The 55,252-nt window shown below is 70.2% G+C and carries 57 protein-coding genes and 2 tRNA genes (2 of these 59 only partly in view); 36 read left to right on the top strand and 23 right to left on the bottom strand.

The features are described from left to right. The 4 genes from ggt to P1Y20_RS02620 all read left to right on the top strand — a co-directional run. Positions 1–704 carry the 3' portion of a gamma-glutamyltransferase gene (gene ggt, locus P1Y20_RS02635; RefSeq protein ID WP_304447102.1) on the top strand. The gene continues 1,150 nt to the left of window position 1, outside the view, so the window shows 704 of its 1,854 coding nt (coding positions 1,151–1,854); its start codon lies off the left edge, out of view; the stop codon is at positions 702–704. A 50-nt stretch (positions 705–754) separates the two neighbouring features. Further along, entirely contained in the window at positions 755–1,936 is a 1,182-nt protein-coding gene (gene priS / locus P1Y20_RS02630) for a DNA primase small subunit PriS (protein WP_304447101.1), read from the top strand. Then, positions 1,933–2,874, top strand: coding sequence for a hypothetical protein (locus P1Y20_RS02625; protein WP_304447100.1), 942 nt, complete (start codon positions 1,933–1,935; stop codon positions 2,872–2,874). Before priS ends, P1Y20_RS02625 begins: the two co-directional genes overlap by 4 nt. 175 nt (positions 2,875–3,049) lie before the next feature. Then, on the top strand, positions 3,050–4,051 hold the full coding sequence (locus tag P1Y20_RS02620) for a lysylphosphatidylglycerol synthase domain-containing protein (protein WP_304447099.1): 1,002 nt from the start codon (positions 3,050–3,052) through the stop codon (positions 4,049–4,051). Positions 4,052–4,257: 206 nt separating this feature from the next. On the opposite strand, the gene P1Y20_RS02615 is transcribed toward P1Y20_RS02620, so the two are convergent. Beyond that, positions 4,258–6,522, bottom strand: coding sequence for a CDC48 family AAA ATPase (locus tag P1Y20_RS02615; RefSeq protein WP_304447098.1), 2,265 nt, complete (start codon positions 6,520–6,522; stop codon positions 4,258–4,260). Beyond that, a complete protein-coding gene (locus tag P1Y20_RS02610) occupies positions 6,519–6,767 on the bottom strand; it encodes a DUF7127 family protein (protein ID WP_304447097.1) in 249 nt (82 codons plus the stop codon). The genes P1Y20_RS02615 and P1Y20_RS02610 overlap by 4 nt, the downstream gene beginning before the upstream one ends. Positions 6,768–6,947: 180 nt before the next feature. Between P1Y20_RS02610 and P1Y20_RS02605 the strand changes: the two genes are divergently transcribed. Further along, the gene (locus tag P1Y20_RS02605) at positions 6,948–7,718 is read left to right on the top strand and encodes an alpha/beta fold hydrolase (protein ID WP_304447096.1); all 771 of its coding nucleotides are present in this window, start codon (positions 6,948–6,950) and stop codon (positions 7,716–7,718) included. Here P1Y20_RS02605 and P1Y20_RS02600 read toward each other — a convergent pair. The 4 genes from P1Y20_RS02600 to panB form a co-directional block, all read right to left on the bottom strand. Further along, complete coding sequence (locus P1Y20_RS02600; protein ID WP_304447095.1) at positions 7,715–8,473, bottom strand: sulfite exporter TauE/SafE family protein; 759 nt, start codon at positions 8,471–8,473, stop codon at positions 7,715–7,717. The genes P1Y20_RS02605 and P1Y20_RS02600 overlap by 4 nt on opposite strands. Positions 8,474–8,482: 9 nt before the next feature. Beyond that, the gene (locus tag P1Y20_RS02595) at positions 8,483–9,763 is read right to left on the bottom strand and encodes an NRAMP family divalent metal transporter (protein WP_304447094.1); all 1,281 of its coding nucleotides are present in this window, start codon (positions 9,761–9,763) and stop codon (positions 8,483–8,485) included. A 183-nt stretch (positions 9,764–9,946) separates the two neighbouring features. Continuing rightward, a complete protein-coding gene (locus P1Y20_RS02590; RefSeq protein WP_304447093.1) occupies positions 9,947–10,834 on the bottom strand; it encodes a DNA-3-methyladenine glycosylase family protein in 888 nt (295 codons plus the stop codon). A 46-nt stretch (positions 10,835–10,880) separates the two neighbouring features. Next, positions 10,881–11,693, bottom strand: a complete 813-nt coding sequence (gene panB / locus P1Y20_RS02585; protein WP_304447092.1) for a 3-methyl-2-oxobutanoate hydroxymethyltransferase — start codon at positions 11,691–11,693, stop codon at positions 10,881–10,883. A gap of 92 nt (positions 11,694–11,785) precedes the next feature. Here panB and P1Y20_RS02580 point away from each other — a divergent pair, with 92 nt between their 5' ends. After that, entirely contained in the window at positions 11,786–12,067 is a 282-nt protein-coding gene (locus P1Y20_RS02580; protein WP_304447091.1) for a DUF5822 domain-containing protein, read from the top strand. 12 nt (positions 12,068–12,079) lie between these two features. Here the strand turns inward: P1Y20_RS02580 and P1Y20_RS02575 are convergent, their stop codons facing one another. The 5 genes from P1Y20_RS02575 to P1Y20_RS02555 form a co-directional block, all read right to left on the bottom strand. After that, positions 12,080–12,616, bottom strand: coding sequence for an HAD family hydrolase (locus P1Y20_RS02575; protein ID WP_304447090.1), 537 nt, complete (start codon positions 12,614–12,616; stop codon positions 12,080–12,082). 53 nt (positions 12,617–12,669) lie between these two features. Next, positions 12,670–13,791, bottom strand: coding sequence for an acyl-CoA dehydrogenase family protein (locus P1Y20_RS02570; RefSeq protein ID WP_304447089.1), 1,122 nt, complete (start codon positions 13,789–13,791; stop codon positions 12,670–12,672). Positions 13,792–13,828: 37 nt separating this feature from the next. Then, the gene (locus P1Y20_RS02565) at positions 13,829–14,407 is read right to left on the bottom strand and encodes a hypothetical protein (protein WP_304447088.1); all 579 of its coding nucleotides are present in this window, start codon (positions 14,405–14,407) and stop codon (positions 13,829–13,831) included. 108 nt (positions 14,408–14,515) lie between these two features. After that, a complete protein-coding gene (locus P1Y20_RS02560) occupies positions 14,516–15,721 on the bottom strand; it encodes an alanyl-tRNA editing protein (protein WP_304447087.1) in 1,206 nt (401 codons plus the stop codon). A gap of 59 nt (positions 15,722–15,780) precedes the next feature. Continuing rightward, the gene (locus P1Y20_RS02555) at positions 15,781–16,317 is read right to left on the bottom strand and encodes a helix-turn-helix domain-containing protein (RefSeq protein ID WP_304447086.1); all 537 of its coding nucleotides are present in this window, start codon (positions 16,315–16,317) and stop codon (positions 15,781–15,783) included. A 123-nt stretch (positions 16,318–16,440) separates the two neighbouring features. Here P1Y20_RS02555 and P1Y20_RS02550 point away from each other — a divergent pair. Then, positions 16,441–16,525, top strand: a tRNA-Leu gene (locus tag P1Y20_RS02550). Positions 16,526–16,646: 121 nt separating this feature from the next. On the opposite strand, the gene P1Y20_RS02545 is transcribed toward P1Y20_RS02550, so the two are convergent. Continuing rightward, entirely contained in the window at positions 16,647–18,440 is a 1,794-nt protein-coding gene (locus P1Y20_RS02545) for an L-aspartate oxidase (RefSeq protein ID WP_304447085.1), read from the bottom strand. Between the two features lie 129 nt (positions 18,441–18,569). Between P1Y20_RS02545 and P1Y20_RS02540 the strand changes: the two genes are divergently transcribed. The 12 genes from P1Y20_RS02540 (at position 18,570) to P1Y20_RS02485 (ending at position 27,473) form a co-directional block, all read left to right on the top strand. Further along, entirely contained in the window at positions 18,570–19,127 is a 558-nt protein-coding gene (locus tag P1Y20_RS02540) for a DUF420 domain-containing protein (protein ID WP_304449455.1), read from the top strand. Positions 19,128–19,172: 45 nt separating this feature from the next. Next, positions 19,173–19,490: a DUF5785 family protein gene (locus tag P1Y20_RS02535; RefSeq protein WP_304447084.1), complete on the top strand. Its 318-nt coding sequence runs from the start codon at positions 19,173–19,175 to the stop codon at positions 19,488–19,490. 151 nt (positions 19,491–19,641) lie between these two features. After that, positions 19,642–20,646, top strand: coding sequence for a zinc-dependent alcohol dehydrogenase (locus tag P1Y20_RS02530; protein ID WP_304447083.1), 1,005 nt, complete (start codon positions 19,642–19,644; stop codon positions 20,644–20,646). Next, positions 20,643–21,227, top strand: coding sequence for a hypothetical protein (locus tag P1Y20_RS02525; protein WP_304447082.1), 585 nt, complete (start codon positions 20,643–20,645; stop codon positions 21,225–21,227). The genes P1Y20_RS02530 and P1Y20_RS02525 overlap by 4 nt, the downstream gene beginning before the upstream one ends. 165 nt (positions 21,228–21,392) lie before the next feature. Further along, positions 21,393–21,770 carry a 6-pyruvoyl trahydropterin synthase family protein gene (locus P1Y20_RS02520; RefSeq protein WP_304449454.1) on the top strand — a complete coding sequence of 126 codons (378 nt, stop codon included), beginning with the start codon at positions 21,393–21,395 and terminating at the stop codon, positions 21,768–21,770. Beyond that, entirely contained in the window at positions 21,770–22,855 is a 1,086-nt protein-coding gene (locus P1Y20_RS02515) for a glycosyltransferase family 4 protein (protein WP_304447081.1), read from the top strand. Before P1Y20_RS02520 ends, P1Y20_RS02515 begins: the two co-directional genes overlap by 1 nt. A gap of 4 nt (positions 22,856–22,859) precedes the next feature. Beyond that, positions 22,860–23,729: a class I SAM-dependent methyltransferase gene (locus tag P1Y20_RS02510; protein ID WP_304447080.1), complete on the top strand. Its 870-nt coding sequence runs from the start codon at positions 22,860–22,862 to the stop codon at positions 23,727–23,729. Further along, entirely contained in the window at positions 23,726–24,337 is a 612-nt protein-coding gene (locus P1Y20_RS02505; RefSeq protein WP_304447079.1) for a hypothetical protein, read from the top strand. The genes P1Y20_RS02510 and P1Y20_RS02505 overlap by 4 nt, the downstream gene beginning before the upstream one ends. Before the next feature lie 49 nt (positions 24,338–24,386). Further along, positions 24,387–24,713, top strand: coding sequence for a DUF7344 domain-containing protein (locus tag P1Y20_RS02500; protein WP_304447078.1), 327 nt, complete (start codon positions 24,387–24,389; stop codon positions 24,711–24,713). Between the two features lie 75 nt (positions 24,714–24,788). Next, entirely contained in the window at positions 24,789–25,553 is a 765-nt protein-coding gene (locus P1Y20_RS02495) for a GTP cyclohydrolase III (RefSeq protein ID WP_304447077.1), read from the top strand. A gap of 53 nt (positions 25,554–25,606) precedes the next feature. Further along, entirely contained in the window at positions 25,607–26,119 is a 513-nt protein-coding gene (locus P1Y20_RS02490) for a CBS domain-containing protein (RefSeq protein ID WP_304447076.1), read from the top strand. A gap of 58 nt (positions 26,120–26,177) precedes the next feature. Continuing rightward, a complete protein-coding gene (locus tag P1Y20_RS02485; RefSeq protein WP_304447075.1) occupies positions 26,178–27,473 on the top strand; it encodes an ABC transporter substrate-binding protein in 1,296 nt (431 codons plus the stop codon). A gap of 36 nt (positions 27,474–27,509) precedes the next feature. Here the strand turns inward: P1Y20_RS02485 and P1Y20_RS02480 are convergent, their stop codons facing one another. From P1Y20_RS02480 to P1Y20_RS02465, 4 genes are read right to left on the bottom strand one after another with little or no spacing between them, the layout of a single operon-like run. After that, positions 27,510–28,340 (bottom strand): ABC transporter ATP-binding protein, encoded by an 831-nt coding sequence (locus P1Y20_RS02480; RefSeq protein ID WP_304447074.1) that lies wholly within the window; start codon positions 28,338–28,340, stop codon positions 27,510–27,512. Beyond that, positions 28,337–29,191, bottom strand: coding sequence for an ABC transporter ATP-binding protein (locus P1Y20_RS02475; protein WP_304447073.1), 855 nt, complete (start codon positions 29,189–29,191; stop codon positions 28,337–28,339). The genes P1Y20_RS02480 and P1Y20_RS02475 overlap by 4 nt, the downstream gene beginning before the upstream one ends. Beyond that, positions 29,184–30,512, bottom strand: coding sequence for a branched-chain amino acid ABC transporter permease (locus P1Y20_RS02470; RefSeq protein ID WP_304447072.1), 1,329 nt, complete (start codon positions 30,510–30,512; stop codon positions 29,184–29,186). The genes P1Y20_RS02475 and P1Y20_RS02470 overlap by 8 nt, the downstream gene beginning before the upstream one ends. Then, positions 30,509–31,591: a branched-chain amino acid ABC transporter permease gene (locus P1Y20_RS02465; RefSeq protein WP_304447071.1), complete on the bottom strand. Its 1,083-nt coding sequence runs from the start codon at positions 31,589–31,591 to the stop codon at positions 30,509–30,511. The genes P1Y20_RS02470 and P1Y20_RS02465 overlap by 4 nt, the downstream gene beginning before the upstream one ends. A 322-nt stretch (positions 31,592–31,913) precedes the next feature. On the opposite strand from P1Y20_RS02465, the gene P1Y20_RS02460 reads away from it, so the two are divergent. The 3 genes from P1Y20_RS02460 to P1Y20_RS02450 all read left to right on the top strand — a co-directional run bounded on the left by P1Y20_RS02460 (position 31,914) and on the right by P1Y20_RS02450 (position 33,667). Continuing rightward, a complete protein-coding gene (locus tag P1Y20_RS02460; protein WP_304447070.1) occupies positions 31,914–33,098 on the top strand; it encodes a phosphoglycerate kinase in 1,185 nt (394 codons plus the stop codon). Then, positions 33,098–33,592: a GNAT family N-acetyltransferase gene (locus tag P1Y20_RS02455; protein WP_304447069.1), complete on the top strand. Its 495-nt coding sequence runs from the start codon at positions 33,098–33,100 to the stop codon at positions 33,590–33,592. Before P1Y20_RS02460 ends, P1Y20_RS02455 begins: the two co-directional genes overlap by 1 nt. A 1-nt stretch (position 33,593) precedes the next feature. Beyond that, positions 33,594–33,667, top strand: a tRNA-Thr gene (locus P1Y20_RS02450). Positions 33,668–33,677: 10 nt separating this feature from the next. Here the strand turns inward: P1Y20_RS02450 and P1Y20_RS02445 are convergent. Next, positions 33,678–35,327: a flavin-containing monooxygenase gene (locus P1Y20_RS02445; protein WP_304447068.1), complete on the bottom strand. Its 1,650-nt coding sequence runs from the start codon at positions 35,325–35,327 to the stop codon at positions 33,678–33,680. A gap of 184 nt (positions 35,328–35,511) precedes the next feature. Further along, positions 35,512–36,477 (bottom strand): LipP1 family hormone-sensitive lipase, encoded by a 966-nt coding sequence (lipP1, locus tag P1Y20_RS02440; protein WP_304447067.1) that lies wholly within the window; start codon positions 36,475–36,477, stop codon positions 35,512–35,514. A 366-nt stretch (positions 36,478–36,843) separates the two neighbouring features. On the opposite strand from lipP1, the gene P1Y20_RS02435 reads away from it, so the two are divergent. Both P1Y20_RS02435 and P1Y20_RS02430 read left to right on the top strand, forming a co-directional pair. Next, complete coding sequence (locus P1Y20_RS02435) at positions 36,844–37,053, top strand: hypothetical protein (RefSeq protein WP_304447066.1); 210 nt, start codon at positions 36,844–36,846, stop codon at positions 37,051–37,053. A 319-nt stretch (positions 37,054–37,372) separates the two neighbouring features. Then, positions 37,373–37,552: a hypothetical protein gene (locus P1Y20_RS02430; RefSeq protein ID WP_304447065.1), complete on the top strand. Its 180-nt coding sequence runs from the start codon at positions 37,373–37,375 to the stop codon at positions 37,550–37,552. A 416-nt stretch (positions 37,553–37,968) separates the two neighbouring features. On the opposite strand, the gene P1Y20_RS02425 is transcribed toward P1Y20_RS02430, so the two are convergent. Both P1Y20_RS02425 and P1Y20_RS02420 read right to left on the bottom strand, forming a co-directional pair. Then, positions 37,969–38,142, bottom strand: a complete 174-nt coding sequence (locus tag P1Y20_RS02425) for a hypothetical protein (protein ID WP_304447064.1) — start codon at positions 38,140–38,142, stop codon at positions 37,969–37,971. A 165-nt stretch (positions 38,143–38,307) separates the two neighbouring features. Further along, a complete protein-coding gene (locus tag P1Y20_RS02420) occupies positions 38,308–38,988 on the bottom strand; it encodes a helix-turn-helix domain-containing protein (protein ID WP_304447063.1) in 681 nt (226 codons plus the stop codon). Between the two features lie 443 nt (positions 38,989–39,431). Between P1Y20_RS02420 and P1Y20_RS02415 the strand changes: the two genes are divergently transcribed. From P1Y20_RS02415 to P1Y20_RS02390, 6 genes are all read left to right on the top strand, one after another. Then, positions 39,432–39,554: a C2H2-type zinc finger protein gene (locus P1Y20_RS02415; RefSeq protein ID WP_304447062.1), complete on the top strand. Its 123-nt coding sequence runs from the start codon at positions 39,432–39,434 to the stop codon at positions 39,552–39,554. A gap of 653 nt (positions 39,555–40,207) precedes the next feature. Next, the gene (locus P1Y20_RS02410) at positions 40,208–41,647 is read left to right on the top strand and encodes a hypothetical protein (RefSeq protein WP_304447061.1); all 1,440 of its coding nucleotides are present in this window, start codon (positions 40,208–40,210) and stop codon (positions 41,645–41,647) included. A 98-nt stretch (positions 41,648–41,745) separates the two neighbouring features. Next, entirely contained in the window at positions 41,746–42,684 is a 939-nt protein-coding gene (locus tag P1Y20_RS02405) for a malate dehydrogenase (protein WP_304447060.1), read from the top strand. Between the two features lie 60 nt (positions 42,685–42,744). Continuing rightward, complete coding sequence (locus P1Y20_RS02400; RefSeq protein ID WP_304447059.1) at positions 42,745–43,221, top strand: Lrp/AsnC family transcriptional regulator; 477 nt, start codon at positions 42,745–42,747, stop codon at positions 43,219–43,221. A gap of 238 nt (positions 43,222–43,459) precedes the next feature. Continuing rightward, positions 43,460–43,867, top strand: coding sequence for an NAD-binding protein (locus P1Y20_RS02395; RefSeq protein WP_304447058.1), 408 nt, complete (start codon positions 43,460–43,462; stop codon positions 43,865–43,867). A 95-nt stretch (positions 43,868–43,962) separates the two neighbouring features. Continuing rightward, a complete protein-coding gene (locus P1Y20_RS02390) occupies positions 43,963–45,219 on the top strand; it encodes a cation:proton antiporter (protein ID WP_304447057.1) in 1,257 nt (418 codons plus the stop codon). Here the strand turns inward: P1Y20_RS02390 and P1Y20_RS02385 are convergent. From P1Y20_RS02385 to glpA, 3 genes are read right to left on the bottom strand one after another with little or no spacing between them, the layout of a single operon-like run. Next, positions 45,216–46,505, bottom strand: coding sequence for an anaerobic glycerol-3-phosphate dehydrogenase subunit C (locus P1Y20_RS02385; protein ID WP_304447056.1), 1,290 nt, complete (start codon positions 46,503–46,505; stop codon positions 45,216–45,218). The two genes, P1Y20_RS02390 and P1Y20_RS02385, sit on opposite strands and share 4 nt — an antisense overlap. Further along, positions 46,502–47,803 carry a glycerol-3-phosphate dehydrogenase subunit GlpB gene (gene glpB / locus P1Y20_RS02380; protein WP_304447055.1) on the bottom strand — a complete coding sequence of 434 codons (1,302 nt, stop codon included), beginning with the start codon at positions 47,801–47,803 and terminating at the stop codon, positions 46,502–46,504. Before glpB ends, P1Y20_RS02385 begins: the two co-directional genes overlap by 4 nt. Beyond that, the gene (gene glpA, locus P1Y20_RS02375) at positions 47,793–49,463 is read right to left on the bottom strand and encodes an anaerobic glycerol-3-phosphate dehydrogenase subunit GlpA (RefSeq protein WP_304447054.1); all 1,671 of its coding nucleotides are present in this window, start codon (positions 49,461–49,463) and stop codon (positions 47,793–47,795) included. The genes glpB and glpA overlap by 11 nt, the downstream gene beginning before the upstream one ends. A 275-nt stretch (positions 49,464–49,738) precedes the next feature. Between glpA and glpK the strand changes: the two genes are divergently transcribed. The 6 genes from glpK to P1Y20_RS02345 form a co-directional block, all read left to right on the top strand. Continuing rightward, entirely contained in the window at positions 49,739–51,280 is a 1,542-nt protein-coding gene (gene glpK, locus P1Y20_RS02370) for a glycerol kinase GlpK (RefSeq protein WP_304447053.1), read from the top strand. Next, complete coding sequence (locus P1Y20_RS02365; protein ID WP_304447052.1) at positions 51,280–52,344, top strand: DUF7973 family transport facilitator; 1,065 nt, start codon at positions 51,280–51,282, stop codon at positions 52,342–52,344. Before glpK ends, P1Y20_RS02365 begins: the two co-directional genes overlap by 1 nt. A 39-nt stretch (positions 52,345–52,383) precedes the next feature. After that, a complete protein-coding gene (locus P1Y20_RS02360) occupies positions 52,384–53,568 on the top strand; it encodes a Cdc6/Cdc18 family protein (protein WP_304447051.1) in 1,185 nt (394 codons plus the stop codon). A gap of 26 nt (positions 53,569–53,594) precedes the next feature. Further along, entirely contained in the window at positions 53,595–54,020 is a 426-nt protein-coding gene (locus P1Y20_RS02355) for a universal stress protein (protein WP_304447050.1), read from the top strand. Positions 54,021–54,167: 147 nt separating this feature from the next. After that, positions 54,168–55,097 (top strand): mechanosensitive ion channel family protein, encoded by a 930-nt coding sequence (locus P1Y20_RS02350; protein ID WP_379736941.1) that lies wholly within the window; start codon positions 54,168–54,170, stop codon positions 55,095–55,097. A 143-nt stretch (positions 55,098–55,240) separates the two neighbouring features. Next, positions 55,241–55,252, top strand: the 5' end (the start) of a protein-coding gene (locus P1Y20_RS02345) for a formate/nitrite transporter family protein (RefSeq protein ID WP_304447048.1). 924 nt of this gene lie beyond the right edge of the window; only the first 12 of its 936 coding nucleotides appear in the window; it begins with the start codon at positions 55,241–55,243; its stop codon lies beyond the right edge, outside the window.

The raw sequence follows: 55,252 nt of genomic DNA, 5'->3' as shown, positions 1-55,252 counted from the left end.
AGGAGTACCTCGAGACGCGACGCGCCCACATCAGCCCCGACCGACACGCGCTCGACACGCTCGAACCGGGGAACCCGTGGGACTACCAGCCCGGCGAACCCTACCGCGTCACCCCTGTCGGTCCCACCGGGGAGCGCGGGCCGACGCGGGACAGTGGGCAGACGACGCACTTCACCACCGCCGACAGCGAGGGCAACCTCGTCTCCTGGACCAGCACCATCGAGCAGTTCTTCGGCTCCGGGCTGATGGTGCCGGAGTACGGCTTCATGCTGAACAACGAGATAACGGACTTCGACGCGGTGCCCGGCGGGCCGAACGAGGTCCAGCCGTGGAAGCGGCCGCTCAGTTCGACCAGCCCGACCATCGTGTTCCGTGACGGGAAGCCGCTGATGACCGTCGGCTCGCCCGGCGGCCCGACCATCATCACGACGGTGGCACAGGTCCTCCTCAACGTCGTCGAGTTCGGCCTCGGCCTCCGGCAGGCCATCGCGGCACCGCGCGTCTACAAGGCTGCCGGCGACACGATACTGTACGAGGCGGGCCTCCCTCGCGGCACCCGGACCGTGCTCTCGCGCGCCGGCTTCGAGTTCGCCGACGAGGCGACGCGTCTCGGCAACGTGCAGGTCATCTACGTCGACCCCGACAGCGGCGAGTACGTCGGCGTCGCCGACCCGCGACGGGAGGGGGCCGTCGAGGGTATCTGACGACCGAACCCGACGGGTTCTTGGTCCAGCGCCCGGAGTACCACAGACGCATGAACGACCGGACGCGCGAGTACCTCCGGGGCCGGTTCGGCGACCACTACCGGCGGGTCTCGCTGACGCCACCGCCCGCGTACGAGGCGCGCGAGTGGGGGTACATCCCGTTCACGGCGGGGTCCGGGACGACGATGGTCCGGCACAACTCGCACATGGACCTCGGCGACCTCGACACGTTTCTCGCCCGCGAGCGTCCACGTCACGTCTACTTCTCGGCGGGTCGCTACGCCGACCCCGGCGCGCGCTCGATGGGGGAGAAGGGGTGGCGCGAGTCGGACCTCGTCTTCGACCTCGACGCCGACCACCTCCCCGGGGTCGACCCGGAGACGGACGCCTACGGCGAGATGCTCGCGACCTGCAAGGACGCCCTCGAGAAACTCCTCTCGTTTCTGGAGGACGACTTCGGGTTCGAGGACCTGACGGTCGTCTTCTCCGGCGGCCGCGGTTACCACGTTCACGTCCGCGACGAGGGCGTCAGGCGGCTCGACCGCGACCACCGGCGCGAGGTGGTCGACTACGTCCGCGGCCTCGGTCTCGAACACGTCGACGACCTCGCCCGGACCGAGACCGTGTCGGGCATCGGCGTGAAGAACCCCGTCGAGAAGCGTACCCTCCGCACCGACGGCGGCTGGGGACGGCGCGTCCACGCGCGGCTCGTCGCGCTGGCCGACGAGGTGCGCGCGCTCGACGAGGTGGCGGGCGTCGCCCGGCTCCGCGAGTTCGACGGCATCGGCGAGAAGGGGGCGACGACGCTCTACACCGCGATGACCGAGAACTACGACGAACTCGTCGCGGGGAACCTGGAGGCGGCTGGCCAGTACAGTCGGACGCTCGCCGACCGTCTGCTCGCGCGCGCCGTCGAAGCCGAGAACGCCCCCATCGACGAGCCCGTCACCACGGACATCAACCGGCTCATCCGGCTCCCGGGGAGCCTCCACGGGGGGAGCGGCCTCAGGGTGACGCGCATCGACCGGGACGCCCTCCCCGACTTCGATCCGCTCGTGGACGCCGTGCCGGAGACGTTCCGGAACCACGACATCACCGTCGAGGTCGACGAACCGCAGTCGGTGCGACTCGACGGGGAAACACATAAGATTGCGGACGGAAAACGGACCGTTCGAGAGTGCGTCGGCGTGCTCCTGATGGCGCGCGGCGACGCGGAGAAGGCGGCAGAATGAACCTCGACGAACTCCAGACGGCCCAGAGCCGTGAACGGCAGACCGACAGCCTCCAACAGCTCCGCGAGTCGTTCTACGAGGAGGCCGGGCGATTCATCCGCCAGCTCCGCGAGGAGCGCTCGCGCGCCGCCGAGCGTGCCGACGACCCCTTCGACGCCCCCGAAGTGCGACGGCTCACCGACGACATCAAGACCGCAGAGCGGACCGTCGAGGCCATCTACGAGCGCCGAATCGGCAAGCTGGTCAAACAGGCCAGCCTCGAAGCGGCGGGGATGGCCGCCGACGCCTCCGGACTCACCCGCGAGGAGGCGGCCGTCTTCGACCGACTCGTCGGTGCCATCGAGGAGAACCGCGCGCGCGTCCTCGACGACGTGCTCGGCGACGACCCGAGCGCGTCCGCCGAGGGCGACGCGCCGTCCGAGCCGACCGCTCCCGAGTCACCGGCGTCGGAGAGCGAACCAGCGGCTCCCGGGCCGGACGATGGCTCCCCGGAACGAACGCCGGGCGTGAGCGCCGCCGACCTGATGGGCGACGGCTCGCCGACGGACTCGGCGTCCGACGACGCGACGACGCCCGACCCGTCGCCGCCAGCGACCGAATCCCACGAGGAGCGGTCGGGAACGGGCGTCCCGCCCGACACGCCGCCGGAGCGCGCCGAGGCGGCGGCGCCGCTCCGCGAGTCGTCCGCGGAGACGACGGCCCCCTCAGTGTCCACTGACGGCGCCGAACGTACCGACGGCGAGGAGACCCCTCCCGAGGAGTCGTCGTCCGACGCACGAGCCGTCGAACGGACGACGCTCCGCATCACCGCCGACGTCGGCGAGATACTCGGCGTGGACGAGCGGGCCTACGACCTCCGGACGGACGACGTGGTGACCCTCCCGACGCCGAACGCCCAGCCGCTCCTCCAGCGCGACGCGGCCGAGCGCCTCGACTAGTGCGAACAGGCGACACCCACACACCCCGCCGACGGTCGTGTCGCGCTCCCGCGGCACGCCGGCGGTGACTCGTTACCACATGGCCGTCGCTGGTCGCCCGCTGGTAGATAAACTCCTGGAGCGCCGGCCCGATGGATTACGATGGTTTATTCTCCTCTCGAGAGGAGTCTCCGGCGTGCGACGGACTGTCCGGTTGGCGGTAGGACTCGTGCTCGGCGGTGGTGCGCTCGCGGCGTACCTCCTCCTCGTCGGGCCGGAGCGAGTCCTCGGACGCGCGGCGGCGGTGGCGCCGTGGGCCGTCGGTGTGGTTCTCGCGCTCGTCGTCGCGGAGGCGGCCGTCGACGGCGTCGGCGTCTGGGCGTCGGTGAAACCGCTCGGCGACGGCCTGACCGCGGGTCGGAGCGTGCAGTTCGCGTTCGCGGGCGACTTCTTCGACACGCTCAGCCCGGCCGGTCCGGTGAGTTCCGAGCCCATCATGGCCCGGTTCTTCAGCGTTGCGACGGCGACGACCTACAGCGAAGCGCTCGGCGTTCGCGGCGTCGCGAAGTACGTCAAGTCCGGCGCACAGCTGTTCGTCTCGACGGCCCTCGTCGGCGCGCTGGTCGCCGGCGGGGGGACGCCGCGGTCGGTGGGCGTCACGCTCGGGGGGGCGGCCGTCCTCCTCGTCCTCGTCGGCGGGGTTCTCGTGTACACGCGCGACCTGCTGTCGGGGTCGCTCGTCGTCGCCCTCACGCCGGTCGTCTCCCAACTCTCCGCGCTCCTCTCGGACGCCTCACACGGCAGGGAGACGGTGGCGGCCGCGCTCGACCGCTTCTGGATGCGGGTCCTGCACTTCAGGGGGGAGCCCGGGCTGCTCGGGCTCATCGCCCTCGGCGGCGTCCTCGAACAGGTGCTGACGGCCGGTGCCCTCTGGGTCGCCCTCGCCGGAACCGGCACGCCGGTCGCGCTCGTCCCCATCGTCGCCGTCATCCCGCTCCCGCGGGCCGCGAGCGTCCTCCCCGTCCCGGGGAGCCTGGGTGCCTACGACGCGCTCCTCGGCGGGGCGCTCGCACTGATGACCGGCGCGACCGCGGCCGGTGCCGCCGCCGCGGTGTTGATCGTCCGGACGTTCGAACTCGGCCTCTCGCTCGGCGCCGGCGGCGTGGCGACGAGCTTCCTCCGTGGGTGGCGGCCCTGACGAACGCGGTGACCCGTCCCCTTCTCGTCAGTCGGCGTCGAGAACGCCCGAAACGAACGGTGTATGGCAGAACAACGAGTGGCGAACGGCCGCGCCGCGGAGCGGCGCGGTTCGCCGCGAGCATCGTGATGCGGTACTCGCGGCCTTTTTAGGTAGTTCTTTCCGCCGAGCGGTGCCCCGAAGGGGTACCCGAGGCGTAAGAGGTCCTACTGGAACGTCCGGGAGACCTGCTCGCGGTCGGCGGCGGTCTCGCCGCTGGAGAAGCGCTCCTCGATGTCGTCGTAGCGCTCTCTGACCTCCTCGGTGACGCTCGCGTTGACCTCGTCGAGCGCGCGGTCGAAGTGCTCCATCGTGATGCGGACGTTGCCGAGCGACCCCTCGATGTCGTCGCGGTCGACGCTCGTGATGAGTTCGCGGGAGGCGATCATCGCCGCCTCGCGGCAGACCGCCTCGATGTCCGCGCCGACGTAGCCCTCGGTGCGCCGCGCGAGGCTGTCGAGGTCGACGTCGTCGGCCAGGGGCTTCTCGCGGGTGTGAACCGCGAAGATGGCCCGCCGGGCCTCCTCGTCGGGGACGGGTACGTGGACGTGCCGGTCGAGCCGACCGGGACGCATCAGCGCGCTGTCGATGAGGTCGGGGCGGTTGGTCGCCGCGACCACGACGACGTCCTCTAGCTCCTCGAGGCCGTCGAGTTCCGTGAGCAGTTGGGAGACGACGCGCTCGCCGACGCCCGAGTCACTCATGTTGCGCCCGCGCTGGCCCGCGATGGAGTCGATCTCGTCGAAGAACACCACGGTGGGTGCGTTCGACCTGGCCTTCTCGAAGACGTCGCGGACGCCCTTCTCGGACTCGCCGACGTACTTGTTGAGCAACTCCGGCCCCTTGATGGAGATGAAGTTGCTCTGGGACTCGTTGGCGACGGCCTTCGCCATGAGCGTCTTGCCGGTCCCCGGCGGGCCGTACAGCAGGACGCCCTTCGCGGCCTCCATGTCGAGCGCCTCGAACACCTCGGGGTAGTCGAGGGGCCACTGGATGGTCTCGCGGAGGCGCTCCTTGGTGTCCTCCAGGCCGCCGACGTCGCCCCAGGTGATGTCGGGCACCTCGACGAACACCTCCCGGAGCGCGGAGGGCTGGATGCCCTTCAGCGCGCCGCGGAAGTCGTCCTCGGTGACGCGCAGGGCCTCGAGCACCTCGGCGTCTATCTCGTCGGTCTCGAGGTCGAGTTCGGGGCGGATGCGCCGCAGGGCGTTCATCGCCGCCTCCTTCGCCAGCGATTCGAGGTCGGCGCCGACGAAGCCGTGGGTGTTCTCGGCGTAGACGTCGAGGTCGACGTCGTCTTCCAGCGGCATCCCGCGGGTGTGGACCTGCAGGATCTCCTTGCGCCCGCCCTTGTCCGGGACGCCGATCTCGATCTCGCGGTCGAAGCGCCCGCCGCGCCGGAGCGCGGGGTCGAGCGCGTCGAGGCGGTTGGTCGCGCCGATGACGGTGACCTGTCCGCGTTCCTCTAAGCCGTCCATCAGCGAGAGCAACTGGGCGACGACGCGTCGCTCGACGTCGCCGCTGGTCTCGCCACGCTTGGGGGCGATGGAGTCGAGTTCGTCGATGAAGACGATGGCCGGGGCGTTCTCGGACGCCTCCTCGAACACCTCGCGCAGTTGTTCCTCCGATTCGCCGTAGTACTTCGACATGATCTCCGGCCCGGAGATGTCGGTGAAGTAGGCGTCTATCTCGCTGGCGACGGCCTTCGCCATGAGCGTCTTGCCGGTGCCGGGCGGGCCGTGGAGCAGCACGCCCTTGGGCGGCTCGATGCCGAGCTGTCGGAACAGCTCGGGGTGGCGCATCGGCAGTTCGATCATCTCGCGGACCTGTTCGAGTTCGTCGTCGAGGCCGCCGATGTCCTCGTAGTTGACGCTCGGCGAGCCGCCGTCACCCGAACTCGGCTCGGAGACGATCTGCTCGGCGGGCTTCTCGCTCACCTCGACCTCCGTCGAGTCGGTGACGACGACGGTGCCGCTGGGCGCGGTGTCGGCTATCTTCAGCGGGATGCGCTGACCCGACATCGACGAGAGGGGGCCGAACCCGAGCGAGAACGGGACCGTCTGGCCCTCCGTGATGGCCTGGCCGCTCAGCTTGTCGCGGATGTGCCCCCCGATGTTCCCCCGGATGCGGAGGTTCTGCGGGAGCGCCACGGTGACCGAGGTGGCGGGCTTGACGTCCGCCTTCTCGACCTCGACGGCGTCGTCGATGCCGACGCCGGCCTCCTGGCGGAGGCGGCCGTCGATGCGGATGACGCCGTTGCCCTCGTCCTCAGGGTAGCCCGGCCAGACCCGGGCGACGGCGCGCCCCTCACCGCCGCTGATGAGGATGTAGTCGCCGTTCTCCAGGTCGAGCGAGCCCATGGCGCTGCGGTCGATGGCTGCCAGCCCCCGTCCGGCGTCCTTCTGTTTCAGTGGTTTGACAGTGAGTTTCATGCTCTCACCTCGACGGTGACGACGCCGTTTTTGATAAACGCTTGTGCGTCCCCGTCGGGAAGGTCGAACTCGAACTGTCGGGAGTCGTGCGCGTCGCTCGCGACGACGACGATGGCCGTCCCGTCGACGACGTCCACGTCGACGTCGCGGCCGTCACCGAGGTCGGCGGCGAACACGACCGCGTCGTCGTAGTCGTACCGGCGAACCGGGCTATCCTCCGCGACGAACCGTTGCTCGTGACTCATTACTAACTCGTAGTTAGTCAGTTTGCTATTTAAACCTTTCGCAGGAGAATCAACAGAGGGCGGCGGGTACAGAGGATACCGGTAGTATTGTGGTTCACGCTTTACTGACCTCGTCGAGGGTCGTCGAACGGCGGCGGTTCGAGCGCCCCGTTTTATCCCCTCGGTCCCCGCAGGGTGGCCATGAGTCACGAGACGGTCACCCACCACGGCCGGACGACGAGCTATCGCCGCACGGCGTTCGGCGAGGGCCCGACGACGCTCTACGTCCACGGGAGCGGCGGGTCACACGAGGTGTGGGTCGGCCAGTACGGCTGGCGCGACCACCCCGGGCCGGCCGTCGCGCTCGACCTGAGCGGCCACGGCGAGAGCGACGACGTGGCGACGCCCGCCGGCCCCGAGACGCTCGCCGCCTACGCCGCGGACGTCGTCGCGGTCGCCCGCGAGACGGACGCCGACGTGCTCGTGGGCAACTCCCTCGGGGGTGCGGTCGTCCTGCACGTCGCGCTCTCGACGTCGCTCTCCCCCTCGGCGCTGGTGCTCTGTGGCACGGGCGCGAAACTGGCCGTCGACGAGTCGTTGAAGGACCTCCTCGCGGACGACTTCGAACGCGCCGTCGAGACGCTCCACGGCGAGGACCTGCTCTTTCACGACGCCGACGCGGGGACGCGCGAGCGGTCGATGGACGCCATGCGCGAGACGGGACGACGCGTCACCGAACGGGACTTCCGCACCTGCGACGCGTTCGACGTCAGGGGCGAGCTCGATGGGTTGACCGTTCCCTGTCTCGCGATTACGGGCGAGCACGACCGGCTCACCCCCGTCGCGTTCCACGAGTTCCTCGTCGAGCGCCTCCCGACCTGCGACCTCGCGGTGGTCGAGGACGCCGCCCACCTCTCGATGGTCGAGCGCCCGGGCGCGTGGAACGACCGCCTGGCGTCGTTCCTCGACTAGGCGAACGCGAGGTACGGCCCCAGGAGGACGAGGACGGCCGCCAGCGCGCGCTTCAGGCGGACGGTGTCGACGCTGTGGGCGAGCCGCCAGCCGGCGAGCGCCCCCACCAGTTCCGGCACGCCGACGAGCAGCGCGAGCGTCGGCGAGACCGCCCCCTGGGCGAGGTAGCCCGCCGTCGCCATCCCGGCGATGAACACCGACTGCACCTGCGCGACGGCCACCGCCGCGAGCATGGGCGCGCCGAGCGCCACCAGCAGGGGAACGGCGAGTACCGGCCCCCCCACCCCGAGCATCCCGCTCGCGGTCCCGACGCCGAAGCCGACGAGGGTGACGGCGACGGTCCCGGGTGGGTCGCGCGCGCCGCTCCCGGCACGGGTGCGCCACCAGACGAGCAGGCCCGAGAGCGTGACGACGACGCCGAGCAACGCGCCGAACGACGCCGACGTGAGGCGGGCGTTGAGCCACACCCCGAGCAGCGCGCCGACGACGCCGGTCACGCTCAGGACGACCGCGTCCCGGCGGCCGGCGCGGGCCGCCAGTTCACCCGACCGGACGTAGGTCGCCACGCCGAGCAGGCCCGTCGCGACGAACGTCGCGCTCGCGGTGCCGGCGACGGTCGCCGGGTCGGTCGCGGTCAGCGCGAACAGCGCGGCTGTCACGAGGATGCCACCGGGGCCGATGGCGGTGATGCCGATACCGCCGACGAAGGCGACGACGACGAGGACGGCCGCGGTGGCGGGGTCGAGCGCGAACACGAGTCGTGTTCAGAAGCTCCCGGACAAGATTGCTCCGAAGACGTCGCCCGCGGAGGAGACCGCGAGGAACACCGAGAGGATAACGAGCGATACGTTGACCGCGTTGATGCCCAGTCCGTTGCGGTGCTCGCCCATCGTCTCCCGGTCGTTGACGGCCCAGAACAGCAACAGGGCGGTCAGCGGCAGGCCGACGACGCCGTTGTACGCCGGGAACAGGATGATCATGTCGACGACGCTCAGCCCGAAGACGGCGTGGACGAGCGGCGAGAGGCTCCCGACGGCGACGAGGCCGGCGTAGAGCAGTTTGAACTGCCGGTCGTCCGCCTTCACGTCGTAGCCGAGCGCCTGCGGAATCATGTACGCGGGCGTCCACATGATGGGGACGATGCTGTTGAACGCCGCCGCCAGCGCGCCGACGAGGAACAGCACGAGCGCCCACCCGCCGAGGACCTCCGCGAGCGCCCGCCCCGGCGTGATGAACGTGTCCAGTTCGGTGACGCCGGCCGGCCGGAGGACCGCCGCCGTCGCGATGACGATGGCGATGGTCGTCAGGCCGCCGACGACGTAGCCCATCCCCAGGTCGCGGCGCATGGTCCCGACCGCGCTCTCGTCCGACCAGCCCTTCTGTCGGACGAGGATGGACTCGAGGAAGAAGTTCGGCCACAGCGCCGTCGTCCCGATGATGGCCGCGACGAGCGTCAGCGCGCCGGCGTCGGGCACCGACGGGACGAACCCGGTCGCCACGTCGGCGACTTCGGGACCGCTCGCGCCCGCGACGACGACGTAGGCGGCCAGCAGGCCGAACATCATCAGCGTCATGACGCGCTCGATGGCGTCGTAGCCGAGGATGCCGGTGACGATAGCTGCCCCGCCGACGACGAGGGCGAGCGGTTGCCACCCCACCGCGCCGCCCGAGAGTACCTCGATACCCTTCCCGACGGCGGCGGTCAGTTCCAGACACCACGCGACGCACCCGACCGTCAGCAGTAACGCGATGGCCGTCGCGCCCGCCCGTCCGAGTTTCCTGCGGGCGAACACCATCAGCGGTTCGCCGAAGATGCCGAGTCGCGCGCTCATGTCCTGCGCCATGAACCCGAACAGCACCGCACCCGCCGCCGCCCACAGGAGGGCGTAGCCGTACCGGACGCCCGCGGAACTCGCGATGAACACGGACCCCGAACCGAAGTAGCTCGCGACCATCACGAACCCGAGCCCGTACTCGTCGAAGAATTTCTGTATCGATGCACCGACCGCCGAACCAGTAACAGCTGTCGTTTCGTCTGTTGCCATTGAGGTCTCTCGTCAACACGTCGAACTCGCTCGGGACGCCACCAGCCGCTCCGAAATCAGTTACACACCGCTCGCTTCACCCTTCACCTGACGTGCTCGCGGACGACGGATGTAAGCTGGGCTTGCACGTGCTGCTTGCCGGGGACGGGTCGTATATACGTGCGAGACGGCGAGCGACGGCCGTCAGTGTTCGAGCAGGTCGCCGTTCTCGCCGGCGGCGACCTGGAGGTAGTGTGCCCAGTAGCCGGCCAGCGGCCCGTAGCGGTCACTGAGCCGGCGCAGGTCGTCGTCGCTCGCCGGCGCGTCGAGGCCGTAGCGGGCCGTCACCGCCGTCCGGAGGCGGTACTCGTCGGCGGGCGTGTACTCCATGCGGCCGAACCCGCGCAGCGTGACGAACTCGGCCGCCCACGGGCCGAACCCCCACACCTCCTCCAGGCGGCCGCGGAGCGCGAGCGTGTCGAGCGCCGACAGCGGTTCGTCGGCGAACGCCGCCGCCGCCGCGAGGAGCGTCCGGACGGCGTGGTCGTCGTCGAGGGCGACCCGGAGCGCGTCTGCCCGGCGGAGCACCCGCTCGGGGGTGGGAAAGAGCGCGACACGGCCGTCGGCGCGCTCGACGTACCCGCCGCAGGTCTCGACGAGCGCCCGTTTCCGTTCGCGGGCGACGGCCGTCGGCGTCCGCCGGGAGAGCGCGGCCCAGCAGGCCGCCTCGAACGGCGTCGGGAACCGGACGTGGTGGAGGCCGTAGAGCGTCTCGACGACCGGCGAGAACGTCGGGTCGTCGCGCGCGGCGGCGTACAGGGGACCGAGGTCGTCGGAGAGCGAGAGGAACGCCGCGAGGTGGTCGCCGACGGCGATGTCGGGTCCCTCGGCGTCGAGCCACTCGACGTCCACGTCGAGCGTCGCCGGCACCTCGCCGGCCCGGACGGTCGCCACGAAGGCGTCGTCGTCGACGTAGCCGCCGGTGACGAGCCGGTCGCCGGCCGCGACGTGGTCGTCGCGACAGGGGTCCAATCCAGCCAGGAACGCGACCGACTGGGAGAAATCGAACGGAGCGACCGCCTCGAGGAGCATGGGCAGTCGACGGGAGGGGAGGTGATAAAAGCGTGCCCGCCGGGCGTCAGTAGAGGCTGTCGAGGTCCTCCTCGACGTGGCTGTGTTCCGGGGCGGGGAAGGTGCCGTCCTCGACGGCCGTCACGTAGTCGTCGACCGCCCGTTCCATCTCGCCGCGGACGTCGCCGAAGCGCGTCGCGAACGGCGGAACCCACTCCGAGAGGCCGACGGCGTCGTGGAAGACGAGCACCTGTCCGTCGCAGTCGGGGCCGGCCCCGATGCCGATGGTCGGGACGTCGAGTTCGTCGGTGACGTGCGCCGCGAGGTTCGCGGGGACGTGTTCGAGGACGAGCGAGAACGCCCCCGCCTCCTCGTGGGCGCGGGCGAGGTCGACGATGGCGTTCGCGTCCTCCTCGCTCGTCCCCTGTCGGGTGTAGCCGCCGAGTTCGTTCACCCGCTGGGGCGTCAGGCCGAGGTGGGCCATCACGGGGATACCGAGTTCGACGAGGCGCTCGGTGAGCGAGACGGTGTGGGCACCCGATTCGAGTTTCACGGCGTCCGCGTTCGCCTCCTTCAGCATCCGCCCGGCGTTGCGGACGCTCTCGGCCTCGTCGACGCCGAACGAGAGGAAGGGCAGGTCCGCGACGACGAGGGCGTCCTCGACGGCGCGGGTGACGGCCGCCGTGTGGCTGGCTATCTGGTCGACGGTCACCGGGAGCGTCGAGTCGTGGCCGAGGACGGCGTTACCCACGCTATCCCCGACGAGGATGACGTCGACGCCGGCCTCGTCGACGATGCGCGCGGTCGGCGCGTCGTAGGCCGTCAGCATCGTTATCGGCTCGACGCCGGCCTTCCCGCGGAGGTCGGTGACGGTGGTCATGGGTGAGATGCGACTGCCGACGAGCAAAGCCTGTTCGGTGTCGCTCGGTCGGGAACGAACCGTTGATACCGGCGCGCGACCGATTCGGGGACGTGGCGCCCCACGTCGAGTACACGGACCCCGAGGGCATCGACTACGGCTGGGTGATGCAGACGACGTTCGTCCTCACCATCGTCGTCGGCGCACCGGTCGTCGCCGCCCTCTCGCTGCTCTCGCCGCCCCTCGAGACGTGGGGCCAGCGCGCCGAGTTCGCCGTCCGCGTCGGCGCCGTCGTCTGGCTCTGCGTCGCCGTCGGCGTCTTCCTCTACGCTCGCCGGACGCAGGCTGGAGCCGAGGAGACGGACGGCGACCGTCCGGACTCCGACGCGGACTGAGTCGCCGCCCGCTCAGACGTACCGGAACGCCGTGCCGGCCCGCTCCGCGGTCACCTCGTCGCGCTCGGAGTCGCCGACGAACAGCGACCGTTCGGGCGTCGTCCCCAGCGCCTCGACGGCCGTCAGGAGGGGTTCGGGGTGCGGTTTCTTCGTCGCGACGCTGTCGCGACCCACGACGGCGTCGACGTGTGCATCGAGGTCGTGGACCTCGAGCGCGATGCGGCAGGCCGCCTCGCAGTTGAGCGAGCAGACCGCGACGGGGACGTCGTGGGGGAGGGCGTCGGCGAACGGGAGACGCCTGGACTCGCGGGCGCCGCGGCGCTCGTGGGCGGCGATGACCCCCTCGACGGCCGCCTCGTGCTCCGTCTCCCCCGCGCGTTCGAGCATCCCCCAGAGGTCGGGGTCCGCGACGCGGACGCCGCGCGCTTCGAGCGCCGCCTCGACCTCGCGCGCGACGACGTCCCACTCGACCGCGAGGTGGACGAGCGTCCCGTCGAGGTCGTAGACGACCGCCTCGTACTCCTCGGTCCCCGGTTCGTAGCGTGTCACGACGTTCGGTACGACCGGCAGGTAGAAATGTGACCCGAAGGTCGCCGCCGGCCTCAGTCGAGCAGGCTCCGCGCGATGACGGTCTGCTGTATCTGCGTCGTCCCCTCGTAGATGGTCGTTATCTTGGCGTCGCGGTAGAGGCGCTCGACGTCGAACTCGGTGGTGTAGCCGTAGCCGCCGTGGAGCTGGACGGCCTCGTTGGTCACGTCCATCGCCCCCTCGCTGGCGACGTACTTGGCGACGCTCGCCGCCCGCGGGAAGTCGGCGGTCCCCGCGGCCTTCTTGCGCGCCGCCTCGCGCGTGAGCAGGCGCCCCGACTCGACGGTGGTGTACATGTCGGCGAGTTTGTGCCGGACGGCCTGTATCGCGGAGAGGGGCTCCCCGAACTGCTCGCGCTCCCGTGTGTAGTCGATGGCGCGGTCGAGGGCGTCCTGCGCGAGGCCGACCGACTGGGCGGCGATACCGATGCGCCCGCCGGTGAGGATGGAGAGCGCGGCCGACAGCCCCCGCCCCTCGGACGTGAGGCGGTAGCGTTCGGGGACGCGCACGCCGTCGAAGGAAACGCTCGTCGTGTCGCTCGCACGCAGGCCGAGTTTGTCCTCGCGCGGACCGACGGTGAGGCCATCGGCGTCGCCCGGGACGAGGAACTGCGTGATTTCGCCGGGGGCGGTCTTCGCGAAGACGACGTAGACGCCCGCGCGTTCGCCGTTCGTTATCCACTGCTTGTCGCCGTCGATGACGTACCCGTCCCCGTCGCGCTCGGCGCGCGTCGTCATCTCCGCCGGGTTCGACCCCGCGCCGGGTTCCGAGAGGCAGAACGCCCCGACGGGTCGCCCCGAGACCATCTCGGGGAGCCACTCCTCGCGCACCGACTCGTCGCCGAACTCCGCGATGCAGGAGGTGGCGAGGCAGTGGACCGACAGCGCCGTCGCCACGGCGAGCGTCCCGTAGGCCACCTCCTCGTTGACCACCGCGTAGGTGACCGGGTCGGCGTCGAAGCCGCCGTACTCCTCGGGGACCGTCAGCGCCGTCAGGTCCAGTTCGGCGAGGCCGTCCCAGACGTCCTCCGGGAAGCGCTCCTCGGCGTCGCACTCGCGTGCGACCGGCTGTATCTCCTCGACCGCGAACTCGCGGACGACCTCCCGGATGGCCTCCTGCTCGGCCGTGAGTGTCATACGCCACCCTTCGGGGGCGCCGGCAAAAGATGCGCGCTTATCGCTCCGGTTCGGCCGTCAGGTCGACCGCCTCGACGCGCTCGCCACCGGGGCCGTACGTCTCGACGGTCACCGCGACCCGTTCGGGGGGCGTCCCCTCGTGGGGGACGCGCACGAACAGGTGGTCGAGGACGAACGCGGCACCACCTCCCTGCCCGGCGTCGAGTCGGACGCGGGCCGTCGGCGGCGTCGCCCCGGTGTCGAGGGCGGCGAGCGACGTCTCGACGCCGGTGTTCGAGTGGCGGCGCTGGACGACCAGCACCGACGCGCTCGCGTAGTCGGTGTCGCGCACGAGGTCGGTCGCCGCCGCCGCGCCGTCGAACTCGCTCGCGTACGCCTCGTCGAACCGCGCCGCGTCCCCGGGGGTAACGAACAGCGTCGCCGCCCCGTCGGACGTCGGACCCGCGTACCGAAGACCGCCCTCGACGACCGCCTCGCCCTCCCGCCCGCCGGTCTGTCGCAGGACGACCCACTCGGCGTCGGTCCCGTCCCTCGTGCGGTCGGCCGAGGCGTCGAGACAGCCGGCGAGTCCCACGAGGATGCTCCCCGAGAGCGAGAGGAGGGTTCGTCGTCGCATGCGGGACCCTCCGTCCGTCGGGGCATAAGCGAGTGGGAGGCTCAAACGGCGGCTGAACGACGTGGGAAGACGTGCCGACCCGAGACTGGACGACGCTCCGCCCCGAGACTACTCCCCGCGCAGGAACGCCACGACCGTCTCGTTCTCGGCGCCGAGGCCGCCGCCCTGTGCGACGGTCGGACTGCCGCCCCCGCCGCCGCCGAACTCGTCGGTCACCGCGTCGACGACGTCGCCCGCCTCGGGGTCGCCGCCGGTCGCCACGGCGAGCGACGACCCGTTGACCAGCGCCGCCACGTCCACCCCGTCACCCACGAGCGCCTGTGCGCGGTCGGCGAGGCCGTTCGCGTCCAGTCCTTCGACGTCGCCGACCAGCCACGTCCGGCCGTCGCGCTCGACGGTCTCCTCCCTGAGGTCGGCGATGCGCACGTCGACGAGGCGCTCGCGCAGGTCGGCGCGGTCGGCGGCGAGCGCGTCGCGCTCCTCGCGCAGGCGGTCGGCCTCGGCGGGGAGGTCGGTGACGTTCGTCCCGAGTGTTCGAGCGGCGTCGAGGGCGGCGCGCTTCTCCGCCGCCCGGCGCTCGATGCCCGCCTCGCCGACCCCGAACTCGACGCGAGTGAGGCCCTCGCCGGGGTTCGACCGACCGAGGACGGTGACGGGGCCGAGTTCACGGGTGTTCGAGACGTGGGTACCGCCGCAGGCAGCCGCGTCCCACACCTCGTTCCCGTTCCCTCGACCGACGGTGACGATGCGGACCGTGTCGCCCGCGATACCCTCCTCTGTCTTGGTGTTGAACGCGACGGCCTCGTCCGAGAGCGCCTCCTCGCGGGGGCGCTCCTCCCACGTCACCGGTCGGGACTCCCAGACCGCACGGTTGACGAGGCGCTCCAGGTCGACGAGCGTCCCGTCGTCGATGTCGGTCGTCGTCGAGAAGTCGACGCGTACCTTCCCCTCGGTGATGCCGAAGCCGCCGTAGCCGAGGTCCGAGAGGAGCCGCCGACCCGCGCCGTAGAGGACGTGACTGGCCGTGTGCGCGCGCATGCAGTACGTGCGGAACGCCTCGTCGACCACCCCCTCGACGGTCGCGCCCTGCTCGACCGCTCCCGCGTCGTCCTCCGCGAGGGTGTGGACCACCTCGCCGTCGCGTTGCTGGACGTCGACGACGCGCGCGCCGGCGATGGTCCCCCGGTCGGCGGGTTGGCCCCCGCCCTCGGGGTAGAAGTACGTCGAGTCGAGGACGACCTCGCGGCCGTCGCGCGAGGCGACCGTCGCCTCGAAGCGGGTCGTGTAGGGGTCTCGTGCGGCGTGGGAACTCATCGCTTACGAGGGCGACCGGCGAGCGCAAAAACCTCTCGAAGCCGGTGCGCCGCCCCGCGCTACTCCCCCTCGGTGAGCTGGACGCTCAGGCGCTCCTCGAGTGCGGTGATGAGCGACCCGCCCACCTCCGCGCTGTTGGCGCGGCCCTGTTCGACGGCGACGACGTCCGCCTCGCGCGCGCCGAGTTCGCCGGCGAGTTCCGCCGTCGTGAGGCCGGCCTCCTCTCGCGCCTCGACCACCCGGTCGCCGTAGCCGCGGGTCAGGTAGGGCAGCGGGTCGTCCTCGTAGTCCGTCCCCTCCTCCCAGCGCTGGCCGTCGCCCTTCCGGGCGTCGGCGAGCCGTGCCGCGTTCCGGACCGCCCGGAGCTTGCGGTCCTCCTCGCCGGAGGGACCGCCCTGCGAACGCCCGCCGCCCCCGCCGCCCCCGTCGCTGCCGCTCTTGGAACCGCCCTCGCTGCCGTGGCGGCGACAGTCCGAACAGACCTGCAGGACCGCGCCGGCGACCGTCGCGGACTGGAGCGACACGCCCTCCGCACCGCAGAGCTCGCACGCGTCGCTCTCGCCCGAGCGGACGCCGCCGGTCGAGTATTTCGCCATACCTACCCTAGCGAGTTCTCCGTATTGAAACACCCGCTTGCTGACGTATCACACCCGAAGCGCCAAACGGAAGCGCTTTTATTACCCGACTGAATACGAACGAGTGCGTACGAGACACAGCGTGCGTGGGTAGCCAAGCCAGGCCAACGGCGCAGCGTTGAGGGCGCTGTCCTGTAGAGGTCCGCCGGTTCAAATCCGGTCCCACGCACTGATGGGACCCACCGTCCCGAAGTGCACGGTGCTCGTCACAGAGACAGCACCCACGCATCATCCTACCGAAGCTACACCCGAAGCGACGGCGTCGTCCCGCGCCGACGCCCTCGACGCGCTCACTCTAGCTGGTGGTAGTCGAGTTCGTAGCCGGCGTCGAGGGCCGCCTGGACCGCGTCGCTGGGCGTTCCGACCTCGCGCGTCGAGAGCGCCATCCCGTCGCGGTCGTGCTCGTAGAGGACGTTCCGCCGCCACGCCTCGTCGACGTCCGGGTAGTCCGTGCGGTAGTGTGCGCCGCGGGACTCGGTCCGTTCGAGCGCGCCCCGGAGGACGCCCTCGGCGACGGTGAGCGTGAACCCGAGGTCGACGGCGTACTCGAACGAGCGCGAGGTGCGCTCGCCCACGTCGAGGTCCCCCGCGCGCTCGCGCAGGTCGGCGAGGGCGTCGAGGCCCGCCGAGAGGCTCGCCTCGTCACGGAGGATGCCGGCGTGGTCCTCGAGGAGTGCGCCGACCTCTTCGAGGAGCGCCTCGGGGTCCTCCTCGCCCTCGCCGTCGGTCAGGCGGTCGAGCGCGGCGAACTGCTCCTCGGCGAGGCGGCGCTGGGACTCGGGAAGCGTCGGCCGTTCGTCGAACGCGCGCTCGGCGAGGTGTTCGCCGACGACCTTCCCGAGGGCGACCGTCTCGGCCAGCGAGTTGCCGCCGAGGCGGTTGGCGCCGTGGACGCCCGCCGTCGTCTCGCCGACGGCGTAGAGGCGGTCGACGGCCGTCGCGCCGGTGTCGAAGTCGATGTCGACGCCGCCCATCGAGTAGTGGGCCGTCGGCGCCACCTCGACCGGTTCCTCCGCCAGGTCGACGCCGAGGTCCCCGAAGCGCTCGTACATCCGCGGGAGGCGCTCCTCGATGAACGCCCGGTCGCGGTGCGAGACGTCGAGGTAGACGCCCCCGTTCTCGGTCCCGCGTCCCTCGTCGACCTCCCGCGCGATGGCGCGGGCGACGACGTCACGCGCGTCGAGTTCCATCTGCTCGGGCGAGTACGCCTCCATGAACCGCTCGCCCTCCGCGTTGTAGAGGCGTCCGCCCTCGCCGCGGACGGCCTCGGTGACGAGGCGGCCGTCCCAGTCCTCGCCGTAGGCCGCCCCCATCATGCCGGTGGGGTGGAACTGGACGAACTCCAGGTCCATCAGGCGGGCGCCGGCGTCGTAGGCGAGCGCCGGCCCGTCGCCGTTGTTCTCGTCGTCGCGCGAGGAGTGGCGGTTGTAGAGCGAACTGTACCCCCCGGCGGCGAGGACGACGGCGTCGGCCTCGAACAGGAGGAAGTGGCCGTCCTCCATGTCGTAGCCGACGGCGCCGTAGACGCGCTCGCCGTCCGAGAGCAGTCTGGTAATCATCACGTTCTCGCGGTAGGGTATCGAGAGGTCCTGCGCCCGGGCGACGAGCGTCTCGAGGATGGCCTCGCCGGTGCGGTCGCCGACGAAGCAGGTCCGGCGGAACGACTGGGCGCCGAAGTAGCGCTGGTCGACCTCGCCGTCGTCGGTGCGGCTGAACGGCATCCCCCACGCCTCGAGTTCCCGGATCCGGTCGGGCATCGCCCGCGTCACGGTCTCGACGCCGTGGGGGTCGTTGAGGAAGTGCCCCTCGTCGAGGGTGTCGGCGGCGTGAATCGCCGGGTCGTCCTGAGGGTCGAGCGTCCCGAGGGCGGCGTTGATGCCGCCGGCGGCCCACGTGGTGTGGGCGTCGCCGTGGTCGCGTTTGCCGACGACGAGGCAGTCCACGTCGTTCTCGGCGAGTGCGATGGCCGTCCGGGCGCCGGCGGCGCCCGCCCCGACGACCAGGACCGGGACCTCGACCGTCTCGTACTCCACCCCGTCTCGCGCGTGACGACGCTCTCTGGCCGGTGTTTCGGAGGACGTCATGGTGCGTTAGTATATAAACGGCCGAGGGGTATGAGGCCTTCGCGGTTGTGCAGCGAGGCGGTTCCGACACGGGGGGACGCGGCCGTCGGAGGCGGAACAGTGATGGTCGATTCGCGCCCACGTTCGGACGTGCAACTGGAAGCCAGAGCGCACGTCCCGGCGCTGACGGGCGTGCTGTCGGTCGTCTCGCTCGCGCTGGTGTTCGGGGCGGTCGGGGGGGTCCTGCCGACCGAGAGCCTCCCGCGGTCGGAGCCGCTGCTCGCCCTCGTTCCGCACCTCAACGCCGTCATCAGCGCGGCCGCCATCGTCGCCATCCTCTCGGGGTGGCGCTGGATACGCCGCGGCGACGTGACGCGCCACCGCGCCGCCATGCTCGCCGCCTTCGGCCTGTTCGTCGCCTTCCTCGTCCTCTACCTCTACCGCGTGAGCATCGAGGGGGCGACCGACTTCCCCGGTCCCGAGGGCGTCTACACCTACGTCTACCTCCCCCTGCTCGCGGTGCACGTCACGCTCGCCATCGTCTGCATCCCCCTGCTGTACTACGTCCTCCTGCTGGCGGCGACCCGGCCGTGGCGCGAACTCGGGGCGACCCGTCACCCGACGGTCGGTCGCGTCGCGGCGGGTCTGTGGCTCGTCTCGTTCTCCCTCGGTATCGTCGTCTACCTCCTGCTGTACGTCGTCTACTGAGGCGGAAGTGCGAACGCTTTTGCGTCGTCTGCGCGACGGTGAACCATGGCGGATACAGACTGGCCTTCCGACCCGGACTCCGACGAGGGGAGCGAGGGCATGCGCAAGTACGGGCAGGCGATTCTCGCGAAGAAACTCGACGAGGAAGAGGACTTCCCGCTGCGCGCCGAGGACTTCGTCGCGGAACACGGCGACGAGCCCATCCGCGTCAACTACAAGCAGGTCGTGAGCGTCGCCGACATCTTCGAACACGTCGAGGAGGAGGCGTTCGAGTCCATCATCGACTTCCACACCGCGACGGGGCGCGCGATGCGCCGCGCCGACTACTGGAACTTCCGACCCGACGGCGAGGACCCCGTCTGAGGGCGTCCGGCCGACGGAACGTCTTTTCGGACGACACGACGGGAGCTATTTACCGCTGGCCGCCGTCTGTACGCGGTATGTACGCCGAACGCGGCGGGGTCGTCGTCAGGGGGCCGTCGGTCTGCGCGAACGCGGCCGTCACCCGCCGCCGATGACCGTCCGGTCGCTCTACTTCACGGGACCGTCGGAGGTGGCGGTGCGCGAACGCAGTCGTCCCTCGCCCGGTCCCGACGAACTGCTCGTCGAGAGCGAGCGCTCGGCCATCAGTTCCGGCACCGAGTTGCTCGTCTACCGCGGGGAGACCGAGCCATCGATGGCGGCCGACGAGACGCTCGACGCCCTGTCGGGGACGTTCGAGTACCCGCTTCGCTACGGCTACGCCGTCGTCGGCCGGGTGGTCGAGGCCGGTGCGAACGTCGCCGACTGGGCGGACGAGCGGGTCTTCGCGTTCAACCCCCACGAGAGTCACTTCCTCGCCGACCCGGACGAGGTGGTCCGCGTCCCGTCCGGGATGTCGGCCGAGCGCGCCGTCTTCCTCGCCAACACGGAGGCGGCGGTGAACTTCGTCATGGACGGCCGGCCGATGGTCGGCGAGCGCGTCTGCGTCTTCGGACAGGGCGTCGTCGGCCTGCTGACCACCGGCCTCCTCGCCGAGTTCCCGCTCGACGCGCTGGTGACGGTCGAACCGCACGACGGTCGGCGCGAACTCTCGGCGGAACTCGGCGCGACGGCGCTCGACTCCGAGGGAGCCGCCCGGGAGGCCCTCGCCGACGAACACGTCGACGGCGCCGACCTCACCTACGAACTGTCGGGAAACCCGCGGGCGCTCGACGCGGCCCTCGACGCGACGGGCTACGCCGGGCGGGTCGTCGTCGGGTCGTGGTACGGGACGAAACCCGTCCCGCTCTCGCTCGACGGGCAGTTCCACCGCAGTCACGTCCGCCTGCGCGCCAGCCAGGTCAGCCGCATCGACCCCGACCACGAGGGGCGCTGGGACAAGTCCCGGCGCTTCGAGACGGTCCGCGACGCGCTCGACCGCCTCGAACCCGAGCGGTTCGTCACCCACCGCCTCCCCGTCGAACACGCCGACGAGGCCTACCGACTGCTCGACGACCACCCCGAGGAGGCCGTCCAGGTGCTCCTCACCTACCCATGAACACCGCGCGACTCGTGGACGGGACGCTCTACCGGTTCGACGACGGCGGCGAGTACGTCGTCTTCGAGGGCTGTGGCTTCTACACCGAGCAGGGGTTCGCCCTCGACCGTGGCGAGGTCGTCCAGACGACGCGTCACGGCGTCGAACCGCTCAGGCCGTGGCGTCTCGACCGCCTGCACGAGCGCCGCCAGGGTGCGGCGGGGTTCGACCGCGTCGACGACGTCGCCATGACCGTCTACGAGAGTCACCCCCGGGCGAGCGTCCTCGCCGAGGCGGCGTTCGTCCGGAGCCGGTTCGTCGAGCGGGAGTTCGACGGTGCGGCCACCGCGACGGTCGCCTCGCCCCCCACCGACGAACTCCTCGACGTCCAGTACTACACCGGCGCCCACGACCTCGCGGCGTTCGACGCGAGCCTCCTCGCCCCGCCGTTGCTCGACACCGACGAGAACCTGGAGGGGTTCGTCGCGCAGAACCTCGAGACCGGCCTCGCGGGGTTCCTCCCGGCCGCCGACCTCGAGGACCGACTCGGCGACGACCTCGTCGGCTGTACGGCCGTCCTCGGGACCGGCCGGGGGCTGTGAGGGGAACGTTCCTGTCGATTCGCTGAATCAAACTTATCAGTCGACCCCGCGTACCCGTCGTATCGTCGCCGACCGACCACCGCGCCGTCGGGTCGCGGGGGTCGCCGGGCCTCCCGCGGGGTCGGTCGCGAACTCACGCACGCGCCGCCCGGCCCACCCGTGGACATGTACACCGTCACCGTCACCCGAGACTTCATCGCACAGCACTACCTCACGGTGCCGAACCCCGGCCCGGAGGGCGACCTCCACTCGCACCACTTCGAGGCCGAACTCACCCTGTCGGGCCCGGACCTCGACCAGTACCGGTACCTCACGGACATCGACGCCGTGAACGCCCTCCTCGACGAGGTGGAGGCCCGCTACGCCGACGCGACGCTCAACGACCTCCCGGAGTTCGAGGGGGTGAACCCGAGCGTCGAGCACTTCGCGCGCGTCGTCTGGGAGCGCGCGAGCGAGGCGCTCGACCCCGACTTCGTCGAGACGCTCGCCGTCCGGCTGTGGGAGGACGAGACCGCCTGCGCGGGCTACGAGCAGTCGCTCTGATGCGCGTCGGACTCGTCGTCTACGGCGACATCGAGACGCGAAGCGGCGGGTTCGCCTACGACCGCGGCCTCGTCGAGGCGCTTCGCTCCCGTGGCGACCGCGTCGACGTCGTCTCGCTCCCGTGGCGCTCCTACCCCCGCGGACTGCTCGACAACCTCGACCCGCGCCTCCCCCGGCGACTCGCCGGCGAGTACGACGTCCTCCTGCAGGACGAACTCGCCCACCCCTCGCTCGCGCTGACGAACCGGCGGCTCCGTGCCCGTCTGGACTGCCCGCTGGTCGGCGTCGTCCACCACCTGCGCCGCGAGGAGGCGACGGGCCGCGAGAGGCGGCTGTACGAGGCCGTCGAGCGCGCCTACCTCGACACGCTCGACGGCGTCGTCGCGACCAGCGAGGCGACGCTGCGCTCGGTGCGTCGCCTCGCGTCGGTCGACGAGGCGCTCGTCGCGCCGCCCGTCTGTGATCAGTTCGACCCGCCGGCGGTGGACGTCGCCGCCCGCGCCCGCGAGGAGCCGTTCCGCGTCGTCGCGCTGGGGAGCGTCGTCCCGCGCAAGGGCATCGACACGCTGGTGGAGGCGCTCGCCCGGCTGGACGTCCCCTGGCGGCTCACCGTCGTCGGCGGCCTCGACCGCGACCCGGGCTACGTCCGTCGGGTACGAGCGCTCGTCGCGGCCCGCGGCGTCGACGACCGGGTGGCGCTCGCCGGCGACCTGCCGACGGGGAGCGTCGCGACCCTCCTCGAACGGAGTCACGTCCTCGCGCTCCCCTCGCGCCACGAGGGGTTCGGCATCGCCTACCTGGAGGGGATGGGGTTCGGCCTCCCGGCGCTGGCGAGCGAGCGCGGCGGCGCCCGCGAGGTCGTCGAGGACGGCGTCACCGGCTACCTCGTCCCGCCCGACGACCCGGCACGGCTCGCGCTCCGACTCGCGGAGCTCGAGGGCGACCGCGACCACCTCGCGCGGATGGGTCTCGCCGCCCGCGAGCGCTTCGAGGCGCACCCGACGTGGGCGGAGACGGGGGCTCGCGTGCGTGCGTTCCTCGCCGACCTGGCGGGCGGACCCACCGCGCACGCGGAGGTCGCCTGAGCGCATGGGCGAGTCGTTCAGGGCCTACCTCCGCGCGAAGCGGACGGTCGACGACCGGGCCATCGACCGCCGCGTGTTCGAGCGCCTGCGGCGCGAACTCCGGGGACGAGAGCGCCTCCGCGTCCTCGACGTGGGAGCGGGCCTCGGGGCGATGTGCCACCGGCTCGTCGAGTGGGAGGCGCTCCCGCCGCGCGTCGAGTACACCCTCGTCGACCGGGAGGCGTCGACGGTCGCGGCGGCCCGCGAGGGGTTCCCGGGCTGGGCGCGCGAGCGGGGCTTCGACGTCGCGGCCGAGGGCGAGCGGCTGGTGTGTACCCGCGACGAGGAGCGCTTGCGCGTCGAGTTCGTCGCGGGCGACGCGCTCGCCGTCGCGCCCGCCCGGGAGTGCGACCTGCTCGTCGGCCAGGCGTTCCTCGACCTGGTGGAACTCGACGCGTTCCCCGACCTCCTCGCCGCGCTCGACCCGGAGGGGCTCTGGTACTTCCCCATCACCTACGACGGCGGGACGCACTTCTCCCCGCCCCACCCCCGCGACGACGCCGTCGAGCGCGCCTACCACGACCACATGGACGCCCGCCCGAAGGCCGGCCGCCGGGCCGGGCGGTCCGTCTACCACGCGCTCCCCGACAGCGCTGACCTGCTCGCGGTCGCCGGGTCCGACTGGGTGGTCCACCCCAGAGAGGGCGGCTACCCGGCCGATGAGGCGACGTTCCTCCGGTGGATGCTCGACGCGATAGAAGGGGCGCTCCGCGAGGACGACGCGCTCGCCCCCGCGGCGCTCGACGACTGGGTGGGGACGCGCCGCGAGCAGGTGGCCGCCGGCGACCTGGTGTACGTCGCCCACCAGCTCGACCTGCTCGGTCGCGTCCGATGAGTGCCCCGGTCAGGGTCGAGGAGTCCGCCGTCGTGGACCACTGGCTCCGCCTGGAGGAGGGGGGACCCGAACGTCCGGAGGAACTGCCCCCTGCGGAGGCGCTCGACGCGCTCCTCACCGCGAACCCGGGGGCGGCCTCGTTCCTCTGGCAGACCCGACCGGCGCGCTGGTACCACCTCCGGCTCTCGCGGGCGGCGTTCGGGCGGTTGCACGTCATCGACGGACCGCCGGAACTCGGCTGGCGGGCGCTCTCACCCGACGGGACGGTTCGCGAGGCCGCCCGTCGCATCGACCGTCGAGACGCCGTCGCGCTCCCGGCGGCGGCCGCCGGCGTCGACGTCGACTGCGTCGAGCGGCTGACGGCGGCGCTCGCGGGAGGGGCGTCGTTCCCGGCGCCCGTGGCGACGACCCGTCGGGGGTGTGCGCCCACGCGCGTCGCCGACGGAAACCACCGGGCGGCGGCGACGGCGCTCCACCTCCGGCGGACGGGCGAGTACCGTCCGCTCGCGGTCTACGTCGGTGTCGGTGCGGCCCCCGTCGTCGGCCCCCTTCGCGAGCGCGTCTGTGGTGCGCTCCGGCGGTTCGTTGGCCGCGACCGAATCGTGTGATATGCGAACAGACGACATTTATTAATCCCCGTCCGTCGAACCCCCACCTATGGCGACAGACACCTATTCGACGGAGCTGCCGAGCGATGTCGTCGCCGACCTGCTGGCGACGCCGCGGCGGCGACTGCTGCTCGCGACGCTCGCACGGGCCGACGACTGCCTGCCGGTCGCGACGCTCGCCGCGCACGTCGCCGCCGCCGAGCGCGACGTCCCCGTCGAGGCCGTCGGCCCCGAGGAGCGCCGACGGGTCTGGACGGCGCTCCACGACGAGGACCTCCCGAAGCTGGTGGCGACGGACGTCGTCGCCTACGACTCGACGCGCGACGCGGTGTCGCTGTCGCGGGCGGCACGGCAACTGAAGGGGCGACTCGAGTAACGGCCCAGAGCGGCGGGAGGGCGCCGCTCCGCCGGAATCCAAAGACGCATAGGCTATCCGGTAGTAGTCGTTCGCGTGACGAGTACCCAGGTCACCCTCATCCAGATCGACAACTACGGACCGTGGACGGTGACGCCGGAACCTCGCCGGGAGGTCGACCTACAGACCCTCCAGTCGCGGCTGTACGCGGACCTCTCGCAGCTCGTCGGGAACCGCGAGGGGTACGTCTTCTTCACCCGATTCGACAACATGGTGGCCGTCACCAACGGCATCGACGGCGACGCCCACGCGCTCATCCAGGAGTCGGTCGGCAACCGCTACCCGGTGACGGTGAGCCTCGGCATCGCCGTCGACGAGCGCCCCATCGCGGCGCTCGGCCGCGCGAGCGAGTACCTCCAGGAGGCCGGGAGCGCACAGGACAAGTCCCGCCAGGAGATACTCGAGGGCGAGACCCTGCCGGAGCGCGAACGCGGCGAGGAGGACGTCCACATCGCCCACTTCGACGTGAACGACGCGACGGGCAAGTACACCGACCAGTTGAACGCCTTCGACACGTTCATCCACATCGAGCAGGGCTACGCCGAACTCATGCGCTACATGCGCACCGCCCACGACGCGCTCTCCTTCTTCGTCGGCGGGGACAACGTCATCGCCGTCTGTCCGTCGCTGTCGCGGGCGGATTACCACGACGCCATCGACCACGTCGACGAGGCCGTCGGCGTCGACCTGAAGGTCGGTGCCGGTCGCGCCCGGACTGCCCACGACGCGGGTATGCAGGCGAAACACGAACTCGAGGTCTGTCGCGAGGAGGGGACGCTCGTCGAACTGGCCTGGGAGTGACCGTCCCCGCCCGGAGAGGTAGCTTTTAGTCCCGCTGTGTGGTACCTCCTGACATGGACGGGAGTGTCACAGTCCGCGATGCCATGACCCGCACGTTCGTGGGGGTGACGGAGGGGGATAGCCTCCCCGGCACCGCCGAGTTACTGCTGGAGGAGGGCGCCACCTGTGCGGTCGTCCTGCGCGGGCGCACGCCGGTCGGCGTCGTCAGCCAGGCGGCGGTGCTCGGGGCGTACGTCCGGGGGGAAGCCGAGGAGTCGACCGTCTCCGACGTGATGAAGACGGACGTGGAGACGGTGGCGCCGGAGACCGCGGTGGTCGACGCCAGCGGCCGGTTCTCGGGGAGCGTCCACCGACTGCTGGTCACCGACGGGGAGGAACTGCTCGGCGTTCTGACGGAGCGCGACGTGCTCACCGTCCCCCACGAGGCGGGTGACTACGACGACGGCCTCCGGGCGAGTACCCCGAACTACGGCGACCAGGGCATCTGTGAGGGCTGTGGCACGCTCACGCGGTCGCTCGCGGTGGCGGACGGCCTCGCGCTGTGCGCCGACTGCCGGGACATGTGAAACGTAGGTCGAACCAACAGACATCTTTATATCTTTACGTTTGAAACCCCCCGGTACCATGCGACATGGCATCAAGAGACGGCATTTCCTGAAGGGAGCGGGGGTCGCAGGCACGGCCCTCGTCGCTGGTTGCCTCGGTGGCGACGACGGCGGTAACGGTGGCAACGGCGGGGGCAACGGCTCCGGTGGTAACGGCTCGGGCGGTGGCGGCGGCGGTGGCGGGGAACTCTCCGTCGGCGTCCTCATGCCGCTGACCGGCGACCTCGGGACGCTCGGCCAGCCCATCGCCAACGGCGCCGAACTCCCCGTCACGCAACTGGAGAGCGCGGACACCAGCTACACTATCAACTCCCAGACCGAGGACACGGCGACCGACCCCAACCAGGGGGTGACGGCCGCCGAGTCGCTCGTCAACGCCGGCTTCCCGGCGGTCACCGGCGCGGCGTCCTCCGCCGTGACCATCCAGGTGGCGAACCAGGTCTTCGTCCCCGAGGGGGTCGCGATGTGCTCCCCGGCGAGTACGTCGCCGGACATCACCGACCTCGAGGACGAAGGGCTCGTCTACCGGACGCCGCCGGCGGACAACATCCAGGGGCCGGTGCTCGCGCAGGTCGCGGCCGACGAGGGTGCCTCGACGGCGTCGACCATCTTCGTGAACAACGACTACGGGCAGCTGCTCTCCGAGACGTTCTCGGAGGCGTTCGAGAGCGAGCAGGACGGGACGGTCCAGCAGACCGTCTCGCTCCAGCCCGGCCAGTCGAGCTACTCCTCGCAGCTCCAGCAGGCGCTCGGGGACGACCCCGACCTCCTGCTCGTCATCGCCTACCCCGAGAGCGGTATCCAGCTGTTCCGTGACTTCTACTCCGGATTCGACACCGACCTCCCCGTGCTCGTCACCGACGGCCTCCGCGACGGGACGCTCCCGACGGAGGTCGGCAACGAGATGGCGAACGTCCAGGGGACGGCGCCGAGCGCCGACGGCCCCGGCCGCGACTTCTTCACCCAGCGGTGGGAGGAGGAGTACGACGGGTCCCCCGGCGTGTTCACCGCCCAGGCGTACGACGCCACGGCCGTCCTCCTGCTCGCGCAGGCCGCGGCCGGCGAGGCGGACGGCGCCGCCATCGCCGAACAGATGCAGACCGTCGCCAACCCGGAGGGCGAGGAGTTCACGCCCGACCAGCTCGGCGACGCCCTCGAGGCCGCCGGCGCCGGCGACGAAATCAACTACCAGGGTGCCTCCAGCAGCCTCGAGTTCGACGACAACGGCGACCTGCAGACGGCGGTGTACGAACTGTTCGCCTTCAACCCGGACGGCGGCATCGAGACCGTCGAGACCATCGAGTTCGACGGCTGACCCAGTCCTCGGGAACAGACTTCTTTCGCGACGCGACTACCCGCCGAGGAACTCCTGTCTGACGTCCTCGTCCGCCAGGAGCGCCTCGCCGCTGTCCATGAAGCGGTTGGTCCCGCTGACGAGGACGTAGCCGCGGTCGCAGCGCCGGAGCGCCTCCTTCGCGTTCTGCTCGACCATCAGGACGGCCGTCCCCGCCTCGTTGATGGCGTCGATGCGGTCGAACATCTCCTCGACGAGGTCCGGCGCGAGGCCGGCGGAGGGCTCGTCGAGCAAGAGCAGTTGCGGGTCGAGCATCAGCGCCCGGCCCATGGCGAGCATCTGGCGCTGACCGCCCGAGAGCGTCCCGCCCTTCTGGGACTTGCGCTCGCGGAGGATGGGGAAGCGGTCGTAGACGGCTTCGAGGCGGTCCTGTGGCACCTCGTCGAGGATGTACGCCCCCATCTCGAGGTTCTCCTGGACGGAGAGCGTCGGGAAGACGTTCTCGTTCTGTGGGACGTAGCCGATGCCGTAGTGGATGACCTCCTCGGGGACCAACCCGGCGATGTCGTGGCCGTCGAACGAGACGGTGCCGCCCATGTGGGTCGTGAGGCCGAAGACGGACTTCATCGCAGTGGACTTGCCGGCGCCGTTCGGGCCGACGATGGTGACGTACTCGCCCGCCCGGACCGTGAGGTCGAGGGCCGAGAGCACCTGCAGGTCGCCGTAACCCGCGTCGAGGTCCCGCACCGCGAGCAGACCGTCGTCGGGTTCGGCGGTGCCGACGGGCGCTCCCGTCGTCGCCGTCGCGTGCTCGCCCTCCTCGGGGGCGTCGGCCTCGGCGGGCGAGGTGGACGGTGGCGCCTCGCGGTCGGCGTCGCTGTCGCTCATATCGTCTCACCGAGGTAGGCGTCGACGACCCGGTCGTCGTTCTTGATGTCGGTCGCTTCGCCCTCCGCGAGCACCTTCCCCTGGTGCATCACGATGATGTGTTCGCAGTTGTTCATGATGACGTCCATGTCGTGTTCGACGAGGAGGAACGTGTAGCCCTCCTCGCGCAGGTCGTGAATCCGTTCGAGGAGTTTCTTCTCGAGCGTCGGGTTGACGCCCGCGAGCGGTTCGTCGAGCAGCACCATCTGCGGGTCGGTCATCAGTACGCGCGCCATCTCCAGCAGTTTGCGCTGGCCGCCCGAGAGGTTGCCCGCGAACTCGAAGGCGAGGTGGTCTATCTCGAAGAACTCGAGGGTCTCCCACGCCCGCTCGTAGAGGTCGCGCTCCTGCTCGACGACGGTCCCGCGCAGGCCGGGGAGCACCGACCGCGCCAGCGACTCGCCGACCTGTCCGCGCGGCGCGAGCATCATGTTCTCGAGGACGGTCATGTCGTGGAGTTCGCGGGCGATCTGGAACGTTCGGACGAGGCCGCGGTTGGCGATGCGGTCCGGCCGGAGGCCGGTGATGTCCTCGCCCTGGAAGTAGACGTGCCCGGCCGTCGGGGTGTGGACGCCGGCGATGCAGTTGAACGTCGTCGACTTGCCGGCGCCGTTCGGGCCGATGAGTCCCGTCAGCGACCCTGCCTCGACGGCGAACGTCGCCCCGTCGACGGCGGTGATGCCGCCGAACTCCTTGCGGAGGTTCTCGACGCGCAACGGGAGGCCCCGTGGGGTGTGTCTGGCGGCCGCCTCGACCTCGGAGTCGGTCCCCTGCTCGGCCTGCGGGCGCTGTGCCGGGCCGGTGTCACTCATCGTCGTCACCCCCGTCGCTGTCGCCGCCGTCGGCGGCGGTCGGTCTATGGTCAGCCGGGCGGGTCCGGAGGTCGACGGCCGCCGCCGGTTCGATGCGGTGGCCGAGCAGCCCCTCCGGGCGGCGCTGCATCAGGTAGATGAGCAGGACGCCGACGACGACGAAGCGCAGTTCGTCGATGTTGCCGAGGACGTAGCCGACGAACGGCGTCACGTCCAGCGAGGCGAGCGGTCCGACCGCGCCCGCGAAGGAGTTCGGCGAGGAGATGCCCTGGAGGAACCCGACCTCGCCGAGCAGGCGGTTGATGTTCTGGGGGAGCAAGAAGAGGACGCCGGCGAACAGGCCCGCGCCGAGGACGCTCCCCGTGTTCGACCCGGAGCCGCCGATGATGAGCGCGATGAAGATGTAGAAGGTGATGTCCGGGCGGAAGGTGTTGGGGACGACGGAGTTCAGCCCGTACACCTGCCAGAGGACGCCACAGAGGCCCATCAGTGCACAGCCGAACATGAACACCTTCACTTTGAACATACGGGTGTCCTTGCCCAGCGAACTCGCGACGAGTTCGTCCTCGCGGATGGCCTTCAGCACCCGACCGAACGGGGAGTTGGCCGTCCGCGAGAGCAGCCAGTAGACGACGCCCACGAGACAGACGACGACGAGCGCGTAGACGAAGTCCTCGACGACGGGCTGGCGGGTCACGCCGAAGATGCCGTCTGCGGCGACGAGGATGGCGTCGCCGACGGGCGTCTCGAAGAGGCCGTCGACGGGGTTGGCGGGGAAGTTCCGGTAGCCCTGGCCGCCGCCGGTGCCGAGGGTGACGCCACCGACGGTGAACTCGCTGGCGGGCCGCGAGAGAACCGTCAGGCGGATGATCTCGCTGAGGGCGAGGGTGGCGATGGCGAGGTAGTCGGCCCGCAGGCGAAGCGCCGGGAACGCCGTCAGTAGCCCGACGAAGGCGGTGACGAGCATCGCACCCACCACGCCGACGACGAACGGGAGGCCGAGGCCGGGCGGCGACCCGGTGGGCGACCCCGAGAGCATCCCGAAGGAGTAGGCCCCGACGGCGAGGAAGCCGGCGACGCCGATGTTGAACAGGCCGGCGTATCCCCACTGGAGGTTGAGCGCGAGGACGGCGAGCGCGTAGACGCCGACGAACAGCGTCAGCGTGGCGAACAGGCTGAAGATGCCGCTGGCGTCGTAGCCGAGCGTCGAGCCGACGACCCAGAAGACGGCGTAGAGCCCGAGCATCATGCCGGCGACCATCAGCGCGTCGCGCACGGGCCGGTCGAGGGCCGCGAGTCGGGAGCGGACGTCGGCGCTCATGCGGTCGTCACCCCCCCGAAGAGCCCCTGCGGGCGTACCAGCAGGATGACGATGAGCAGGAGGAACGCGACGGGGTCGGCGAGGTCCGACCACGGCCCGGTGAGCCACACCCGCGAGACGTTGCTCGCCACGCCGAAGATGATGCCGCCGGCGATGGCGCCGTAGACCGAGCCGATGCCGCCGAGGATGACGGCGGCGAAGATGAACAGCAGGAGGATCCAGCCGAAGTCGAAGATGATGGAGCCACGCGTGAGGACGACGAGATAGCCCGCCGCCCCCGCGAGGCCGGCGCCGAGCATCCACGTCCACCGGATGACGCGCTCCGTGGGGATGCCGGTCACGCGCGCGAGGTCCTTGTTGTCGGCCATCGCGCGCATCGCCTTGCCGAGTTTCGTCCGCTGGAGGAGGACGTGGACGCCGAGCATGAGGACGACGCTCACGGCGACGAGCGTGATGTCGTGGGCGTTGATCGGTAGTCCGCCGACGTTGTAGGAGACCGTTCCGCCGGTCACCCCGCGGACGTTCACGTCGAAGACGAACGCGACGAGGTACCGGAGGATGAACGCCACCCCGACGCTGGCGATGAGCAGCGAGATGCCGTCGGCCCCGCGCATCGGCCGGTAGACGAGTCGGTCGAGGACGAGCGCCACCAAGACCGTGACGACGATGGCCCCGACGAGGCCGAGGACGACGGCGAGTGGCGTGCTGGTGATGCTGACGCCCGGATTCGCCTGGACGAGCAGGAGGTCCGAGAGTTCGGCGACGCCGTAGCCGCCGACGAGGAAGGCCACCGCCCACCCGGAGAACCCGCCGACGGTGAGGTACTCGCCGTGGGCGAAGTTCGCGAAGCTCAGGATGCTGTACGTCAGCGAGAGCCCGATGCCCGCGAGGCCGTAGATGAGGCCGAGTCGCAGGCCGGTCCAGAGGTAGCGCGCCAGCCGTGTCGGCGGGAGGACACCGGTCACGAGTTGGACGACGAGGTCCAACAGGAGCAGCACACCGACAACCGTCACGACGAGCGTCGCCGGCTGGTCGACGACGAGTCGCCGTCCGCGTGAATATGCGTCACTTACGCCCATGTGTGTTAGTCACGCGGTAGCTCTGGACGCAGGGGTTAAATAACCCTTCGCTCCGTGTCGCACACTTTACATCGACGAACGGGTCGTCCGCACCCCGCCTTCCCCCGCCAGGCGTCCGATTTCTTCGTTCGATTACCGAGGAGAATACAAGCGACCCCCCAGAGTTCTGATACACGTCCAACGAGGACGGGTCGGTCGACGCGGGCGGGGGAACGGGTGCACGCTCACGGCCGTCGTGTCGGGCGATTGACCGGGCGCGTGGAAGGAGGAGGGCCGACCGTCGAGCACAACACCTTTGCTCCGACGTCGTGGACACTCGCGCATGATACGGACGCTCGACGACCTCGACGCCGAGGGGGCCGCCGTCGGGGTGCGCGTCGACATCAACAGTCCGGTCGCGCCGGACGGGACGCTCGACGACGACTCCCGCCTGCGCGCGCACGTGGAGACGCTCGACGAACTGGCCGCCCGCGGCGCGCGGGTCGCCGTCCTCGCCCACCAGGGTCGTCCCGGCGGCGACGACTTCACGTCGCTGGCCGACCACGCCGAACGCCTCTCCGCCCTGCTTGACGCCCCCGTCGAGTACGTCGACGCCACGTTCTCCGCTGCGGCCCGCGAGCGCGTCCGGTCGCTCGCCGACGGGAGCGTCCTCGTCCTCGAGAACACGCGCTTCTACAGCGAGGAGGTCATGCAGTTCCCCCCCGCCGAGGCCGCGAGCACCCACCTCGTCGCCGGGCTCGCCCCGGTCCTCGACGCCTACGTCAACGACGCCTTCGCCGCCGCCCACCGCTCGCAGCCCTCCATCGTCGGCTTTCCCGAACACCTCCCCGGGTACGCGGGGCGGGTGATGGAGCGCGAACTCGACGCGCTCGGTGACATCGCGAGCACGCCGACCCCGCGGGTCTACTGCCTCGGCGGCGCCAAGGTCGACGACTCCATCGGGGTGGCGTCGACCGTCCTCGAATCGGGCCTCGCGGACGTCGTCCTCACCGCCGGCGTCGTGGGCAACGCCTTCCTGCACGCCACCGGCGTCGACCTCGGTCCCGAGAGCACGCGCGTACTGACGGACCGGGCCGGCGACCGCCTCGCCCAGGCCGAGGAGCTGCTCGACACGTACGGCGACCGCCTCCACGTCCCCCTCGACGTGGCCGTCGAGCGCGACGGCGAGCGCGTCGAGGTGAGCGTCGAGGACCTCCCCGTCCCGGAACCGGCGATGGACGTCGGGTCGGCGACCGTCGCGGCCTACGGCGACGTGCTCGCGAACGCCGGAACGGGTATCCTCAACGGTCCGGCGGGGGTCTTCGAGGAGGAACGCTTCGCCGTCGGGACGCGCGGGCTCTTCGAGGGGGCGACGGCCGCCGACTACACCATCGTCGGCGGCGGCGACACCGCCTCCGCCATCCGCCGGCTGGGACTGTCGGGGTTCGACCACGTGAGCACCGGTGGCGGGGCGGCGCTGGCGATGCTCACCGGCGAGTCCCTGCCCGCGGTCGAGGCGCTCCGCTGATGGACGTCGAGGCGGCCCGCATGGAGGACGTCGACCGGGTCGCCGACCTCTGGGTGGCGCTGGCGGCGGGCCAGCGCGAGTACGGGTCGTTCCTCGCGAGCGACGAGAACCGCGCCACCGTCCGCGAGGCCGTCGCCCGCGCCGTCGTCACCGGCGGGTTGCTCGTCGCTCGCGAGGACGGGAGCGTCGTCGGCTTCGTCATGTTCGGACCGTCCTCCGGCGCCTACGAACAGACCGTCGAGAAGGGCGTCGTCGAGAACCTCTACGTCGACCCCGACCATCGAGGGGCGGGAATCGGGACGGCGCTGCTCCGGGCCGCCGAGGAGGCGCTGCGTGCGGACGGTGCCGACGTCGTCGCACTCGACGTGATGGCGGGGAACGAAGCGGCACAGCGCCTCTATCGTGAACTGGGCTACCGCCCGCACCGCATCACGATGACGAAAGCGGGGGACAGCGAAACCGATATGGTCCCGAACGAGTACGACTCACTGTAGCGCCAAGGGAGCTTGGGTGGCTCAAGCACTCGATTTGTAATCGAGAATTCGTGGGTTCGAATCCCACCCTTGGCTTGTTTTCACCTCAATCCGCCGTCGTGGCGTCCGCCGATTCACCCAGGTCGAACCCTTCGTAGTCGTTCGCCGCCACCTCGGCGCACTGCTGTCGGTAGAGGTCGAGGCCACCGGCGTACGGCGTGAAGATACGGGGTTTCCCGGGGATGTTCTCGCCACGGTACCAGGAGTCGGCCTCCGAGTACAGCGTCTGGTCGGCGACCTCGTTGCTGTGTGCCACCCACTCCTCCTCGGCCGCCTCCGTCGGTTCGACGACCCGGAGGTCCTCTCGCTCCATGTACTCGATACAGTCCGCTATCCACTCGACGTGCTGTTCGATGGACACCGGCATGTTGGTGAGCACGGAGGGGCTCTGCGGGCCGGTGATGGTGAACATGTTCGGGAAGTCGTGGACGGCGAGGCCGAGGTAGGTCCGGGGGCCGTCGGCCCACTTCTCCTCGAGGTGCGTGCCGTCCTTGCCCTCGATGTCCATGTCGAACAGCGTGCCGGTCATCGCGTCGAAGCCCGTGGCGAAGACGACGGTGTCGAACGCGTGGTGCTCGTCGGCGGTCCGGATGCCCTCGGGCGTTAGCTCCTCGATGGGTGACTCCCGGACGGAGACCAGTCGGACGTGGTCGCGGTTGTACGTCTCGTAGTAGTCCGTGTGGAGGGGCGGGCGCTTGCTCGCGTAGGGGTGGTCGGTGGGAACGAGCGTCGCTGCCACCTCGGGGTCGTCGACCGTCTCGCGTATCTTCGAGCGGATGAACTCGGAGACCTTCCGGTTGGTCTCCTCGTTGATGAGCAGGTCCTCGAAGGCGAGCAGGAACCGGAAGCCGCCCTCTTGCCAGCGCGGTTCGAGCACCTCCCTGACCGCCTCGGTCGAGAGGTCGGCGGCGGTGGGTGCGGCGGTGTCGAAGGGCATGCCGAACCCGGAGTCGCGTGACTGCGCCCATATCTCGTCGTAGCGCTCGCGTATCTCGTCGTACTCGGCCGGTGTGAGCGGCCGGTTCCGCGCGGGGACGGCGTAGTTCGGCGTCCGCTGGAAGACGGTCAGGTGCCCCGCGTCGTCCGCTATCTCCGGGATGGCCTGGATACCGCTGGCACCCGTTCCGACGACCGCGACGCGCTTCCCGTCGAAGTCGACGGGGTCGTGTGGCCACCGGCCCGTGTGGTACCACTCCCCCTCGAACGATTCGAGGCCGTCGAAGTCCGGGAGGTACGGTTTCGAGAGACAGCCGACGGCGGTGACGAAGAACCGCGCCGAGACCTGCGAGCCGTCGTCGGTGCTGACCGTCCACGTCCCCGAGTCCTCCTCGAACACGGCCGAGGTGACCTCCGTCTCGAACTCGACGTCCCGGCGCAGGTCGAGGTGGTCGGCGGCGTAGCGCAGGTACCGGAGCACCTCCGGTTGCTCGGGGTAGCGCTCGCTCCACTCCCACTCGTCGAGGAGGGCGTCGGAGAAGGAGTAACAGTAGATGTGGCTCTCGCTGTCGCAGCGAGCGCCGGGATACCGGTTCCAGTACCAGGTCCCGCCCACGTCGTCCGCCTTCTCGAAGACGCGCGCCGACAGCCCCAGTCCCCGCAGGCGATGGAGCATGTACAGCCCGGAGAACCCCGCGCCGACGATGGCGACGTCGAGGTCCGCTTCCCCACTACCGTCCGCCGTGTGTTGTTCGCTCATTGTCATGAGTGCTGTCTGCTACCAATCATCACTACCTCTAATAAAACCGACCAGCCGTCGGATACCCACACACTACGTGTCTCGGTACGGTCTCTCGAACGGTGACCCAGGTGGCCGAACCCCTACGGACGAGTACGGGTCGACGGGATGACGGGACGTGGGTTCGGGGGACTCGTGACGCCGGTCAGATGGGTGTCCCGAGGTCGTCGCTCACGTCGTCGATGAGGTCGCGTGCCCGCGTCAGGGCCATCGGTTCGACCAGCATCTGGACGATGCCGTGGATGGCGTCGGCGTAGTGGACGTGGTTGACGTCGACGCCGGCGTCGGCCAGTCGGTCGGCGTACGTCGCGCCCTCGTCGCGCAGCGGGTCGAACCCGCACGTGACGACCGTCGCCGGCGGGAGCCCCGAGAGGTCACGCGCCCTGAGCGGCGACGCGTAGGGGTGGCTGCCGTCGACCTCGTCGCGGAGGTAGTGGTCCCAGAACCACTCCATGTCGGCTCTGGTGAGCAGGTAACCGTCGGCGTTCTCCTCGTAGGAGGGGGTGTCGAAGTCGTAGTCGGTGACGGGATAGACGAGGACCTGTCTGGCGAACTCGGGACCGTCGCGGTCGCGGGCCATCAGCGCGACGGCCGTCGCGAGGTTCCCGCCGGCGCTGTCGCCGCCGATGGCGACGTTGTCGGTGTCGACCTGCATCGTCTCCGCGGCGTCGAACACCCACTCGGCGGCGGCGTAGCAGTCCTCCAGCGGAACCGGAAACGGGTGTTCGGGCGCGAGGCGGTAGTCGACGCTCACGACCATACGGTCGGCGGCGTTCGCGAGCGCCCGGCAGGTCGCGTCGTAGGTGTCGAGGTCGCCGATGACCCAGCCGCCGCCGTGGAGGTAGACCAGCGTCGGGTACGGCCCCTGTCCCTCCGGGACGTACACGCGGACCGGAATCCCCTCCTCGGTGACCTCGAGGTCCATCACCTCCGCCACCGGTTCGGGGTCGTCCGCCGTCGGGAACAGTCCCTCGGTGAACTGCCGGGCGCCCTCCGGCGAGAGCGACCAGAACGGCGGCAACGGTGCGGCCCCCATCTGCTGGAGCAGGCCGACGATCTCGGGGTGCGGTTCCTCGGCCGCGACGGCCTCGGTTCCTGTCGTCGAGGACATAGGTGAGTCGTGTCAACACATCGTGTGATAAAGCTATTCCCCGGGTTCGTGACAGAGTTACAGACCGGACAGTACCAGTGTCGGTCATCAGGGGAAGGTGAGGACGTCATCACGTCGGCTCTCGTCTCTTCTCCCCACCTGTGATGTCGGGGCCACGAAGTGACAGGAGTCGACCCGACGAGGCCCTCACTAGGTGCGTTCGTCGCAATCGGGGTAATGTTTTCTGTTAACACAACACATGTGTACGGTTGAATCGAGCGAGTCAGGACCGGTCGGTCCCCCCGCGACCGAGCAGGCGGAGACGCCGTCCGGCTACGAGCGGAGGCCAACGAAAGGTCGTAGTACGACGCGCCGGTCTGTACGTCTATGACCGATACCCCGTCCGTCGACCCGCCGTTGCGCGACGAACACCTGTTCGGGTCCATCGAGGAGTCGCCACCGCGGCCCCACGACGACCTGGTCGCCTGCGGGATGCGCGCGCTCGGGACGTCGAAACCGGCGGTCGAACGACTCCTGGAGACGGAACTCACCCCGGGGGAACTGGAGTCTATCGTCCGTGAGTACAACCGGCGCTGAGCGGACGGACGGCTCTCGCCGGATGTGACGCTCGTGGGCCGACGCCGAGGAGAACCGGTTCGGACCTCCCTTGGGAGGGCGTGGCCGCAGACAGTTCGCCCGTGCCCGTTCGGACGCCCGTCCGTCGACCCACCTCCGTATCGTCGGACCGACAACGTGAACGTATCGGCCCGCCATACCTATCGAACTGCGGCGAATCGCGGAGGCCCTGCCGCCCGATACGGCCACTGACTGTCGGGTTCGCGGGCGCGTTCGCGACCGCTTCTCACCATCTGTGACCACGGGACATGTTTAACTCGTTACCTAAGTAGTAGTTCCCGTGGCGTTCGATGGAGGGGATGCAGCGCCGGCGTCGGTGACCTTCTACGTGGTCGCCGGTGTCGTGGTCTTCGCGGTGGCGATAGCGGTCGCGTGGGCGACCCGGTCCCTTCTGGTGGGCGCCGGCGTGTGGCTCGTCGGCCTGCTCGCGGTGACGCTGTTCGGACTCGTCCGTCGATAGCGTCGACGGTGGTGTCGGCGCTCGCGACGGCCACTCACCCCAGACAGGGACCAGTACGGGACTGTGATAGTTATATTCAGTAGCAACAACGTCTATTTATCTACCTCGTATTGGTTAATCTACAGCAGTGGGACGTGGGACCGACCGCTGTGGGGGACGTACAGGTGGGGACCTGCCGACGTCGAATCGCTCCCGTGTCGGTCCCTGAACGACCACTGCTTGGACACCGTGCATCGGCGACCACGAGACGTCGCCCGGTCGACATCCGCGGACCGTTCCCCGGCGTGTCACGGCGCTGGCGTCCGACCGTCTGGTCGACGACCGACCGATTCAGCGACGGCACTCTGCGGTACTCGTCGGTGAGCACCCGCCGGAGAACAGCGGCACTCGTGGCGCGGCGAGCTACATCGCTCCGGTCAGTGGTCGGTCGCTCCAGTGCGGTCGGTCCCGCGGAGGACCGCGCGCGCGTACCGCCTGGCGTCGCCGGACCACGCGGCGAGCGCCACCCGGAACCGGCGAGCGGCCCACCGGACGTCGTTCGTGGAACGCCGGTTCGACAGCGCGAGGAGGTACTGGACGATTTCACTCATCCAGAACAGGCGTCGCCGTCGAGCCCCCCATTGGCGTCGCACTCCGCGCACTCCGACCCCTCGATGCCCGCGGCTGGGCAGAGGGCGGTGTGTTCGCGCCCCGGCACGTGTCCCGTCGCGTGACGGAGAACGGTCACGGCGGGACGCGGTCTGCGGGTCGTCCGCTCACCGTCCTGGCCGGGTGGCCACTTCCGGGGCGGGCGCGCCGACGAGGAGGGCGTCCTCGACGAGCGCCTTCACCCCGCGACGGAGGCGCTCGGAGAGTGCCTGGTGTGACAGACCGAAGTGGTCCGCCAGGTCCTGGAGTTCGCACCCCCGGGGGACGTCGTAGTACCCCTGCTCGACGGCGTAGGTGAGCGCGGCGTACTGGCCGTCGGTGAGACCGAACCGGCCCGCGGGTTCGCCGTCCATCTCCCGGATGGTGTCGATGTCGAAGGAGAGGCCGTGGCGCTCGCAGAAGTCGGTGGTCCGACCCAGCGAGTCGCGGTCCGGGTAGAGCACGCGGAGGTACCACCAGTCGCCGGCGCCGTACGCGTTCATGATGGTCGCGTGCGCGTTCGTGAGCAGTTCGAGCGCGAGTTCGACGTGTCCGACCCACTCCATGCGGTAGAACTGTGCGTCGTCCAGTTCGACGAGGAGGTCGACGCTCCGGACGCTCGGGTCCCTCTCCAGCACCTCGCGAACCGCCTCGGTCGGTGCCCCGCGGACCCAGAGGAGGGGCATGATTGCATCTTCACCGCTCTCGACGATGAGTTCCGTCTCGAACTCGGCGTCTGGGAGCGAATCGAGCGTCTCGCAGAGGGCGAACTCCTCCGCCGGCAGGCGTCCTTGTACGACCGTTGCCATAGCGGCGTTGAGCGACGTGTGTTAATAGCGTTCTCGCATCCCGTCGGCACTCGCGGCGTGCGTCGGCAGAGGGAAACGGGGAGGTGTGACTATCCCCGGTTCCGAAACAGCAGCGGACCGGGGTCGAGAGGACCACAGGAGCTCGTTTGGATGGTCCCCACCTGTGTCGTGCTGTCAGAGGCACCCCCGGCCGCTAGCTGTATTCCCAACGAGGGCTAGCAGTGACTAATAGTTTGTTTATACTCCTCGCAGACATTGATGCGGGTAACTATAAGGGAAATTAATTCGTCGGTCACGGACGCACCCGGGACCGGCCGCCCGTCGACCCGTGTCTCTGTCGTCGTCTTCCGAGAACAATTATGGTGCGTGGTAACGTACCGTGCCTCGCGAACACGAACCGGGGGCCACGGTCGAAGGCCGGGGACGTTCGCGGAGCCAGATCCATGTCGTCCGATGAATCCGTCGAAGAGCGACTCGGTGTACTGTGCCCGACCTGCGGGAAGTCGTTCGTGACCGAGAGCGGGATGAAGAGTCACCATCTCCAGGTCCACGAAGAGCGGCTCTGACGCACCCCCGTCACGCAACCTAGACCCTCGAGACTGTATCTGCGGAGAACCAGTCATCGAGTGGCAATTAGGTATTTGTTCCCGGAAGATGTGGGTCCTCACGAATCCGTCAGCGGCGAGTTCTCGAGAGAGACGACAGCCAGTCACGGATTCCGACGGCTCTCTCCGGAGAGTCGTGACATCCCCACCTGTGACCCTTCTGTCCGTGTCGCCGGGGCGACACGGACAGTCACTTTCGCATCCCGACGACCGCCGGTAGCCGGTGAGCGACCCGGCCGTCTCGTCGCCGTTACACGTCCTCGAGAGATAGTGTCGATGGTGACGACTGGTCCACATCCGAAGGTATTGCGTATCTAGCCACCGCGGATATTCCGTCGGATACCGTAGTACCCAATGCCCGGTGCCGCCACACCGGTTACTACCTGTCGCATGGAACGTCATCCCGGCGGTCGGGGCCGCACGCCACCGCGCCCGACCGCCGCGTCCCCTTCGGGGGACGTTTCTGTCTGTCACGACGACCGGGAGCGCTCGCCCTCGGAGTAGCCCTCATCACCACGGAGTACCACTTATACACGTATTCGAGAATATCTCGTCCGAGAGAATATGTAGTGTTGATGACAAAACTTATTATACGATGTTCCGACGCCGAATCAATGCCGTCATCACGACCACAATCGCGGCGTCCTCGTCGGTCCGGGAGTGGCTCCGGCGACGACGAATCGTTCCTCGAACAACTCGGCTGGCTGACCGTCGTGGGCGTCGCCGGCCTCGTCATCGTGGGGGCGGCCGGGACCTTCGTCCTCTGGGGCGTCCCCGGCCTGCTCGGCGACGACACGTCCGGCGACACCGTCGGGGACGGCGCGGACGACCCGACCGGCGAGTCGAGCGCCTCCGCCGACACCGACGACGGCGACGCCGAGGGGACCGACACCTCGGACGCGTCGAGTGAGCCCGACGACGCGGACGACGCACCGCCCGACTCCGACGGTCCGGACGAGGATGACACGGCCGAGAACGACGCCGACAGCGACGACGACGGCTTCGAGTTCGGCGCCGGGTCCAGCGGGTCGAACTCGGGCGGGTCGAGTTCGGACGACGCCGGGACGCCCGACGACGCTGACGACGACAGCGACACCGACGACGACAGCGACACCGACGAAGGGGCTGGCGACGAGTCGGACGAGGACAGTGAGGAGAGCACCGACGGCGACGGCGACGGCGCCGACAGCGACTCGGGCTCGGACGATTCCGACGACGCCGGTGACGGGAGCGACGGCGACGACGCCGGTGACGACGACGCTGACGAGAGCGGCGATTCAGACGACTCCAACGACTCCGACGACGCCGACAGCGACGAGTCGGACGACGACAACTCCGACAGCGACGGTTCAGACGACGCCGACGACGGTGACGCCGGCGTGATGCCCGTCGACCCGGACGACGACGACTCGGAAGATGACACGAACGACAGCGACGACGGCGCGAACGACGGCGACGCGAAGGAGAACGGCACCGACGACGCGGAACCCGCCCCGCTCGGACGGCTCTCGGCGTCCGGCGAGGGGTCGTGGTTCGGCACGCTCACCGTCGACGGCGAGCGGACCGACGCGGCCGGCGACACCGAGGTGACCGTCCCGGCGGACGCGAAGACCGCCGAGGCGACGGCCACCAACTACGGGCAGGGCGTCTCCGTCGAGTTCAGCGGCGACGGCTACCGCTACGGGGGCTCCGCGGACGCACAGTACGGCGAGGCCGGCGTCAGGTTCGACGCCGGCGAGAGCGCCGGGAGCGACCTCGGCGGCGAGGTCACGCTCGAAGCGACCGGGGCGTGGGAGGCGACCGTCTACGCGACCTACGACACCGACGACGGCCAGGTGACGACGAAACGGACCGTCCAACCGGCGACCAACGGGACGGTCACCGTCGAGGGGTCCCCGGTCGGAGTGCACGCGGTCGTGACGCCGGCCGCGGAGAACCCGAGCGCCGGTGACACCGTCGAGGCGACGCTCACCGCACCGAACGGCGAGACTGACGACGGTGCGAGCGACACCGAGGCGACCGTCACGGTCGGGGACGCGCCGAAGCCCTTCTGACCGGGTCCGCGTTTCCCACAAACAGTTACCATTCTCGTTTCTCCCGCACGCTTCGGACGAAGAGTAATGACACCGCCTCGCGTCCGCCCGGGTGAGACATGCAGGTCACCGTCATCGGCGGCGCCGGAACCATCGGCGCCGCGACCGCCTACACGCTCGCGCTCGACCGGCCGACCCTCGACGTCGCGCTCTGCGACGTAGAGCGGGACGCCGCCCGGGGCGACGCGACGGACGTCACGCACGCGCGGGCGCACGTCGCCCACCCGGTCGGCCGGTCGAGCGGCGACCGCCCCGGAGCGGTCCGCGCCGTCGACCCCGGTCCGGGGGCCATCGAGGACGCGGACGTGGTGGTCGTCGCGGCCAGCGGCGCGGGCACCCAGACCGGCGGACGCATGGCCGCCATCGAGGCCAACCGCGCCGTCGTCGACGAGGTGGCGGCGTGGTTCCCCGAGCACGCCCCCCGCCCCGTCGTCACCGTCACGAACCCCCTCGACCGGATGAACTACCGCCTGTTCCGGCGCGTCGGGTGGGAGCGCTCGCGGTTCGTCGGGTACGCGCTCTCGGAGACGGCGCGCGTGGCCGACGAACTCGCTCGCCGGCACGGGACGACGGCCGAACGCGTCTCCTGTCCAGTCGTCGGCGAGCACGGCGAGCACATCGTGCCGCTGTTCTCGCGGGCGAGCGTCGACGGCGACCCCCTCGACCTCTCGGCCGAGGAGCGCGAGGCGGTGACCGAGTACGCCCGGCGCATCCCCTACGACGTCATCGACTGGCGGGGTGCCCGTCACTCCTCGCGGTGGGTGACCGCGCGGGGGGTCGCCGCGCTGACCGGTCGCCTGCTCGACGGCGGCCTCGACACGCCGGTCGGCCTCTCGACCCCGCTCGACGGGGAGTACGGCTACGAGGGCGTCTCGCTCGGCGTCCCCGTGACGCTCGACGCCGACGGCATCGACGCCGTCCACGAGTGGGACCTGCCGGCCGACGAGCGGGCCGCCCTGGACGCGGCGTACGAGGCGGTCCGGGCGACGCCCGAGTGAGCCGGCGGGGGCGCGGCGAGGGAAAACGTTGATTTTCACCCATCTCGACCACCGGATAGTATGCGAGACGGCGAACTCGACGACGTGGACCGACGAATCCTCTACGAACTCCAGCGCGACGCGCGACGCACCTCCTCGGGCGACATCGCCGGGGAGATGGACATCTCGGCGAGCACCGTCCGCAACCGCATCCAGCGCCTCGAACAGGCGGGCATCATCCGGGGGTACCACGTCGACATCGACTACGAGGCCGCCGGCTTCCCCCTCTACACGAAACTCATCTGTACCGCCCCCATCGACGAGCGCGAGGAACTCGCCCGGCGCGCCCTCGAGGTCCCCGGCGTCGCGGCCGTCCGGGAGGTGATGACCGGCGACCACAACGTCTACGTCAACGCCGTCGGGCGCGACCACGACGACCTGAGCCGCCTCGGGCGCGAACTGAGCGCGCTCGGCCTCCACATCTCCGACGAGGAACTCATCCGGAACGAGTACGTCTGTCCGTACCACGGCTTCCGCGGTGCCGACCTCGAGGACTGACACCCGACACCGCTCGTCGTCGCAGTCACACGAGTGTCCACCGTCGTCCTCGCGAACGCCTCGCCGTCGTCCACGGACACACCACCGCGATACGGACGAAACGCGATATTTTCGATGTGTGACTGTCAATCCGACAGTGCAATCGCGTGACTTATCCGTATCTGATTCCTACCGCCGGGTGTACAGCAGCGGGACCACCGTCACCCCGGCGGGAGCACGGGGCTCGACACACAGACCGATGGACACACTCATCGTCGGCAGCGGCGACCTCAGTCGTCGCGTCGCCACCCGGCTGGACGCGGACGGACGGACCTGTCTCGTCGTCGACGACGACCGCGTGCGCGTCGACCGAGCGCGTGCCGCGGGCCTGCGCGCGAAGCGCGTCGACCTCCGCGACGCGTACGCGCTCCGGACGGTCGTCCCGGGACGCGTCGCGACGGCCGTCGTCACGACCGACACGGACAGCCGGAACCTCCTCGCGGCCCAGTCGCTCGCGAGCGCCGACGGCGTCGAGCGGGTGGTCGTCCTGCTCAACCACCCGGCGAACGGGGTCGTCTTCGACGACCTCGCCGTCGAGACGGTCTGCTCGACGAACGTCCTCGCTGACGCCCTGGCCACCACCGCCGACCGACCACTCCTCCCCTGAGGTTCGCCGATGACGTCGACACACTCCCCCCGAGCGACCGCGGCCGACCGTCCCCGGCGACCGACCCGTCGGCACCCCGCCCGCGAGGTGGTCGGATGGTAGTCGGCGGGAGCGAGCTGGACATCCTCAACCTCCTGTCGGTGCTCGTCGTCGCCTGGACGTTCGGCGCCGCCGCCGAGCGCGTCGGCTACCCGGCGATGATGGGCGAACTGTTCGCGGGCGTCGTCTTCGGCCCGGCTATCCTCGGCCTCCTCTCCCCCTCGGAGACGCTCGACGTCCTCGCCGAACTCGGCGTCTTCCTGCTGATGGTGTACGTCGGGATGGAGGTCGACCTCGACGACCTGTTCGAACTCGGGCCGCAGGCGCTCGTCGTCGCCCTCGGCGCGTTCGTCATCCCCTTCGGACTGGGCTACGGCGCCGGCCAGTACATCGGCGTGTCGACCGGCGGCGCGCTGTTCCTCGGGCTGGCGATGGCGGCGACGTCGCTGGCGACGAAGTCGCGCATCCTCGTCGACCTCGACATCCTCGACACCCGCATCGCCGGCATCCTGCTCGGCGGGGCGCTCGCCTCCGACGTGGGCGTGCTGGTCGCGTTCGCGGCCGTCCTCGGCTTCGTCGAGGCCGGCAGCGTCGACCCGGTGAGCATCGGCACCATCCTCCTCGAGGCGCTCGCGTTCTTCGCGGTGACGCTGTTCATCGGCTATCGTTTCCTCCCGCGCGTGTGGGACTGGTTCGACGAACTGCGCCAGCGCTACGGCTTCGTCGACAAGACGACGGCGTTCTCCATCGCGTTGCTCGTCTCGCTCGTCTTCGCCGGACTCGCCGACCTCGCCGGACTCCACATGATCATCGGCGGGTTCGTCGCGGGGATGTTCCTCCGGCAGGCCGACCTCCAGGCCGGCCTGTACGACCACATGCACGACGTCATCTACGACCTCGCCATCGGCTTCTTCGCGCCCATCTTCTTCGTCACCGTGGCGTTCGAGGTGTCACTCGGCGTCTTCACGGGGAACGCGGGGCTGCTGGCGCTGCTGGTCGGCATCGCCTTCGTCGGCAAGATACTCGGCTCGTGGCTGTTCTCGCTGCCGACGGACCTCACCTCCCGCGAGGGCGTCGTCATCGGCTTCGGGATGAACGGCCGGGGGACCGTCGAGATAATCATCGCCTCCATCGGCCTCTCGAACGGCATCATCGGCCAGGAACTCTTCTCGATGCTCGTGTTCCTCGCGATGTTCACCACGGCGATGGTGCCGGTGACGGTCAAGTGGGGCGTCGACTGGCTGGAGGCGGCCGACGAACTCGTCTACACCGACAGGCCCTCAAGCGAGGGCGAGGTTCCGAGACGGGGCTAGTCGACCAGCGCGGCCTCCAGCACCTCCAGCGGGTGGCTGATGTCGTAGCCGGTGCCGTGTTCCATCTGCATCGCACAGGTCGGACACTCGGTCATCCCCTCCCCGGAGGGCACGCCCTCCATGTGCTCGAACATCTCCTCGCCGATGGCCATCGACGTGTCGTAGTGCTCTTCCTTCCAGCCGTAGGTGCCGCTGATGCCCGAACAGGAGTCGCCGACGTCCGTCACCTCGACGCCCTCGAGGTCGGCGAACACCTCGCGCGACTGGTTCGCCAGCCCCTGGTTGCGGGCGTGACAGGGGGCGTGGTAGGCGAACTCCCCGAGGTCGACCGACGACGCGCCGAGCGCCCCGGCGAGGTCCTCGTGGATGCGGAGGTACTCGACCGCGTCGTAGGTGTGGTCCGCGACGGCGTCGGTCCCCTCGAAGTCGAACAGTTCGGGGTACTCCGTCCGGAGCGCCATCGAACAGGAGGTACACGAACAGACCACGTCGTACCCCTCCTCGACGAGTTCGCGGAAGGTCTCGACGTTGAACTTCGCCGAGCGCCGGGCGTCGTCCATCATCCCGTTGGCGAACATCGGCGTCCCCGAACAGCGCTGGTCGGGGACGGTCACCTCGTAGCCGAACGCCTCGAAGACGCGCACGAGCGCCTTCGCCACCTCCGGCGTGTTGTAGTTCGCGTAGTCGCCGTGGAAGTACGCGACGCGCTTCTCCTCGTCGACCACCCGGGCACCTCCCCGGTCGGCCCACCACTCGCGGAACGTCTCGGTGGCGAACGCGGGGAACTCCCGCTCCGACGTGATGCCGAGCACCCGCTCGTTGAACAGTTTCGTGACGCCGAGGCCCATCACGAAGTTAGTGACGCGGGGCATCGCGGACCCGAGGCGTGCGAGGGTGCCGTAGTTGGCGAGGATGCGGTCGCGGAGGTAGCCGAGCGAGAACCCCTGCTGTTCGACGTACTTCGCGCGGGCCGTGTTGTGCATCTGGGTGAGCGGCACGCCCGAGGGACACGCCGAGTCACAGCGCATGCAGTTCGAACACTGCTTGATGGAGGGGTCGACCTCCGCGTCCTCCTTGCGCGTGAGGCGCCACTGCTCCGGTCCCTGGAACTTCGGCCCGGGGAAGGTGTCGTCCACCTCCGCGACCGGACAGGAAGTATCACAGCTCGAACACTTGTAACAGTTGTCGGTGCCCGGACGGAGGTCCATCTCCTCGGCCTCGGGGAACACCTGCACGGGGTACTCGTCGTCGAACGCGTCGTCGGTGGGGTCTGTGGCGTCACTCATGTGGTCGTCTCTCCTGCGATGGTGCCGGCGCGAACGCCCGTGGCGAGCGAGACGCCGCTGCCGGAGCACTCCGCCGCGAGGTCGTAGCCCCCGAGGACCGCGCCGGCGGCCCGGAGGTTCTCGTAGTGCGGTTCGTCGGTCGCGTCGAGCGGCCGGAGGTCCCGGTCGGTCCGCACGCCGAAGCGGGCGAAGGGGTGGGCGTCGAACGCGCCGTCCTCGAACCAGTCGTAGCGGTCCGCGGGGTGGGGGACGTGACAGTCGAAGACGGCCTCGCTGACGCCCGACCGGTCGGAGCCGATGCCCTTCCCGACGAGGCCCCCGGTGGCGAGGACGTACTGCTCGGCCCGGTAGGGGACGCGCTGGCGCTCGTGGCGGACGGCCACCGTCTCGATGCGGTCGCCCTCCGCGTCGTAGCCGACGACGGGGACGCCCGTCGTCACCCTGACGCCGGCCGCGTCGGCGGCGTCGCGCAGTCGCGCCGCGAGGCGCATCCCCGGGAGGCTCGGCGGGCCCATCGGCACCTCGAAGACGGCGGCGTCGAGCAGCCGTGAGAGCGACGCCCTGACCTCCTCCGGGTGGTCCATCCCGAGGAGCGCGGGGAAGCCGACGCGCTCTGCGTCCCCGAGGTGGGGGCGCACCAGTTCGGCCAGCGCCGTCCGCGTGCCGACGCGGGAGCCCTCGTGCTCGACGAGTTCGTTCTCGTCGAGGGCGTGGGCGAGGTGCGTCAGGGCGGCGTCGGCGCGGACCTCGCCCGGGAACGACACCGTCGCCCCCCGCACGTCGAAGGGGACGCCGGCCGCCCGGAGGTGGTCGGCGGCGTACTCGGCGGAGAAGTCCGTCACGGCGTCGAAGCCGACCAGGAGCGCCGCCCGGTCGTCGCTCGCGAGGCCGTCGGCCACGCTCGCGGGGTAGCGCGCGGTGGGTTTCACCGCGCCGCCGTGGGTCGGGACGAGCGCGTTGCGGTCGGTGTGGCCCCCCCGGTAGGCATCGCCCACGAGGTCGTCGAAGAAGGCGAGGCCCTCGCGGACGCCCTCGCGCCCGACGTGCTCGTAGGGGTGCTCGCCGGGGAGGTCGTCGAACGCCTCGAAGGGGTCAGAGAGGGGCGTCGCCTCACCGGCCGCCGCTCCCACCGGTCGGGGGGCGTAGCCGAGGACGTCGACGAGGCCCGACGCCTGCCGGAGCGTGCTCTCCTTGTGCGAGACGAGGCGGGTCCGCGCGCCGGTCCGGGCGGCGCGAATCGCCGCGCTCAGGCCGGCCAGCCCACCGCCGACGACGAGGACGTCGTCCTCAATCGCCACGCTGGCCTCCGTCGAAGGCGGCGAAGTCGACCCCGTCGTTGCGCGCGGGGTCGCCGTCGCGGTTCATCGTCGCGCCGTGGAGCGCGTGGGTGAGCATCGCCTGCGAGAGCTGTTCGCCCCACAGCGCGTGTCGGACGCCCTTGTAGCGCTCGGCGTAGAGGTCGTCGAACGCGGCGGTGACGGTCGGTTCCTCGTAGTCGGGGTGGAGTTCGAACGCCATCCGGTGGGCGCAGAACCCGCCCTGACAGTTCCCCATCGAGGCGCGGGTCCGGATGCGCGCGGCGTTGAGGTCCGGCCCCGACTGCGAGATGGCGTCGCGCAGTTCGGCGCGGGTGACGGCCTCGCAGGCGCAGACGACGGGGTTCGCCTCCTCGGTGCGGAGCACCTCGTCGGCACGACTGCCGAGGCGCTGGACGCTCCGGCGGCCCACGGGCGAGCGCAGGCCGAACTCCTCCATGTAGTCGCGGAGCACCGAGAAGTCGTCGCTCCCGGGGAGGGGTACCTCCGCGGTGCGACAGCGCGCGTCCACGCCGAGTTTCGCACAGACGTGGTCGCTGATGGACTCGGCCATCATGCGGTAGGTGGTGAACTTCCCGCCGACGATGGAGGTCATGCCGGGCAGGTCGTCGTGCTCGTCGTGGTCGAGGAGGAAGAAGTCGCGCGTGATGTCCGTCGGGTCGGCCGTCCCGGTGCCCGGCGGTTCGTACAGCGGACGGACGCCCCAGAACGAGCGGACCGTCCGCGAGTCGGCGAGGACGGGGACCAGTTGGGCCAGTTCGTCGACGAGGAGGTCGACCTCCCACTGCTCTTCGGGGTAGTCCTCGGGGTCCTCGACCTCCTCGTCGGTCGTCCCCAGGATGACCGTCGTCTCGTGGGGGACGACGATGTCGGCGTCGCCCTTCGGTCGACAGCGGTTGACCACCTTGTCGACCTGCCGGCAGTTCATCACCACCATCGCGCCCTTCGAGGGGCGGACCTCGACGTCGACGCCGGCCATCGCGCCGAGGCGCCCGGCCCACGCGCCCGTCGCGTTGACGACGTGGTCGGCGTGTATCTCCTCGACGCCTTCTCCCTCGCCGTGTTTCGCGGGCCCCGCGTCGTGGGTGACCTCGACGCCGACCACCTCGCCGTCCTCGACGAGGACGTCGGTCACCGCCGCGTGGGTCTCGACGCGCCCGCCGAACTCCTCGGCGCTGGCGGCGTTGGCCACGCAGAGGCGGAACGGGTCGACGGCGCCGTCGGGTACCCGGATGGCCCGCCGCACGTCCGGCGAGAGGTACGGTTCCTCGCGCAGGAGCGTCTCCCGGTCGACCACCTCGGCGGGGATGTCGCAGGCGCGACAGCCCGCGAGTTTCTCCTCGAAGTACTCGTCGGGGTCGTCCGCCATCTGGACGAAGTAGCCGCCCGTCAACTCGACGCAGTGACTCGCGATGTCCCGCAGGACGCGGTTCTCCTCGATGCACTCGCGCGCGCTCTTCTGGTCGGAGACGGCGTAGCGTCCACCGCTGTGGAGCAGGCCGTGCATCCGTCCGGTCGTTCCGTGGGTCAGGTTTCCCTTCTCGACGAGTGTGACGTCCACGCCGCGCATCGCCAGGTCCCGGGCGATACCGCAGCCGGTCGACCCCCCGCCGATCACCACGACATCAGTCTCCGTGGGCATCGGTCGCTAACCACGAGATGCGCCGCGCACACTTTATTTTATCGTCGGTAGATAACCGGCGATAAAGAATCGGTGCGAGGGGACTCGGCGGCGCGTACGCGGCGCGTACATACCGGCCAATCGACGTGTTCCCCGGAACATGTCGGATTCCATGAGCAAGGTTTATAATAATATTCAATATTGTTTATCGGTGTGTTGCGTGTGGCGATAAACAATCGCCGCCGCGAGACGGGGGGCGTCGGCGCGGCGTGGGCGCCCCGTACGAGGTGACCACCGTGACAGACGAGACATACATCGGCGCGATCGACCAGGGGACGACCGGCACGCGGTTCATGGTCTTCGACCACGCGGGCCGCGTCGTCGCCAACGCCTACGAGACGCACGAACAGATCTACCCCGAACCCGGCTGGGTCGAGCACGACCCGGTCGAGATATGGGAGAACACCCAGACCGTCGTCACTCGCGCGCTCGAAGAGGAGGGCCTCGACCCCGAACAGCTGGCGGCCCTCGGCATCACCAACCAGCGCGAGACGACGCTCATCTGGGACGAGGAGACGGGACGGCCCATCCACAACGCCATCGTCTGGCAGGACCGGCGTACGACCGACCGCGTCGAGGAGCTCCAGGAGGTGGGGATGGCCGGTCCCATCCGCGAGAAGACGGGACTGGAGGTCGACGCCTACTTCTCGGCGACGAAGGTGGAGTGGCTGCTGGACAACGCCGACCCCATCAAACTCCAGCGCACGCGGCCCGAGGACGTCCGCGACCGCGCCGAGCAGGGGGAACTCCGCTTCGGCACCATCGACTCGTGGCTCATCGACCGTCTCACCGGGAACCACATCACCGACGTGACCAACGCCTCCCGGACGATGCTGTTCAACATCCGCGAGATGGAGTGGGACGAGGAACTCCTGGCGGAGTTCGACGTCCCCGAGTCCATCCTCCCGGAGGTGCGCCCGTCGAGCGACGCGGACCTCTACGGGCACACCGACCCCGACGGCTTCCTCGGGGCGGCGGTCCCCGTCGCGGGCGCCTTCGGCGACCAGCAGGCGGCGCTGTTCGGCCAGACCTGCTTCGACCCCGGCGCCGCGAAGAACACCTACGGCACCGGCTCGTTCTTCCTGATGAACACGGGCGAGGAACCCGTCGAGAGCGACCACGGCCTGCTGACGACCGTCGGCTTCCAGCGCTCGGGCGAACCCGTCCAGTACGCGCTGGAGGGGGCCATCTTCATCACCGGCGCCGCCATCCAGTGGCTGGAGGACATCGAACTCATCGACAACCCCGCCCAGACCGAGACGCTGGCGCGGAGCGTCGACTCGACCGACGGGGTCTACCTCGTGCCCGCGTTCACGGGCCTCGGGGCACCCCACTGGGACGGCCGCGCGCGCGGCACCATCGTCGGCATGACCCGCGGGACGGGGAAGGAACACCTCGTGCGGGCGACGCTGGAGTCCATCGCCTACCAGACGCGCGACGTCGCGGAGGCGATGGAGGCCGACTCCGGCATCGAGATGGCGAGCCTCCGGGTCGACGGCGGCGCGGTGAAGAACAACTTCCTCTGTCAGCTCCAGTCGGACATCGTCCAGACGGACATCGTCCGCCCGGAGGTCGACGAGACGACGGCGCTCGGGTCGGCGTACGCCGCCGGCCTCGCCGTCGGCTACTGGGAGACCATCGACGAACTCCGCGACAACTGGCAGGTCGACCGCGAGTTCACCCCCGACATGAACCCCGAGGACGCCGACGCGCTCCACGCGCGCTGGATCGACGCCGTCGACTGCTCGCGGGGCTGGGCGAGAGAGGGTGGTGAGTGATGGTCGACATCTCGGCGTTCTTCACCGTCGAACTCCTCATCGCCGCGCTCGCGGGCGGCGCCTTCGGCGCGGCCCTCGGCGCGCTCCCGGCGTTCATCTTCACCGGCTTCATGGTCATCGCGGGGGAGGCGGCGGCGTACGTCGACGCCGACGCGGGCGCCATCACGGGCAGTATCGCCTTCGGCCCCGTCTTCGGCCCGCACATCAGTTTCGCGGCGGGGGCGGCCGCCACCGCCTACGCCGCGAAGAAGGGGTACATCGATGACCCCGGCTTCGACTACCACGACGCGAAGGACATCGGCTACGCGCTCGGGACGAAACCCGACGTGCTCGCCGTCGGCGCCGTCTTCGGCGTCGTCGGCTACTGGATCACGACGCTCTCGAGTCAGCTCGCGCTTCCCTGGGACCCCATCGCGCTGGGTGTCACCCTCTCGGCGCTCGTCCACCGCGTCGCCTTCGGCTACGGCATCATCGGCGACCGGCGGACCGGCCTGCTCGACATGTCGCCGTTCGAGTCCGAGGAGCGTCGCGTCATCGGCGAACCGGGAACGAGCGACGCGGGGGGCGAGGCGACCGACGGCGGGGCGGCGACCGCCCGGTTCCTCGTCGAACCGTGGCTCCCCCACCAGTACAAGTGGGCGAACGTCGCCGCCATCGGCGCCGTCGTGGGCGTCCTCGGCGCGTACATCGCCTTCGTGACCGAGAGCGCGTTCCTCGCGTTCGGCATCAGCGCGGCGAGCCTCGTCTTCCTCAACCTCGGGGTGGCGAACATCCCCGTGACCCACCACATGTCGCTGCCCGCGAGCACGGCGGCGCTCGCCATCGTCCCCGAGGGGACGGCCGTCGCCGACGGCCCCGTCGTGGCGATGCTACTCGTCGGGGCGCTGTTCGGGCTCGTCTGCGCGCTGTTCGGCGAGGTCTTCCAGCGCGTGTTCTACGCCCACGGCGACACCCACTGGGACCCGCCCGCGGCCGCCATCGTCTTCGGGACGCTCATCATCGGCGTGCTCGCGCTGCTCGGCGTCTTCCCGTCGGCCGTCTGGGTGCCGCAACCGGCGTTCTGAAGGGTCTCCCCCACGACTATTTCGATAGCACACGTTTCGATGAACTTCGAGGAACGCATCCTCAGGCGACAGCGAACCGACGGCGACGTCCACCTCGTCCGCGACGAGGACGCGCTGAACCCCCTCGTCCACCCGGCGGAACCCGTCGGGCGCGGTCCCGTCCTGGAGCGACTGCTCGACGCCGTCGCCCCCGTGTTCGAGGACGACCTGCCGACCGACACGGTCCTCTCCGGCCCCGCCGGGAGCGGGAAGTCGGCGGTCGTCACCGCGCTGGTCGGACACCTCTCGCGCCTGCTCTCGAGCAACGGACGGGCCATCTACACGACGACCCGGGCGGGGACGACCGCCCCGTCGTTCGTCTTTCACTACGTCGACGCGCGGACGGCGTCGAGCGCGTTCGGCCTCTACTACGCCGCGCTCGACGGTCTCACCGACGAACAGCCGCCGCGAGGGGGCGTCCGGACCGACGACCTCCGGGACCGGCTGGACGCGTGGCTCGACGAGCACGACCGGCGGGTCCTGCTGGTCGTCGACCACGTCGGCGAACCCGAGACCTACCCCGCGTCGGTCGTGCGGGAGCGCTTCGACGCGCTCTCCGGCCCCGTGGCGACGCTCTGCGTCGGGCGAGAGGGCCCGGCGGCCGACGCCCCGGTCCAGCACGTCCCGGTGCCGGCGTACGACCGTCACGCCGTCGAGGACATCCTCACCGCCCGGGCGGTGGAGGGGCTCTCCCCGCGGGCGTTCACCCACGACCAGCTCGTCCGCATCGCCACCTGGGCGGAGGGGAACGCCCACGACGCCGTCTGCGCGCTGTTCTGTGCGGTCGACGCCGCCCTCGAAGCGGGCGGCGAGCGCCTGACGGACGCCCACGTCGACGCCGGCATCGCGGCGGTCCCGGCCGGCGGGATTCCGCTCGGTCGCGTGCTCGCGCTGACGGACGCCTCGGCCGTCGTCCTCGACCGCGTCGTCGACCTCGACGACGACCAGCGCACGTCGGTCAGCGCCACCGCCACCGCCATCGCCGCCGACCCCTCGGTCGCGCTCTCGCCGGGGACGGTCACGCGCGTGCTGTACGAACTCGCCGAGTCGGGCGTCCTCGACCGCGTGACGGTCGCCGCGCGCGACGCAGGCCGAGGACGCCCCCCGAGCCGCCTCGACCCGCGGTTCTCGACGCTCGCCTACCGTCACCTCCGGGAGGTCGGCCCCTCGCGCCAGAGGGATTAAGCGTCCCCTGCACGTGGCACCCCACGATGTACGACGACATCCTCTTCCCGACCGACGGGAGCGACGGCGCGGCGGTCGCACTGGAGCACGCACTCGACCTGGCCGAACTGAGCGGCGCGACGGTCCACGTCCTCTACGTCGCGGACACCGACCGCGACAGCATCACCGTCCTCGGGGGGCAAGTCGTCGACGCGCTGGAAGAGGAGGGCGAGCGCGTCGTCCGCGAGACCCTCGACACGGCGGGCGACCGGGTCGACGTGGTCGGCGAGGTGGTTCAGGGGGAGCCACACGCGACCATCCAGGAGTACGCGGAGGGCCACGACGTCGACCTCGTCGTGATGGCGACGCACGGCCGACAGGGCCTCGACCGCTACCTCCTCGGGAGCGTCACCGAGCGGGTCGTCCGGACCTCGCCGGTCCCCGTCCTCACCGTCCGGATGGACGAGGAGTGAGCGAGGGGCTCGGAAACACCCGCCGGATACATCGGTATCTTTGTACGTTCGTGCGTCGGTGTTTGGAGCGCGGACCGACACGCGCGTCAGTGGCCGTCAGTCGACCGTTCGCGGCGGCCGGGTCGCGTCGACGCCCGCGACACACACATGATTCAAGGTACGTCATCCTCACCGTTGCAGTCGGAGCCGCTCGTCCCACGGGACCTCGACCAGGCCGTCGAACTGTACGGCGGTCTCATCGGTGACGTCGTCGCGTTCGTCGTCGCGTTCGTCGTCGTCTACCTCCTCGGACGGCTCGTGGTCATGCCGCTGTTGAACCGCGCGATGCACGCGCGCGGGTTCGACGAGACGATCCGGAGCCTCGCCCGGAACGTCATCGGCATCGTCGTGCTCTTCGCCGCCGTCGCCGTCGCGTTCACCGTCGCGGGGTTCGGTGCCTTCCTCGCCGCCTTCGCGACCATCGGCGGCGCGCTGGCGCTGGCGCTCGGCTTCGCCGCGCAGGACCTGCTCAGCAACTTCGTCGCCGGCATCTTCATCCTCAAGGACCGGCCGTTCGACATCGGTGACTGGATCGAGTGGGAGGACATGTCGGGGACCGTCGAGGAGATAGACCTCCGGGTGACGCGCGTTCGCACCTTCGACAACGAGCGCATCACGGTGCCGAACTCCGACCTCGCGAACAACGCGCTGGTCAACCCCGTCGCCTACGACAAACTCCGGCGCACGTTCGTCTTCGGCATCGGCTACGACGACGACATCACGCACGCGACGGAGGTCATCCTCGACGAGGCGTCGGCGTGCGAGGGCATCCTCGACGACCCGGCGCCCTCGGTGCGCGTCACCGAACTCGGCGACTCGGCGGTCGGCCTCCAGGCGCGCTTCTGGATAGCCGACCCCTCCCGGGCCGACATCGTCGGCGCCCAGTCGGAGTTCGTCTCCGCCGTCAAGGAGCGCTGTGACGCCGAGGGCATCGACATGCCCTACCCCTACCGCGAACTGACGGGCACGCTCTCCGTCGACGGCCTGTCGGCAGGGGCGACGGGCGCGGCGAGCGCGACGGGCGAATCGGACGACTGACGAGTCGGTCCCGAAATCGGTCGCAACCAACCCTTTTCTCGTCTCGACGCCTCCGGAGCGTCGTGTGTCCACACCCCTCCGTGCGGGTGGCCGGCACCGACGACCACTGAGTCCAGCCCGTACACCTGTCGAGAACCCGAACAGTGACGTCTACA

This window comes from Halomarina ordinaria, from assembly GCF_030553305.1.
GTDB lineage: Archaea > Halobacteriota > Halobacteria > Halobacteriales > Haloarculaceae > Halomarina > Halomarina ordinaria.
The sequence above is the reverse complement of the archived record's forward strand: the minus strand, read 5'-3'. Positions and strand labels throughout refer to the sequence as shown.

What these genes read in the sequence shown, in the direction of transcription:
- priS (WP_304447101.1), top strand. Translation starts at nt 755, where the DNA reads ATGAACGACCGGACGCGCGAGTACCTCCGGGGCCGGTTCGGCGACCAC.
- P1Y20_RS02625 (WP_304447100.1), top strand. Translation starts at nt 1,933, where the DNA reads ATGAACCTCGACGAACTCCAGACGGCCCAGAGCCGTGAACGGCAGACC.
- P1Y20_RS02615 (WP_304447098.1), bottom strand. Translation starts at nt 6,522, where the DNA reads ATGAAACTCACTGTCAAACCACTGAAACAGAAGGACGCCGGACGGGGG.
- P1Y20_RS02610 (WP_304447097.1), bottom strand. Translation starts at nt 6,767, where the DNA reads ATGAGTCACGAGCAACGGTTCGTCGCGGAGGATAGCCCGGTTCGCCGG.
- P1Y20_RS02605 (WP_304447096.1), top strand. Translation starts at nt 6,948, where the DNA reads ATGAGTCACGAGACGGTCACCCACCACGGCCGGACGACGAGCTATCGC.
- P1Y20_RS02595 (WP_304447094.1), bottom strand. Translation starts at nt 9,763, where the DNA reads ATGGCAACAGACGAAACGACAGCTGTTACTGGTTCGGCGGTCGGTGCA.
- P1Y20_RS02590 (WP_304447093.1), bottom strand. Translation starts at nt 10,834, where the DNA reads ATGCTCCTCGAGGCGGTCGCTCCGTTCGATTTCTCCCAGTCGGTCGCG.
- panB (WP_304447092.1), bottom strand. Translation starts at nt 11,693, where the DNA reads ATGACCACCGTCACCGACCTCCGCGGGAAGGCCGGCGTCGAGCCGATA.
- P1Y20_RS02570 (WP_304447089.1), bottom strand. Translation starts at nt 13,791, where the DNA reads ATGACACTCACGGCCGAGCAGGAGGCCATCCGGGAGGTCGTCCGCGAG.
- P1Y20_RS02565 (WP_304447088.1), bottom strand. Translation starts at nt 14,407, where the DNA reads ATGCGACGACGAACCCTCCTCTCGCTCTCGGGGAGCATCCTCGTGGGA.
- P1Y20_RS02560 (WP_304447087.1), bottom strand. Translation starts at nt 15,721, where the DNA reads ATGAGTTCCCACGCCGCACGAGACCCCTACACGACCCGCTTCGAGGCG.
- P1Y20_RS02555 (WP_304447086.1), bottom strand. Translation starts at nt 16,317, where the DNA reads ATGGCGAAATACTCGACCGGCGGCGTCCGCTCGGGCGAGAGCGACGCG.
- P1Y20_RS02545 (WP_304447085.1), bottom strand. Translation starts at nt 18,440, where the DNA reads ATGACGTCCTCCGAAACACCGGCCAGAGAGCGTCGTCACGCGCGAGAC.
- P1Y20_RS02535 (WP_304447084.1), top strand. Translation starts at nt 19,173, where the DNA reads ATGGCGGATACAGACTGGCCTTCCGACCCGGACTCCGACGAGGGGAGC.
- P1Y20_RS02530 (WP_304447083.1), top strand. Translation starts at nt 19,642, where the DNA reads ATGACCGTCCGGTCGCTCTACTTCACGGGACCGTCGGAGGTGGCGGTG.
- P1Y20_RS02525 (WP_304447082.1), top strand. Translation starts at nt 20,643, where the DNA reads ATGAACACCGCGCGACTCGTGGACGGGACGCTCTACCGGTTCGACGAC.
- P1Y20_RS02520 (WP_304449454.1), top strand. Translation starts at nt 21,393, where the DNA reads ATGTACACCGTCACCGTCACCCGAGACTTCATCGCACAGCACTACCTC.
- P1Y20_RS02515 (WP_304447081.1), top strand. Translation starts at nt 21,770, where the DNA reads ATGCGCGTCGGACTCGTCGTCTACGGCGACATCGAGACGCGAAGCGGC.
- P1Y20_RS02510 (WP_304447080.1), top strand. Translation starts at nt 22,860, where the DNA reads ATGGGCGAGTCGTTCAGGGCCTACCTCCGCGCGAAGCGGACGGTCGAC.
- P1Y20_RS02505 (WP_304447079.1), top strand. Translation starts at nt 23,726, where the DNA reads ATGAGTGCCCCGGTCAGGGTCGAGGAGTCCGCCGTCGTGGACCACTGG.
- P1Y20_RS02500 (WP_304447078.1), top strand. Translation starts at nt 24,387, where the DNA reads ATGGCGACAGACACCTATTCGACGGAGCTGCCGAGCGATGTCGTCGCC.
- P1Y20_RS02490 (WP_304447076.1), top strand. Translation starts at nt 25,607, where the DNA reads ATGGACGGGAGTGTCACAGTCCGCGATGCCATGACCCGCACGTTCGTG.
- P1Y20_RS02485 (WP_304447075.1), top strand. Translation starts at nt 26,178, where the DNA reads ATGCGACATGGCATCAAGAGACGGCATTTCCTGAAGGGAGCGGGGGTC.
- P1Y20_RS02480 (WP_304447074.1), bottom strand. Translation starts at nt 28,340, where the DNA reads ATGAGCGACAGCGACGCCGACCGCGAGGCGCCACCGTCCACCTCGCCC.
- P1Y20_RS02475 (WP_304447073.1), bottom strand. Translation starts at nt 29,191, where the DNA reads ATGAGTGACACCGGCCCGGCACAGCGCCCGCAGGCCGAGCAGGGGACC.
- P1Y20_RS02470 (WP_304447072.1), bottom strand. Translation starts at nt 30,512, where the DNA reads ATGAGCGCCGACGTCCGCTCCCGACTCGCGGCCCTCGACCGGCCCGTG.
- P1Y20_RS02465 (WP_304447071.1), bottom strand. Translation starts at nt 31,591, where the DNA reads ATGGGCGTAAGTGACGCATATTCACGCGGACGGCGACTCGTCGTCGAC.
- P1Y20_RS02460 (WP_304447070.1), top strand. Translation starts at nt 31,914, where the DNA reads ATGATACGGACGCTCGACGACCTCGACGCCGAGGGGGCCGCCGTCGGG.
- P1Y20_RS02455 (WP_304447069.1), top strand. Translation starts at nt 33,098, where the DNA reads ATGGACGTCGAGGCGGCCCGCATGGAGGACGTCGACCGGGTCGCCGAC.
- P1Y20_RS02445 (WP_304447068.1), bottom strand. Translation starts at nt 35,327, where the DNA reads ATGAGCGAACAACACACGGCGGACGGTAGTGGGGAAGCGGACCTCGAC.
- lipP1 (WP_304447067.1), bottom strand. Translation starts at nt 36,477, where the DNA reads ATGTCCTCGACGACAGGAACCGAGGCCGTCGCGGCCGAGGAACCGCAC.
- P1Y20_RS02435 (WP_304447066.1), top strand. Translation starts at nt 36,844, where the DNA reads ATGACCGATACCCCGTCCGTCGACCCGCCGTTGCGCGACGAACACCTG.
- P1Y20_RS02425 (WP_304447064.1), bottom strand. Translation starts at nt 38,142, where the DNA reads ATGAGTGAAATCGTCCAGTACCTCCTCGCGCTGTCGAACCGGCGTTCC.
- P1Y20_RS02420 (WP_304447063.1), bottom strand. Translation starts at nt 38,988, where the DNA reads ATGGCAACGGTCGTACAAGGACGCCTGCCGGCGGAGGAGTTCGCCCTC.
- P1Y20_RS02415 (WP_304447062.1), top strand. Translation starts at nt 39,432, where the DNA reads ATGTCGTCCGATGAATCCGTCGAAGAGCGACTCGGTGTACTGTGCCCG.
- P1Y20_RS02410 (WP_304447061.1), top strand. Translation starts at nt 40,208, where the DNA reads ATGCCGTCATCACGACCACAATCGCGGCGTCCTCGTCGGTCCGGGAGT.
- P1Y20_RS02405 (WP_304447060.1), top strand. Translation starts at nt 41,746, where the DNA reads ATGCAGGTCACCGTCATCGGCGGCGCCGGAACCATCGGCGCCGCGACC.
- P1Y20_RS02400 (WP_304447059.1), top strand. Translation starts at nt 42,745, where the DNA reads ATGCGAGACGGCGAACTCGACGACGTGGACCGACGAATCCTCTACGAA.
- P1Y20_RS02395 (WP_304447058.1), top strand. Translation starts at nt 43,460, where the DNA reads ATGGACACACTCATCGTCGGCAGCGGCGACCTCAGTCGTCGCGTCGCC.
- P1Y20_RS02390 (WP_304447057.1), top strand. Translation starts at nt 43,963, where the DNA reads ATGGTAGTCGGCGGGAGCGAGCTGGACATCCTCAACCTCCTGTCGGTG.
- P1Y20_RS02385 (WP_304447056.1), bottom strand. Translation starts at nt 46,505, where the DNA reads ATGAGTGACGCCACAGACCCCACCGACGACGCGTTCGACGACGAGTAC.
- glpA (WP_304447054.1), bottom strand. Translation starts at nt 49,463, where the DNA reads ATGCCCACGGAGACTGATGTCGTGGTGATCGGCGGGGGGTCGACCGGC.
- P1Y20_RS02365 (WP_304447052.1), top strand. Translation starts at nt 51,280, where the DNA reads ATGGTCGACATCTCGGCGTTCTTCACCGTCGAACTCCTCATCGCCGCG.
- P1Y20_RS02360 (WP_304447051.1), top strand. Translation starts at nt 52,384, where the DNA reads ATGAACTTCGAGGAACGCATCCTCAGGCGACAGCGAACCGACGGCGAC.
- P1Y20_RS02355 (WP_304447050.1), top strand. Translation starts at nt 53,595, where the DNA reads ATGTACGACGACATCCTCTTCCCGACCGACGGGAGCGACGGCGCGGCG.
- P1Y20_RS02350 (WP_379736941.1), top strand. Translation starts at nt 54,168, where the DNA reads ATGATTCAAGGTACGTCATCCTCACCGTTGCAGTCGGAGCCGCTCGTC.